Source organism: Halococcus sediminicola (assembly GCF_000755245.1).
Taxonomy (GTDB): domain Archaea; phylum Halobacteriota; class Halobacteria; order Halobacteriales; family Halococcaceae; genus Halococcus; species Halococcus sediminicola.
The window spans coordinates 54,258-95,848 of the sequence record NZ_BBMP01000027.1 but is presented as its reverse complement, the minus strand read 5'-3'; the positions used below and the strand labels follow the sequence as shown (position 1 = coordinate 95,848).

The 41,591-nt window shown below is 59.8% G+C and carries 37 protein-coding genes and 4 pseudogenes (1 of these 41 only partly in view); 12 read left to right on the top strand and 29 right to left on the bottom strand.

Going from position 1 to position 41,591, the window contains the following annotated elements; genetic code table 11:
- Nucleotides 1–316: 316 nt before the first annotated feature.
- The 11 genes and pseudogenes from ACP97_RS18680 to cobN form a co-directional block, all read right to left on the bottom strand.
- Nucleotides 317–1,015, bottom strand: a complete 699-nt coding sequence (locus ACP97_RS18680) for an adenosylcobinamide amidohydrolase (protein WP_049999350.1) — start codon at nt 1,013–1,015, stop codon at nt 317–319.
- Complete coding sequence (locus ACP97_RS18675) at nt 1,008–2,015, bottom strand: threonine-phosphate decarboxylase (protein WP_049999349.1); 1,008 nt, start codon at nt 2,013–2,015, stop codon at nt 1,008–1,010. Before ACP97_RS18675 ends, ACP97_RS18680 begins: the two co-directional genes overlap by 8 nt.
- Nucleotides 2,016–2,141: 126 nt before the next feature.
- The gene (locus tag ACP97_RS18670; protein ID WP_079977727.1) at nt 2,142–2,675 is read right to left on the bottom strand and encodes an NTP transferase domain-containing protein; all 534 of its coding nucleotides are present in this window, start codon (nt 2,673–2,675) and stop codon (nt 2,142–2,144) included.
- A pseudogene (cobS, locus tag ACP97_RS21340) lies at nt 2,675–3,419 on the bottom strand (adenosylcobinamide-GDP ribazoletransferase). Before cobS ends, ACP97_RS18670 begins: the two are co-directional and overlap by 1 nt.
- A complete protein-coding gene (gene cbiB, locus ACP97_RS18660) occupies nt 3,410–4,303 on the bottom strand; it encodes an adenosylcobinamide-phosphate synthase CbiB (RefSeq protein ID WP_336884761.1) in 894 nt (297 codons plus the stop codon). The pseudogene cobS and the gene cbiB overlap by 10 nt, the downstream one beginning before the upstream one ends.
- 76 nt (nt 4,304–4,379) lie before the next feature.
- Nucleotides 4,380–5,678 carry a cobyrinic acid a,c-diamide synthase gene (locus ACP97_RS18655; RefSeq protein WP_049999346.1) on the bottom strand — a complete coding sequence of 433 codons (1,299 nt, stop codon included), beginning with the start codon at nt 5,676–5,678 and terminating at the stop codon, nt 4,380–4,382.
- Nucleotides 5,675–6,682 (bottom strand): nicotinate mononucleotide-dependent phosphoribosyltransferase CobT, encoded by a 1,008-nt coding sequence (cobT, locus tag ACP97_RS18650; protein WP_049999345.1) that lies wholly within the window; start codon nt 6,680–6,682, stop codon nt 5,675–5,677. The genes ACP97_RS18655 and cobT overlap by 4 nt, the downstream gene beginning before the upstream one ends.
- 16 nt (nt 6,683–6,698) lie before the next feature.
- Nucleotides 6,699–7,487 (bottom strand): CbiX/SirB N-terminal domain-containing protein, encoded by a 789-nt coding sequence (locus ACP97_RS18645; protein WP_049999344.1) that lies wholly within the window; start codon nt 7,485–7,487, stop codon nt 6,699–6,701.
- Between the two features lie 232 nt (nt 7,488–7,719).
- Nucleotides 7,720–8,472, bottom strand: coding sequence for a cobalt-precorrin-7 (C(5))-methyltransferase (locus ACP97_RS18640; RefSeq protein WP_049999343.1), 753 nt, complete (start codon nt 8,470–8,472; stop codon nt 7,720–7,722).
- The gene (locus tag ACP97_RS18635) at nt 8,469–9,182 is read right to left on the bottom strand and encodes a precorrin-8X methylmutase (RefSeq protein WP_049999342.1); all 714 of its coding nucleotides are present in this window, start codon (nt 9,180–9,182) and stop codon (nt 8,469–8,471) included. Before ACP97_RS18635 ends, ACP97_RS18640 begins: the two co-directional genes overlap by 4 nt.
- Nucleotides 9,172–13,059: a cobaltochelatase subunit CobN gene (gene cobN, locus ACP97_RS18630; RefSeq protein WP_049999341.1), complete on the bottom strand. Its 3,888-nt coding sequence runs from the start codon at nt 13,057–13,059 to the stop codon at nt 9,172–9,174. Before cobN ends, ACP97_RS18635 begins: the two co-directional genes overlap by 11 nt.
- 34 nt (nt 13,060–13,093) lie before the next feature.
- Here cobN and ACP97_RS18625 point away from each other — a divergent pair, with 34 nt between their 5' ends.
- The 4 genes from ACP97_RS18625 to ACP97_RS18605 all read left to right on the top strand — a co-directional run bounded on the left by ACP97_RS18625 (nt 13,094) and on the right by ACP97_RS18605 (nt 19,370).
- A complete protein-coding gene (locus ACP97_RS18625; protein ID WP_049999340.1) occupies nt 13,094–15,196 on the top strand; it encodes a VWA domain-containing protein in 2,103 nt (700 codons plus the stop codon).
- Nucleotides 15,197–15,634: 438 nt separating this feature from the next.
- Nucleotides 15,635–16,783, top strand: coding sequence for an ABC transporter substrate-binding protein (locus ACP97_RS18615; protein WP_237561246.1), 1,149 nt, complete (start codon nt 15,635–15,637; stop codon nt 16,781–16,783).
- Between the two features lie 515 nt (nt 16,784–17,298).
- Complete coding sequence (locus tag ACP97_RS18610; protein WP_049999338.1) at nt 17,299–18,429, top strand: FecCD family ABC transporter permease; 1,131 nt, start codon at nt 17,299–17,301, stop codon at nt 18,427–18,429.
- The gene (locus tag ACP97_RS18605; RefSeq protein WP_154020076.1) at nt 18,429–19,370 is read left to right on the top strand and encodes an ABC transporter ATP-binding protein; all 942 of its coding nucleotides are present in this window, start codon (nt 18,429–18,431) and stop codon (nt 19,368–19,370) included. Before ACP97_RS18610 ends, ACP97_RS18605 begins: the two co-directional genes overlap by 1 nt.
- Before the next feature lie 288 nt (nt 19,371–19,658).
- On the opposite strand, the gene ACP97_RS18600 is transcribed toward ACP97_RS18605, so the two are convergent.
- From ACP97_RS18600 to cbiT, 11 genes are read right to left on the bottom strand one after another with little or no spacing between them, the layout of a single operon-like run.
- Nucleotides 19,659–20,891, bottom strand: a complete 1,233-nt coding sequence (locus ACP97_RS18600; RefSeq protein WP_049999356.1) for an outer membrane protein assembly factor BamB family protein — start codon at nt 20,889–20,891, stop codon at nt 19,659–19,661.
- A 13-nt stretch (nt 20,892–20,904) separates the two neighbouring features.
- Nucleotides 20,905–21,276, bottom strand: coding sequence for a DUF3209 family protein (locus ACP97_RS18595; RefSeq protein ID WP_049999337.1), 372 nt, complete (start codon nt 21,274–21,276; stop codon nt 20,905–20,907).
- Nucleotides 21,273–22,499: a CbiX/SirB N-terminal domain-containing protein gene (locus ACP97_RS18590; protein ID WP_049999336.1), complete on the bottom strand. Its 1,227-nt coding sequence runs from the start codon at nt 22,497–22,499 to the stop codon at nt 21,273–21,275. Before ACP97_RS18590 ends, ACP97_RS18595 begins: the two co-directional genes overlap by 4 nt.
- Complete coding sequence (locus ACP97_RS18585; protein WP_049999335.1) at nt 22,496–23,197, bottom strand: hypothetical protein; 702 nt, start codon at nt 23,195–23,197, stop codon at nt 22,496–22,498. Before ACP97_RS18585 ends, ACP97_RS18590 begins: the two co-directional genes overlap by 4 nt.
- Complete coding sequence (locus ACP97_RS18580; protein WP_049999334.1) at nt 23,190–23,435, bottom strand: ferredoxin; 246 nt, start codon at nt 23,433–23,435, stop codon at nt 23,190–23,192. Before ACP97_RS18580 ends, ACP97_RS18585 begins: the two co-directional genes overlap by 8 nt.
- Entirely contained in the window at nt 23,425–24,459 is a 1,035-nt protein-coding gene (cobJ, locus tag ACP97_RS18575) for a precorrin-3B C(17)-methyltransferase (protein ID WP_049999333.1), read from the bottom strand. The genes ACP97_RS18580 and cobJ overlap by 11 nt, the downstream gene beginning before the upstream one ends.
- Nucleotide 24,460: 1 nt before the next feature.
- Complete coding sequence (locus ACP97_RS18570; protein WP_049999332.1) at nt 24,461–25,315, bottom strand: precorrin-3B C(17)-methyltransferase; 855 nt, start codon at nt 25,313–25,315, stop codon at nt 24,461–24,463.
- The gene (gene cbiG, locus ACP97_RS18565) at nt 25,312–26,304 is read right to left on the bottom strand and encodes a cobalt-precorrin 5A hydrolase (protein ID WP_049999331.1); all 993 of its coding nucleotides are present in this window, start codon (nt 26,302–26,304) and stop codon (nt 25,312–25,314) included. The genes ACP97_RS18570 and cbiG overlap by 4 nt, the downstream gene beginning before the upstream one ends.
- A gap of 3 nt (nt 26,305–26,307) precedes the next feature.
- On the bottom strand, nt 26,308–27,165 hold the full coding sequence (locus ACP97_RS18560; RefSeq protein ID WP_049999330.1) for a cobalt-precorrin-4/precorrin-4 C(11)-methyltransferase: 858 nt from the start codon (nt 27,163–27,165) through the stop codon (nt 26,308–26,310).
- The gene (locus tag ACP97_RS18555; protein WP_049999329.1) at nt 27,162–28,010 is read right to left on the bottom strand and encodes a cobalt-factor II C(20)-methyltransferase; all 849 of its coding nucleotides are present in this window, start codon (nt 28,008–28,010) and stop codon (nt 27,162–27,164) included. Before ACP97_RS18555 ends, ACP97_RS18560 begins: the two co-directional genes overlap by 4 nt.
- Nucleotides 28,007–28,573: a precorrin-6Y C5,15-methyltransferase (decarboxylating) subunit CbiT gene (cbiT, locus tag ACP97_RS18550; RefSeq protein ID WP_049999328.1), complete on the bottom strand. Its 567-nt coding sequence runs from the start codon at nt 28,571–28,573 to the stop codon at nt 28,007–28,009. Before cbiT ends, ACP97_RS18555 begins: the two co-directional genes overlap by 4 nt.
- 147 nt (nt 28,574–28,720) lie before the next feature.
- Between cbiT and ACP97_RS18545 the strand changes: the two genes are divergently transcribed.
- Nucleotides 28,721–29,536, top strand: a complete 816-nt coding sequence (locus ACP97_RS18545) for a DUF7839 domain-containing protein (protein WP_049999327.1) — start codon at nt 28,721–28,723, stop codon at nt 29,534–29,536.
- Nucleotides 29,537–29,578: 42 nt separating this feature from the next.
- Entirely contained in the window at nt 29,579–30,538 is a 960-nt protein-coding gene (locus ACP97_RS19470) for a GHMP family kinase ATP-binding protein (protein WP_079977724.1), read from the top strand.
- 147 nt (nt 30,539–30,685) lie between these two features.
- On the opposite strand, the gene ACP97_RS18540 is transcribed toward ACP97_RS19470, so the two are convergent.
- Both ACP97_RS18540 and ACP97_RS18535 read right to left on the bottom strand, forming a co-directional pair.
- The gene (locus ACP97_RS18540; RefSeq protein WP_237561245.1) at nt 30,686–31,513 is read right to left on the bottom strand and encodes a hypothetical protein; all 828 of its coding nucleotides are present in this window, start codon (nt 31,511–31,513) and stop codon (nt 30,686–30,688) included.
- Between the two features lie 105 nt (nt 31,514–31,618).
- Nucleotides 31,619–32,788 carry an IS701 family transposase gene (locus tag ACP97_RS18535; RefSeq protein ID WP_049999326.1) on the bottom strand — a complete coding sequence of 390 codons (1,170 nt, stop codon included), beginning with the start codon at nt 32,786–32,788 and terminating at the stop codon, nt 31,619–31,621.
- An 89-nt stretch (nt 32,789–32,877) separates the two neighbouring features.
- Between ACP97_RS18535 and ACP97_RS20970 the strand changes: the two are divergent.
- Nucleotides 32,878–33,060: pseudogene (locus ACP97_RS20970) on the top strand (IS6 family transposase); the annotation flags it as partial.
- Here ACP97_RS20970 and ACP97_RS19465 read toward each other — a convergent pair.
- Nucleotides 33,042–33,222 (bottom strand): annotated as a pseudogene (locus ACP97_RS19465) (IS6 family transposase); the annotation flags it as partial. The pseudogenes ACP97_RS20970 and ACP97_RS19465 sit on opposite strands and share 19 nt — an antisense overlap.
- 184 nt (nt 33,223–33,406) lie before the next feature.
- Here ACP97_RS19465 and ACP97_RS18525 point away from each other — a divergent pair.
- Together ACP97_RS18525 and ACP97_RS21105 are read left to right on the top strand one after the other, a co-directional pair.
- A pseudogene (locus tag ACP97_RS18525) lies at nt 33,407–33,882 on the top strand (FAD-binding oxidoreductase); the annotation flags it as partial.
- Nucleotides 33,862–34,932: an FAD-binding oxidoreductase gene (locus ACP97_RS21105; RefSeq protein ID WP_049999323.1), complete on the top strand. Its 1,071-nt coding sequence runs from the start codon at nt 33,862–33,864 to the stop codon at nt 34,930–34,932. The pseudogene ACP97_RS18525 and the gene ACP97_RS21105, both read left to right, overlap by 21 nt.
- Here ACP97_RS21105 and ACP97_RS18515 read toward each other — a convergent pair.
- From ACP97_RS18515 to ACP97_RS18500, 4 genes are all read right to left on the bottom strand, one after another.
- Nucleotides 34,894–36,003 carry an enolase-like domain-containing protein gene (locus ACP97_RS18515; RefSeq protein ID WP_049999322.1) on the bottom strand — a complete coding sequence of 370 codons (1,110 nt, stop codon included), beginning with the start codon at nt 36,001–36,003 and terminating at the stop codon, nt 34,894–34,896. The two genes, ACP97_RS21105 and ACP97_RS18515, sit on opposite strands and share 39 nt — an antisense overlap.
- A gap of 32 nt (nt 36,004–36,035) precedes the next feature.
- On the bottom strand, nt 36,036–36,875 hold the full coding sequence (locus ACP97_RS18510) for an ABC transporter permease (RefSeq protein WP_049999321.1): 840 nt from the start codon (nt 36,873–36,875) through the stop codon (nt 36,036–36,038).
- Nucleotides 36,872–37,756: an ATP-binding cassette domain-containing protein gene (locus tag ACP97_RS18505; protein WP_237561248.1), complete on the bottom strand. Its 885-nt coding sequence runs from the start codon at nt 37,754–37,756 to the stop codon at nt 36,872–36,874. The genes ACP97_RS18510 and ACP97_RS18505 overlap by 4 nt, the downstream gene beginning before the upstream one ends.
- Nucleotides 37,757–38,370: 614 nt before the next feature.
- On the bottom strand, nt 38,371–39,009 hold the full coding sequence (locus tag ACP97_RS18500; RefSeq protein ID WP_049999320.1) for a TetR/AcrR family transcriptional regulator: 639 nt from the start codon (nt 39,007–39,009) through the stop codon (nt 38,371–38,373).
- Between the two features lie 96 nt (nt 39,010–39,105).
- Here ACP97_RS18500 and ACP97_RS18495 point away from each other — a divergent pair, with 96 nt between their 5' ends.
- The 3 genes in view from ACP97_RS18495 to ACP97_RS18485 are tightly spaced (each overlapping or abutting the next) and all read left to right on the top strand, a layout consistent with a single transcriptional unit that may run on beyond the window.
- Entirely contained in the window at nt 39,106–40,122 is a 1,017-nt protein-coding gene (locus ACP97_RS18495; protein WP_049999319.1) for an ABC transporter ATP-binding protein, read from the top strand.
- Nucleotides 40,115–40,900, top strand: coding sequence for an ABC transporter permease subunit (locus ACP97_RS18490; protein ID WP_049999318.1), 786 nt, complete (start codon nt 40,115–40,117; stop codon nt 40,898–40,900). The genes ACP97_RS18495 and ACP97_RS18490 overlap by 8 nt, the downstream gene beginning before the upstream one ends.
- A protein-coding gene (locus ACP97_RS18485) for an ABC transporter permease subunit (RefSeq protein ID WP_049999317.1) crosses the window boundary here: on the top strand, nt 40,897–41,591 show its 5' portion. It continues 109 nt past the right edge of the window; the window shows 695 of its 804 coding nt (coding positions 1–695); it begins with the start codon at nt 40,897–40,899; its stop codon lies beyond the right edge, outside the window. The genes ACP97_RS18490 and ACP97_RS18485 overlap by 4 nt, the downstream gene beginning before the upstream one ends.

Here is a 41,591-nt window from a genome sequence, read left to right as displayed (position 1 = left end):
TTTTGCCCTTGATGCGTATGTGAATATTTATTGTGATCGCATGTTTGTGGGTATAGTCTGCAACGGCGTCAGTTGGTTTTCTTGTTTTGTTTTTTTGATGGTACGGCGACCACCGAGATCTACACACTGCATATCGTCGGCAGCGTCAGATGTGTATAAGAGACAGGCATCCGGCGATGTTCCCCGTCCAGGTGTCCCTTGGGACTGTGCTCTGCTATCGGGTTCGTCGGTGGCGTCGTTCGTCATTGGTAGTCTATGAAATATTTTGTTTTCGCGTCGGCGGTCGGTACGTTCTCGCAGGAGGGATTCCGTTCGTTCACGGCGTGAACACCTCCGCACGTCGGTCGGTGACGACCCCGTGTTCTGCGTCCGCGACTGAACTGGCGACTTCTCGCTCGGCGTATCGAGAGCGGAAACTCGCTCGTACCGCCTCGCGGACGCACGCACGAGCGGCAGCACCGACCGGCGTCGCGCTCCCGGCGAACGTCGCCGGCTCCACCATCTCGTCACTGCCAACGACGACCGCGTCCGTCGTCGTGCCCGGAAACCCCGATTCAGCCAGTAGCGTCGCCGTCTTCGCCTCGACGACGATCCCGAGGAACGTCGCAAGCGCCGCCTTGCTCAGACACCGCGTCGTCCCGATGAGGAGATTGACCGTTCCGACGTCGGACGGGCGGTCGTGCCGTTCTTCACCTGCTCCCGTCGGCTCCATCGGGAGCGCGGCGGGATTCGACAGGCCGACGGTTGCGTACGCGACCACGGGGTCGAGCCGCGCGCCCCGGGCGTGGCGCATCTCGACGCCGGTGAGCAGCGTCGGGCCGCTGGCGGTGAATCCGGCGCGCTCCCGTCGTTCGCTGATGTACGTTCCGAGGTCGGTTCGTTCCCACCCCTCGGGAACCGTGATGTTGTAGGCGGCCGCAGCCCGCTCGAACCCGCCGTCCCATCCCGTCGAGAGCCAATGGATTCCCGGCCGATGAAGCTCAAGCGCTCCATCAGCGATAGTGGCTTCAAACATCGAACGCCTCCAGCAGTCGGTCGTTCTCCGCCGGTAATCGTACGGCGACCCGAACGTGTGAGTCGAGACCCCGGAAGGTGGTGGCGTCCCTGAGTGCGAGTCCGTGATCGCGTGCTCGATGCAAGAGTTTCTCGACCTCCCTATCGCCGACGTCGAACAGGAGGAACGGAGAGTCTGACGGATACACGTCGAACGTCCCGGAAAGCGCCTCGTGCATCCGGTTCCGTTCCGTATGAACGCGTTCGCGAGTCGTCATAATGAACTCCTTGCGAGCCATACAGAACGAACCGGTCGCCAGCGCCGGATTGCCCACGTTCCACGGACGACGAGCGATGTCGAGTGCCTCGTTGAACTCGTCCGTCGCAACCGCGAACCCCGCCCGGAGTCCCGGCAACCCAAAGAGTTTGGTCAGCGAGCGGGCGACGACGACGCCATTGGTTCCCGCGAGCGAGGATCGGTCGGTGAACCCGAGAAACGCCTCGTCGGCGAGCAGCGGCGTTCCGGAGTCTCGGCACCGTGCCGCGAACGCCGACAGCGCATCGGTGTCATAGGCGTTACCAGTTGGGTTGTTCGGGTTGCAGACGATGGCCAGCGCGTGACTGGCCGGATCCGCTTCGAGAATTTGATTCTGCGGAATGAACGACGGCTTGCCGCCCTGAAGACGGACCTCGCGTGCGTACTCGGCGAAACTCGGACACGGGATCAGCACGGAATCGCTCTCTCCGACCGCAAGTCCGACGGCTCGGCGGATGGCGGCAAGCCCGCCCGGCGTCGGAACGACCTGTTCCGGGTCACAGCTGACGTATTCCGCCGCCGCTTCACAATACCCCGTCGGCGGTTCGGATGGATAGCTGCGCGACGAGTCGAACGCCCCACGGTAGACGTCTTCGACGCCGTCGGGAACGCGCGGGTTCGTGTTCGCGCTGAAGTCGAGAACGTCAGAATCGTCGTTGCTCCCGTGTGGTTCTCGGCCGACCTGCTGCACCGTCTTACGTCGCATGTGTATCAGTCTCCACGTATCGTTTGGCGAGTGGGATTCGACCATTCCTTGACTCGCGGCCGTCCGTGGCGATGGCGATTCCCTCTCTCGTTTCCGTGTCGGTCGTTCCAGTTAGTTCCTCGAACATTATGCGAATTCCTCCGCAACCGCTGCGTCCGCGAGACGGTTTACGTTGACCGCGAACCGGGCGTCGTGGGTCGTGAACATGTCTTCAGCGTTACCGTCCGATACGATGTTGACGCCGGTAGGTGCGACCTCCTCATCGGAGTCCATCGTCGTCTTGATGCTCACTCCTAATATTCGCTTGAGCGCGGCGGGGACGCAGACGGTGAGTGACCCACTTGTGTGCCTATCGAGCACGGTGTCAATGGCATCGCCGGCGAGCAACGGCAGGTCGGTGGCCACGGTGAGAACGGGTAGATCGATGCGCTCTATCGCGTACTGGAGGTCGGCGACGTAGCCCTCGCCCGGTGCCTCGATGATTCGACCATCGAGATGGTCACGTGTCTGCGGCGTGTGTGGCGAGACGACAGGATACACCCGTTCGATTCGGCTGGCAACGAGTGCGTCGCGCACTCGGTCCACCATCGGGCGACCGTCGATGTCGTACAGGGGCTTCTCGGTGTCGACATCGAGACGGGTTCCACGACCGCCGCACATCACCAGTGCGTCCACGTTATCACCCCCGCATGGAGCGCTGCAACGCGAGCGATCTCGTTCGTCGCGCCGAGAACGTCGCCGCTGACGCCGTTGAGGTTCACCCGTGCCCAATGAAAGACGAAGAGCGCAGCGAGAACGGCGGCGAGGAGCGTCGCCATCGAGGCCGTGGCTCGCGGCCACGTCAGCACCGCCACGGGAGCCGCGACCAGCACAGGGGCGATGAGTGAGCGGGGAGCGTTCCCCCGTGAACGCCGAGCCGAGACCGTCGTGGGAAGCCGAGCCGAGACAGACGAGGACTGCCATTCCCAGTTTGGCTCCGACCTCAGCCGTGACGACGAGGAGGGCGGCCCTCGGTGGCAGCTCGGCGAGTGCGACCCCGGCGGTGGCGAGTCCGAAGACGACCAGCGCGACCGCAAGCGCGCCGCCAACGCCGACGGTCGTGTCTTTCAGTACCGCCCGCCGCTCGGCCGGTCCCCCGTGAACGACCAGCGCGTCCCCGAGGTCGGTCACACCGTCGATGTGGTTGATTCCCGTCACGAGATAGATGCCGACGACGAACAGAAACCCGACCGTCGACGACGGTCTGGAGAGCAACAGCGGAGGCGCGACCAGCGCGCCGAGAACGTAGCCCGCGAGCGGGAAGGATACTGGGGTCGTCCTGAGCGCCTCCCACGCGGCGTCGTCGTGACCGACGGGAAGCCGCGAGAGGAATCCCAGGGCGCCTTGAACGGCTGTCAAAGCCACGCGACCACCCCCGCGAGGAGAAACGAGACCAGTCCCGCGATAGCGACGACGCGAACCCCCCGCCGAGCCCCCGAAACAGTCGGCAGCTCGGCGTTCGGGTTCAACACGTAGTCGCCCGGCTTTCGGAGTTCGACGCTGAGAACGGCCGCAAGGGTCGCCATCGGCCAGCCGGAGTTGGGCGAAGAGGGGATGTCGCGCCACGACCGAGCGCGAGAGAGCGCCGCCGGTGAGCGGCCCGCGAGCGCGATGAGCATTGCACCGAGTCGGGACGGAAGCCACATGACGACATCGTCGAGACGGGCGCTCGCCCACCCGACGGGTTTCGACCGATAGCCGAGCATCGAGTCGAGCGTGTTCACCGCCTTCACCCAGACGGCGGCGGCGACCGCCAGCGAGAGCGAAAACCGTACGCCGAGCGCGAAGGCGAGGAGGGGAGCGACGAGACCATCGGCGAGATTCTCGGCGACGCTTTCGATGGCGGCGCTTCGCAGTTCGCCCGATGAGAGGTTTTTCGCATCGCGGCCGACGAGTGCCCGTACTGATTCGCGGGCACGCTCGGGGTTGATTTCGGTTTGCATGACCACATCCGTAGCAATCGAGAGCAACATTCTGAGGCTCGTCGTTGTGAACAGCGCGACCGCTGCGACGACCATTCCGAGGAGTGGATGATACCGTACCGAGAGAGCAGTGACACTGCCTGCGAGAGCGGCGGTCCCGACTGGAAGGACGAGCGCGACGAGCATGCCGACCAGCCGCGGAGCGGACCACGGACAGTCGAGCCAGCCGACGAGGCGGCCGAACATCGCAACCGGATGAACGCGGGCTGGAAACTCCTTGAAGAGGAGGTCGAACGTTAAGGAGAGGCCTATCGACGCCACCGCCATCAACCCCATCGCCCCTCTAGTAGCCCTGAACTGGCGACGAGCGAACCAGGAAGGCTCGGTGTATCAATGGGGCATCTCATAGCAAATCGATGAACGTATCGAACGCTCCGCTCTCCGGGTGGATGTGACAGTACGTCCCGAGCGTCCGGTATTCCATCAGTCCGTCCTGTCCCTCTTCGATGCCAGCACCCCGCTCGATGTCGAACGCGAATCGGGCATCCGAGTCGATGTCAGCGCTGGAATAGTGAAACTCGTGACCTCGAAGCGTTCCTCCCGCGCTGGCTGTGAGCGTGTCGGTACGCGAACGGAGTTCCACGTGGTCGAGTGCCTGGTACCGGTCGTGCATTCGTACGTCCGCCGGGAGGACACCGGCCATTCCGTACGTCTCGCCGTCGGCAGTGGTCAGCGTCTCGGCGAGGGCCATCAACCCGCCACACTCGCCGAGCACGGGTAGCCCGTCGTCTGCCCGAGCGGCGAGCTGTCCCATTGCGGGGCTCTGTTCTAGAGAATCGGCGTGAAGCTCCGGGTAGCCACCGGGGAGATAGACACCATCGCAGTCGGGAAGCTCCTCCCCGGTCGTCGGTGCGAACGTGACCACCTCGGTGCGCTCTCGAAATCGTTCGATGGTCGCCGGATAGTAAAAACAGAACGCCTCATCACGAGCAACGGCGATTCGTTTCTCGGTCGGTGAGCGCTTTACTGTCGGTTCTGGGCGTGCGGGCGTACGCGCGATATCGAGGAGTCGCTCAGTGCGGATGTGCTCGGCAGCAGTATCGAGTGTATCGGTATCAAGAGGGGACTCATCGCCCATGTGCAGTCCGAGATGCCGGTCGGGGATTTCGAGGTCGTCGCTGGGTGGAATCCGACCGAAATAGGCGAGATTGTCGGGAAGGGCGTCACGAATTCCCTGCTCGTGGCGCCCCCCGTGCGCGCGCTGGGCAATGACGCCGGCGACGTCGACGTCACGACCGGCACGGGCTGCATACTGTCGAAATCCGAACGCCGTGGCGGCGACGCTCTCCATGCCGGCCTTCGCATCCACGACGAGAACCACAGGAACATCAAGCGCCTCGGCGATCATCGCAGTGCTTGAGGCATCGCCGTCGTACAGTCCCATTACGCCCTCGACGACGCAGACATCGCCCTCCCCACGGTGGTAGTTCCGTCGGAGTCCTGCTTCGCCTTGGAGCCAGCAGTCAAGGGTGCGCGACGGGCGGCTGGCCACGCTCTCGTGGTGGCTCGGGTCGATGAAATCCGGCCCGGCCTTCGCCGGCTGAACCGAACAACCCGCCGTGTTAAGCGCGCGGATGACGGCGAGGGTGGCAACGGTCTTCCCGACTCCCGATCGCGTGCCAGCGATGACGATGCCGTTCATGCTTCTACTGGCGGCTCGTCGGCCACAAGTCGGTCATACACGGCAACGACCTGCTCGCGTACGTCCGCCATCGATACGCCAGCGCGATCGGCCAGCGCCAGTGCGCCGCCCATCCCGACGCCCTCCTTGGCCTCACCGGCGACGTACGGGTTCATTGCCGAATGGTTTCGACGGTGGAAGTCCGGGTTGGTGACGGTCACGTCCAACGAGAGGTCGTTCGCCAGTTCGTTCAGCCGTACCGTCTTGTCGTCAGCGATAAATGAGGTCGTCGTGACCGAAAGCGTCGCATCCATGCCTGCGTGACGAGCGAGGGCGGCAGCGGCGACGAGCTGTGTCCCCCCGGCGAGTGTCACTGACGTATCGGTGGCCGTCGCTCCGATGGTCATTCCGGCCACAGCAGCGAGCACTGGGTCGCCGACGTGGCGTACCGTTTTCACCGGCTCGTCCGCGGTCTCGCCCGCCGAGAGATTACTCGCTGCCAACGCCTCGTCCACCACCTCTTGCTTGAGCGCGAGCGGGTTCTCGGGGAGCGAGGACGACACCGCGGCGCGTTCGCCGAGCGCAGTGAGGACTCCGAGCGCAGTGGTCGTGCCGCCGGGAATTGTCTCGCCGATCACGAGTTCGTCGTCCGGCAGGCTCCGTCCGAGCTGACGGGCAGTCTCGAACGTGTCCGTTGCGGAATCGACGGGCTGAGGATGGCGGATATCTCTTCCGGGCATCGCTTCGAGGGCGACAGTCGGTGCACTGGTTGGACGAACGAGACCCGCATCGAGGGCCAGGGTATCGAACTCGATCAATTCACGGACGGCGCGTGTAATGACCGCAGGGGTCGGGCAGCCAGTCGGACTCACCGGTATAACTGGTGCCTGGACTGGCTGCCCATATTCCACGATCTCGAGGTCCGCGCTCGGAGTGTGAGCCATCAGATCGGGGTCCGCTCCGGCGGCACTGATCCCTTCGATGTGTGCGGTTTCAGTGGTACCGGCGATCAAGACGAACCTCATTGGACGAACAGCTCCATTACTCTAGGAACCCCTCTCCGTCGGTTGCGACTGGGCGACGTGTTCGCGTTAACTGTGTTTCAAACGAAACCGACGCGGACGGTTCTTCAACCGCAAGCGTGCGCTGCTTTTCGACTTCCGCACGAATGGCGTCCGTTATTTGAGGGTGCTTGCCGAACGGATCGGCGTATTCGATTCCACCGCGCCCGAGTTCGAGTGCATCTGGGACTCGTTTGTCGGTCGCTTCGGATCGTGTCACGAACAGCGGAACCGCGACCGCACGGCGTTCCGAGACGTTATAGCGGACGCATTCGACAGCGGGATTCTGAAGGAGATAGCAGGTCAGCACCTCCCCGTAGTCCGAGCCATCGCGGAGTCGGGCTGCGTGGTACTCAGCGATCTGTCGATGGTAGGGCTTCGAACTGCTCCCGAACCCGACGATGACGAGAGAGGCGTCCTCGCCCGCCGGTACCAGATTCATCGCCCGCTTTCGGAGTACTTCAGTGACAGCAGGGCTTCGTCCAAGTGGTTCACAGTAGCGGACGTTCCCAGAAATATAGGAGAGTGCAGCGGGCACATCCTCGATTGTATCGTGGGCGTGGGCGGCACGCATCGGGATCACGTATGTTCGGTCTGTGGATATTGCTTCAAACTGTGCCCGGAGCTCGCGGACTGGTTCGCTCTCGTAGGTCGCTATTGACACATCGTCGACGTTAGTGCGGCGAGTGAGCCGTTCGGCGTGCGTCTCGAACACTTCGCGGGCGTTGCCTGTCTCGTGGCCGAGGAGTAGGAGTGATTCGCTTGTCATGTGTAATGTCCCGCTTGGAAGCAATCTAAGTTTACTTACTCCAAGTTGGATTGTCATAGACGACACGACGGACTATCAAGTAAGTTTTGGTGGGTTGATTTACACACTCAGTGCGAACAGTTTGCCACGGTTGGGATACGTGTCGAAGCGATGCGCTCCCACTCGCCGGCAAACATCGCTTGGCGGTGATCTCGAAAGTGAGTGAAGATTTCTGCCGTGTGTAGCTGTCCGGTTACTCTGTCCGAACGGCTAGCACCGAGAGATCCGAAAACGGTGTGTCATCAGTCTCCGATCCACCCCCGTACGTTCCGAGTTCGCCGAGCGTCGTTCGCGTTGTTGCCTCATCATCGTGTGTCAACCGTTCGAGGACGAGTGCGGGGAGTGACGGTGGTGCCCCCGCATCGAGGAGGTCGGCGGCGATGTCCCCGGGCATCATATCGTAGGGGCGTGGAAGGACGAGCAGGTGACGTTCGCCGACGTTCGCACGGAGTCGCCGGCAGTCGGGTTCTATATCCCCAGATTTGTGGAGAGTGACGAATTCAGTCTCCTCCATCGGCGTACGTGCTCGACTCGCAGCCACCTGCAACGACGAGATCCCAGGAATCACGCGGACGGGCGATTCGATCGCAGCCTGAACCTTTCCGACGAACTGATATCCTGAGTGGTTCGGGTCGCCCATCAGCACAGCTGTTCCCGTGTCGCCATCAGCGACGCGCTCGGCGAATGTGGTGAGCGTCGCGCCTTCGTCGCGGTAGCCACAAGTCAGTAGATCGGCGTCGGTCCGATCGGCAACGAAGTTGACGACGGTCTCAAAGCCGATGACGACGTCTGCTTCCCGGATTGCCCGTTCACCACGCGGTGTCAGGTATTCGAGATTTCCTGGACCGATACCGACGGCGTGGACCGAATCGGTGGCGTTCGGTAGTTCGGGATCGGCCGCCGCGATGGTTGCTGGGTCCGGCCCCGCATCGAGACCGTCGCTCATGTGGTGCTGTCCGCGACTGAAATCGGTACGCTGCCGTCGCGAGCATCGCTAGCGACGTGAATGAGTTCATTCGTCAGTCCGGCAGCGAGGCCGCTGCCACCCCGACGGCCGACGTTCGTAATCGCGGGAACGTCGTGTTCCATTGCGACCGATCGAATCCGATTTCGACTCTCTGCGGCCTTGACGAAGCCGACTGGCGTGGCGATCACGACGGCGGGGTGAGTCCCATCCTCAATGCAGTCTGCGAGTGCCAGCGCCGCGGTCGGAGCGTTGCCGATGACGGCGATTGCGTCGTCGTACACTCCTTGCTTGTCGAGTTCGAGCACGGACGCCGCCGTTCGGGTTATCCCAGTTTGCTCGGCGAGTTCGGTACCGTTGCCGATGGCCTTGCGCACAGAACAGTCGTGACCGCGGCCAGTGATGCCGGCTTTGACCATCGTGATATCGGTAACGATGGACCGTTCATTGAGGACTGCTCGCGCGCCAGCGCGAACCGGTTCCGCTTCGGCTCCGCCGGTGAATCGAACGAGATGCTGGAACTCGGGGTCGCCTGTCGCATGGACGGCTTTCCCCCGGATGCGGTCGGCCAGCGTTTCGCTTGGGACGAGTTCGCGCACACGTTCCATGCTAGTCTCGGCAATTTCCATCGCGTCTTCCGTGGTTGCTCCGAGGTCGGCGTATTCCTTGATATCCGGTGAATCAGTCGTCATCGCCCGTCACCCCCGGAGTGGTTGCATCGCCAGCGCGTGCTTCGAGGTCACCGTCCACTTGAAGATTCAGATTCTGCAGGCGTTCACGGGTTTCGTCGTCGGCATCCCATAGCCCACGATCGACGGCTTCAAGCAGCGTATCGGTGATACTGTCGAGTGCCCACGGGTTCACATCGCGCATCCATTCTTGTCTGTTCTCGTCGAAGGCGTATTTCTTGGCGATGTCCGACCAGAGCGTGTCGCTGACGACGCCTGCCGTAGCGTCCCAGCCGAGCACGACATCCACAGTTGTAGAGAGATCACCCGCACCCTTGTAGTCGTGATCTTCCATGCTATCGAGCCATTCGGGATTCAGGACGCGGGCGCGCATCGCCTTCCGGACTTTCTCCTCGTTGGTGTAGACATCGACGTTGTCGGGGTCTGAGGAATCACCGACGTACGATGCCGGCTCCTCGCCAGCGATTTCGGCAACTGCGCTGATGAAACCGCCGTGGAAGGCATACCAATCCGAGGAGTCGAATTCGTCCTGTTCGGCGGTGTCTTCGATTTTTACCGTGGCCTCGACACCGCTGAGCCGGCGTTCGAAGGCATCGTGAGCTTCGTTGACCTTCCCACGTTTGCCGAGCGCGTAGCCACCCCACTGGACGTACACGTCCGCGAGGTCCGAGCGGTCGTCCCAGTTGCCTTCGTCGACGACCTTGTTCGTGCCCGCGCCGTAGCCGCCCGGTCGGGTGGTGAACACGCGGCGTTTCGCGGTAGTTTCGGCGTCGGATTCGTCCATGCCGTCGGCTTCAAGATCTTCGACATCTTCCTCGACATGTTTTTTGACGTAGTTCATTGCGTGGGGTTCATCGAGGGCCACCACGGTATCGACGGCGTCATGGATGACGCTCGCGGCCTGCGGGAAGGCGTCGCGGAAGAGTCCCGAAACCCGTGTCGTCACGTCGATGCGCGGACGGTCGAGTGCTTCGAGTGGAATTGGGTGTACATCATCAACTCGACCGGCATCGGTCCACTCGGGTTCGACACCCATCAACGCGAGTACCTGTGCAATCGTCTCGCCACGGGTGCGAACGGTCGGGGTGCCCCACGCGACGACACCGATTTCCTCGGGATACTCGCCCTCTTCGGAGCGATGGCGCTCGGCAACGCCGTCGGCGATCTCGCTGCCGACCTCCCATGCGCTCTTTGCTGGGACTTTCCGTGGGTCGAGCGTGTAGAAGTTCCGCGCCGTCGGGAGCAGGTCCACCCCACCACGAGTCGGTGCACCGCTGCCGCCCGGCGGGACGTACTCGCCGGCGAGCGCGTTAGCGGTCTGAGGGATTTCGTCGGCGGCACCCTGCACGCGCGGCGCGGCTTCCTCGCAGATGAACTCTAAGACTTCGCGGAGGTCGTCGTGCGCGCCGGCATTCGCTCGCGCATCGCCCAGCGGGTCGATATCCACGACGAGCAGGTTCATATTTGTCTCGTCGTCAGGGCCAGCCTCCGTCTCGGAGGTGGGAAGGTCGAAATTGTGGTCCGCCAGTATCTCCACGAGTTCGAGACTTTTCTCGTGAACTTCGTCGGCCGCCGCAGAGAATGTCATCCCCAACTTGTCGTCGTACTCGCCGGGTGCGTTGAGCATCCGATCGTAGTCGACACCGAGTACGCCCGCGACACTCTCGCGGAGGCTCGGTGCGCCCGGATTTTCGAGTCGAGTGAGCGCGACGAGGTACTCCACGAGACGGTCCTCGATAGGTGGCTCACCCATCGTGTGAAGCCCGAGCCGAATCTGGGTGGTCTTCACGTCTGTGAGGTATTCGTGAATTCGCTCGGTGAGTTCCTCGATATCCACTTTGTCGCCCTCGACTTCTCCCTCTGCGAGCGTGGTGCCGGCTTCGTCAGGACCACGAACGTCGGCTTTCTCGTCAATTTCCCCGCCGATACCGAGTTCCACTGCCAAATCGAGTTCTGCAACTTTCTTGCGGAGGAGGTCTTCGAGGTGCTCGCCGTCGTCTGCATGGGCGTCCTTCATGCCGGCCTCGCGATAGCGGTCGGCGAGTTCTTCGAGGTCGGCCAGCTCGTCGTAGGTCCCGGCGTTTGCCATCACTGGGGTCAGATAATCCACGATGGCGGCGTACGAGCGCCGCTTTGCTTGGGTCCCTTCGCCGGGGTTGTTGATGATGTAGGGATAGACGTTTGGAAGGTCATCGATCAGTTGGTCGGGCGCGCTTTCGCCGTTCAACCCGACGGTCTTGCCGGGGAGCCACTCCAGACTCCCGTGAGTTCCAAGGTGGACGACGCCATCAGCGTCAAAGGTGTTTCTGAGCCAGCCATAGAACGCCACGTAGTCGTGTGGTGGCTGGAGGTCCGAATCGTGATATACCTTCGATGGGTCCATACCGAATCCACGTGGTGGCTGCACAGTGACGAGCACATTCCCAAATTCGACGCCTGGGATCGCAAACGGACGGTCGGGACCCTCGCCCCACTCTTCGACGACGTTCTCCCGAAACCGTTCGTCCATCCCGTCGAACCACTCACGGTACTGCTTGGTTGGGACGACATCGACGCTCCGGTCGCGGACGTCCTCGGGTGCAACCCAGCGGTCGTCGAGGGTGAGTTGTGCCGTCAACTTGTCAATGAGTTCCTGTCCGCTTTCCGGGAATTTTCTATCGAGATCGTAGCCCCGACTGTCGAGTTCTTCGAGGAAATTGACCGTACTCTCTGGGCTGTCGAGACCGAACGCCGTTCCGATGCCATCGTCGCTCGGCGGGTAGTTGTGGAGGATGACGGCGACCTTTTTCTCCTGATTTGGCGTGTGTCGGAGGGTTGCCCAGTTAACCGCGAGTCGCGCGGCGTGCTCGATTCGATCGTCGATCGGAAAGTGCTGTTTCGGCGCGCTCCCGATGTCGGCCGCGTCGTCGGTGCGTTCCTTCCCGCTGATCGGGTGCGTGATGACGTTGCCATCGAACTCCGGGAGAGCGACCGAGAGCGCAAGTTCGAACCCCATCACCCCAGTGTCGCTCGCCTCGTACCGCGAGCGCGAGCGCATCGTCGTGATGGTTTGGATGACCGGTACGCCGAGGCGGTCAAGGAAGACACCCTCTGCACCATCACCCTCATCGCTCGCACTCCGCCCGCGCTCGTCCATCGACAGCGAGAACATGAACGACGACAGCACAGCATCAACGAGTGGGTCACCGTCTTCGAGCAACCACTCATCAGTGATGCGCTCCGCGTCCCACTGCTCGTCGGTGTCGGTCGCGGGATTGCAGAATATCGGGAGCGCATTCGCGCCCTGTGCCTCGACGGCGCGCACCTGTCCGTCGACGTATCCGGTGTTCTCGTGGGTCCAGTGAGATTCGTAGAACCAGACGGCGACCGTGGGTTTCGCCGGATCGAACGTCGCCACGAGTTCATCGTAGCCGACGCCGGGGTGGTCGGGGTGATAGACACCTTCGGTCGGGAGCGCCACGGGGTCGTCGTATGCGCGGTCCTCGTCCGCGTACTCGTCGACGAGGAATCGGATGCAGTTCCCGACGTTGGTGGTGCCGCCCTTTGCCAAGTAATCGTACACCTGGTCACGGTCGGTCGCCAGAATGCTCGTATCCTCGACCGCGTAGGCGTCACCCGTCGATTTCACGACGAGTGGCACCCCGGCGTCGTTGAGCCGAGAAACCGCGTGGTCGTATCCCGGCATGCTCTCTTCAGCACCGTGGAGCCAGAAGATTACGGCTGTGGCATCGGTCAGTTCGTCGAGAAACGCCTCCACGTCGCTTTGGTCGTCGAGGTCGCTCTCCGAACGAACAACCAGATCGTTTTTGAGGTGAGTGGCAGCGCGCTGAACAGCTCCCAGTTCGTTTTCTGTTGCGGTGTATAGGCCGATCGTTGGCATAACGTTGTTAAACCTCCATTGCTCTAAGACAAGTATGATTGAATACTGCGAAGACAAAAAGGCTTCGCACATTCGGCGGACAGAACTCATGTTCGGTGATATCGTCGGACAAGACGAGCTCAAGCAGGCTTTACTGGCCGTTGGAGCGAACGATGACCTCGACGGGCTGCTGATACAGGGCGAAAAGGGGACAGCGAAGTCCACGGCGGTACGGGCACTGACGAACTTCCTCCCAACACAGGCCGCTATCGAAGATTGTCCGTACGGCTGTCCGCCGAATGCTCCGACGTTGCAGTGTGATGACTGTCGCACGCGGACCGACAACCCACCCACGACCGAACGGCCGGTTCCGCTCGTGACGCTCCCGCTGGGTGCGACCCGCGAGCGCGTCGTCGGAACGCTCTCAGTAGCTGATGCGCTCGATGGCGACTACGAGTTCGATCCCGGACTCCTCGCCCGCGCGAACCGCGGGATTCTGTACGTTGACGAGGTGAATCTGCTCGATGACCACTTGGTAGACGTGCTCCTCGATGCGGCCGCAAGCGGGGTAAATCGGGTCGAACGCGACAGCATGAGTGTCTCCCACCCGGCCGAGTTCACCCTCATCGGCACGATGAATCCTGAAGAAGGCGACCTCCGGCCGCAGCTCCGTGACCGCTTTGCGCTCTGTGCGACGGTCACGGCCTGCAATGACATCGACCAACGTGTGAAGATCATTGACCGAGCCCTCGGACGGAACGAAACACAGGATGGCGTTCGAGCGCAAGCTGAAGACCATCGGGATCAGCTACGACAGGCACGCGACCGGCTCGATAGGGTGGAACTCTCCCGAGAATTCACCGAAGAAATTGCAGAATGCTGTCGTAATGCGGGCGTCGACGGCCACCGCGGTGATATCGCCACGGCGCGCACCGCACGGACGTTTGCGGCCCTCGATGGACGATCAAACGTCATCCAGCCTGACGTTCGACGGGCGGCGGAGCTCGCGCTCCCCCACCGATTGCAGTCGCACCCGTTCGAGGACACCCCTGATTCCAGCGAACTCATCGATGAGCATTTCGATAGCGAAGACGATGGAGAGAGTGAGTCTTCGGACGAGGAAACCGAAGGCGAGCCGGAACACGGTGATGGTGACGAATCCAATAGATCTGACGAACGCGACAGGTCAGGAGGAACGGACGACACTGAGGGTTCCGAATCGATGGGAACGCCTGAGCCGTCAAGCGGGACCGAGGAAGACTCGCCAGAGACAGGAACGGACGGCGAGACCGAACCACAAGTCGACGCTGGAGCCTCCACAGACGACGAGAACGACCATTCGACCAAACGAACACCGCTCGTGCCGGGTCAGTCACGCGCCAGCATCGGCGAGGCGCGCGCCCCCAACGTATCGACTCCCGAAGCGGTCGACGCACAAATCGCCGAAACCGGCTCCCGGTCATGCGCACGACCGAGTGTCGACAACGATGGCCCTCGGGTGCGAATCCGGTCAGCGGAATCATCCCACAATATCGACGCCGCGGCCTCCATCCGGGCGGCGACCAGCCGTGGGGCTACAAGCGTCGGCTCGCGTGATCTGCGTCAATCCGTTCGTCGGAGCGGTGCGGCCGCGCTGGTGCTGTTCGTCGTGGATGCGAGCGCGTCGATGCGACCCGCGATGCGTGCGGCCAAGGGCACGGTGCTGGAACTCCTGAAGGATGCATACCAACAGCGCGACGAGGTCGGGTTCGTCACCTTTTCCGGTGAGGGCGCAGACGTGCTCCTCCCGCCAACCGACAGCGTGTCGCTTGCGGCTCGCCACCTGAAGGACCTCCCGACTGGTGACCGGACGCCGCTTCCCGCGGGGCTTCGGACTGCTCGCGAGGTTCTCGACCGGGCCAACCCCGCCACGAGCGTCGTTGTGCTGATCACCGATGGACGAGCGAACGTTGCCGAGGGCAGTCCAGTGGGCGAGACGCGCAAAGCAGCCGAAACATTGGCTGATTCCGGCACGCAGGTACTCGTCGTCGATGCCAGCAACGACGAACAGGGGGGCGTCACAGGGGTAGTCACCGATGAAACCGGTGGCGAACGCATTCCCCTCTCCGCGCTGTCCGCTGAGCGAATCGATACGATCATCAACCATCAACGAAACTGAGATTGGCCATTCGAAACTTTTACAACTTTAGTTGTTTTTGTGCAAATTGGATTTGGTATGGCAGCTGCAAACGTCACTATCCGCGTACATCGACCACGTTCGCATCGTATTCACGCCGCTGCAGGTGGCCATCGGACTGGTACTCGTCGTACCCGGATTCACTCTTCTCCTCATGCTGGAATCGGTGATACACGGTTTACTCCACAATTTCCGACACACGGCCGGCGTCACCCGTCACTAACGACGTTCACGAACTGCGTCATGCGCGATCGAATGCCAAGGAACGTCGGCGGAATCATGTTCGGTCTGTTCATGACGCTGGCCGGAATTCCAGTAATTGCGGACGCTGAAACTTTCGGAGGGGGCACTCACCACGGCTCACAGATCGGTTGTACCGACCAAATATCCACAATATCCGTCCAAGAGGTGAGTTGATACATGGAAAAAGATACAACTCGGCGGCGATTGCTACAGGGACTCGCTGTCAGTGCATTCGGCGGTACCGCTGGCTGTGCAGCGGGGTCGCTGGGTGGCCAGAGTAGTACTCAGACCGAAAACAGTAGTAATAAGAGTGATACAACCGATACAGCGAGTGGTTCTTACAGCGTCTCGATGGTTCCGATGGGGAAAGTCACGTTCAAGGAAGTCCCGACGAAGTGGCTCGCCGGCAGCTATGACTGGGCCGACATGGGCATCGCTCTTGGACGCGATCAACCGGCGGGTACGTGGAATGATAGCAAAATCCTGCAGTCCTACTACGAGGAGATCCCCGGCGTCTCGATCGACAGCAGTGAGATAATCGTACTCACCAATGCTTCGCCGGAGGTGTTCTACGAGATTGCAGCCGACGTCCATGTGATAGATCCGAACTTAATCCTTGATTACTCCAAGAGTTATGACCAGGAGAAATTGAAAAGAATTAAGAAAAACGTTGCACCGTTTTTCGGTAATACCATCTATACGAGTAGGCATTCGTGGCACGATTATCGCCACTACATGCTGTACGAAGCGTTCAGGAAACTCGCACAAGTGTTTCAACGACAGGAGCGATACAAAATGTTTGCAAAACTTCATAGAGAGGTTCAGCAAACCATTGAGACGAATCTTCCGACCGGAAAACATCCGGCGGTGGCGCTTCTCTGGCCTGAGCCTCTTGACAAACCAGAGGAATATATTCATTATGTCATCGGCAAGGGGACGAGCACCAAGCATTTGCGCGACCTCAAAGCACGCGACGCGCTCGCCGAAGCAGGACTAGAGGGTACTTACGCAGGTGGTGCAACCATAGATATCGAAACATTACTCGAAATCGATCCGGATATTTTGTTGCTTCGCGGCTACGAACTGAAGACCGAAAAACAGTTCCAGAATACGATTGTTGAATACTTGAAGAATCATCCAGTAGCACGCGAACTCAGTGCCGTCAAAAAGGGAAATGTATTCCGCGCCGGTTCGCTCGGTCAGGGACCGATCACGAATCTCATACTAACTGAACGGGTAGCAAATCAGATTTATCCTAACGCGTTCGATGGGGTAAACCTGTACGACCCACAGCGCGTTTCTGATATCGTCCATGGAAGGTTCTAGACATGATCGCCGAGGAGACACACAAGCACTTCGACCGGTCGGATGCCAACATGGACGGGCAAACATCAGTCAGAGATCTCTACATTGCCTCCCCATCTGAGGAAGCGGACCACCAAGCGATTACCGCCGCCGGGTGGGGTGTTCGCGTCGGGCTATCACTCATTGGAGATACTCGGCAAGATCGAGGCTATCCGGCAACAGTCGCAGACCACACGTTTGGTTGCGCCGAAAGACCGTACTCAACGACGTGTCGAGCAACCGCGAGCGCTGGCACGAGTGGTTTGCCGCCCGCGTTCCCGATCATCTTACCTTCAATGAGGAACGGTGAGTTGATTTGCGTGAGACGTAGATTGACCGCCGCTTCGCGGAGTATTTCTTCACCAAAGCAATCGACCAACGGGGCGAACGTGGGCGCAACCGTTTGCTCGAACACATCGATCTGTCGATGACCGAATTCACGCCCGCGCTCGTGAGACCGAGAGCCGAGCGCCAGCCACCACGTGAGGTGATGACTGATGGCGAGTGAAACCACGCCACCTGAGGAATACGCCTCCCGTCTGAAGCAGTGGTTCGGCTGGTTTGATGGGTCGCTCATCGCCCTTATCCTCGGGAGCGTTGCCATCGTCGTTGCCGGTGGACTGATACAGGTGAGTGTCGGCACGTACTCGATGTCGATTGTAGAGGCGTGGAACACCGTGTTCAACTCCGACATGCTTTTCAATCTGCAGACGTGGGAGGCATTCTTGTTTGGCGGCGAGATTCCTGAAATGGGAGAAAAGAGTCTTATCGTTTGGAATATTCGCCTGCCGCGGGTGCTCGTTGCTATTCTGGTTGGGATGAACCTCGCGGTCTCGGGGGCGATTTTCCAAGCGGTGACCCGCAACGAACTCGCCAGTCCGTATATTCTCGGCGTTTCATCGGGTGCGGGATTGGTGATTCTTCTCTCGTTGACCGTCGTCGGTGGACTCGCGGGCATCCTCCCGCTGCTCGCCGCCGTTGGCGGGGCAGCGGCGTTCTTGCTCGTCTATCTCATCGCGTGGCAGGGCGGGACCAATCCCGTTCGGTTGGTGCTCGCCGGCGTAATCGTTGGCACGGTCCTCTCCTCGGTTCAGACCGGCCTGTTCTTCTTCGCCGATAGCCTTGGCGTCGTCCAGAGCGCTATTGCGTGGATGACAGGATCGCTCACGGGTACGGGCTGGGAGCAAGTTCGCATGGCGTTGCCGTGGACCGTGCTGTCGATGGTACTCGCGCTCGCTGGCTCGCGCCAGTTGAACGTTCTTCTCTTGGGCGAACGGACGGCGAAGTCACTCGGGATGAGTGTCGAGAAAGTGCGGTTCGCGCTCTCCGGTGTGGCGGTGCTGGCGGCCGCGGCGAGCATCGCGGTCGCGGGAATCGTCGGCTTCGTTGGCCTGATTGTCCCGCATATGGTCAGAAATATCGTCGGCAGTGACTACAAGCGCCTCGTCGTTGGCTGTGTCTTTGCAGGCCCAGCGTTGGTGGTGGCCGCCGACGTGGGCGCGCGGCTCTCGATGCAGCTGCTGTTCGGGTCGCCCACCCAGATCCCGGTCGGAGTTCTCACCGGTCTCATCGGTGGGCCGTACTTCCTCTATTTGATGCGCAAACAGCAACAATTGGGTGATATCTGATGAGCAACAATCCGAAACCAATCGACACCACGACCGAATCGGAACTCGAATACACACCGTTGTTGCGAAACGGCGACGAACCAGCAGAGGAGGGGTCGCAGAGCGAAACCGGCACCCCATTCGCCGGCAAGGAGCTTGTCCTCGGCTACTCGGGGACGGACGAACCGATCATTGATGGGGAATCGCTCGTGATCCCACCGGGAGAAGTAACGGCTCTTGTGGGCCCGAACGGCAGTGGAAAGAGTACATTGTTGAAGGGACTCGCCGACCAACTGACGCCCGACGACGGACAAGTGCTGCTCGATGGGCACGACATCCACACACTCGATACGAAGACAATCGCACAACAACTCGGCCTGCTTTCACAGGAGAACGTCTCTCCCGACAGCCTCACCGTCGAGGACCTCGCCACGCACGGGCGCTATCCCCATCGTGGATTTTTCGACTCGCTCACCAACGAAGATCAAGAAGCCATCGAGCGCGGCATTTCGCTCGCGGGTATCGGACACCTCCGCGACCGCGAGATCGGCAGCCTGAGTGGTGGACAGAAACAACTTGCGTGGATTGCGATGATCCTCGCTCAAGACACTGATGTCCTGTTGCTCGACGAGCCAACCACGTTTCTCGACCTCCACCACCAGCTCGAAGTGATGGATATCGTGGAGACGCTGAAGACCACCAGCGAGGTCACAGTCGTACTCGTCCTTCACGATATCAATCAGGCGGCGCGCTACGCCGAACACATGCTCGCGCTAAAAGACGGCGCAATCTACGCTCGGGGCGATCCCAGCGAAATCGTGACCGAGGCTCTGCTTGCCGATGTCTTCGAAATCGATGCGACGGTCGAACGAACCGAAATCGGACCGCAGGTCACACCTCACTGTGCAGTGCACGAGGACGATACGATCACTACCGACTTGGAAGCTGATTCTGGGAACTGAGAGCAGGAACGAGAGGTTCGTCAAGCGGACGATCCGCCGGTGTGCTCGCTTTCCCGTTTGGCGTGCCACCTTGAACGATGTGAACGCAAATCTATGATGAGAGATTAAACTAATTGAGCCATCAATCCATGATTTCCGGCTAACACGGGAGACAGTAGCGCCTGCTAGTCCGGACGAATCCGTAAGCGATAACCAGTGATTCCGCGACAAATTCGATCCCGAGGCAATTCTATTGGGTGTCGAAGCAGGAACGGATGGTTCGAAAAATGACAGCAACAGACTATTACGCTATTTTTGGCCAATCGAACCGACCAATAGCTGGTACGCGCCGTGATTCGTTCCCTCGTCGTGGTAGACGACCGGCTCTTCGATGGCGGCGAACGTCTCGCCGTCGAGTGTAGCTGCGGTGACAATACCATCCGTTTCGAGAGTGGTTCGGGAACCAGTATCCACCTCAAACATACGAAGTCCGTGAACGGTGCTATCACGCGCCCGGAAATGCTGTGCGCCGGGCACGGCCACGCTGTCGCCATCAGTGGCGATTTCGCCCGCAAATCCACCGACCGAATCCGTCCATATGCGCTCGCCATCGCAGTATCCGAAGATCGTGTGCTCGTCGGGATGGAGCGAGTCCGTCTCGCGCCCCTCGGTCGAGTAGGTGTTTCCGGTGACGAAAATGATGGCATCATCCGTCGCGTAAACGTGGTTCGGGTAGGCATACAGTATCTCGTCATCGATTTCGACCGGCATAGCGAGATCCGTCTGCCACCGTTCGGTGCCATCCGCTCCGAGGAGATAGCCATGGTAGTCGCCGTGGCTTGTGACTGAGGCCCCGTTTTCCATGAGCGAGACATCACCGACGCGCCGCTCGCCATCCGTACCGGGATCCCAATCATACAGTTCCGCGCCGGTTTCGGTGTCGAGAACGACCAGCCCGCACTGGTGGGTCCCGGGACAGCGGTTGTACGCGACCGCAAGGCGAGAGTCGCACACGTCGAGACTGATCGGCGAGGCATCGGTCTCGTAAGTCCACGAAACATCGCCATCCGCGTCGAAAGCATAGATGACGCTCGTGAACGACCGGTTTTCTCCATCGCGCTCGTAGCGACGTGCGGCGGCGTAGAGTCGTTTTTCGTCGGATGTGATGTCGGCGACGAATGGCAGGAAAAATCGAGACTGCTTCTGTGGATCGCCGATATCCTCGGCCGTAGTGTATCGCCAGCACGTTTCGCCGGTGTGGCTGTCGTGAAGCCGAACCTCACCATAGGAACCACGCTCGCCGACCGCGACGCCACCGCTGAACGGTACTACAAAAACGACAGCGGCCCGTTCGTTCGATGACTCTGCTCGCCAGCGCTCGTCGAGTGTCTCCCGGTCGTAGGCGAGCACGTCGCCAGCGGCTGTCCCGACGACAACCGCATCCTCGGTCAGCGCGACGGCCGATCGCCGGCCGGCGTGTCTGGACCGTGCCGGCTCAATGTCGCCGAGACTGACCACCCGGTATTCGACTGTGCGACTCATCTGTTCCGGTGTGTCACTCATCGACTGGGAACGTCTCGTGGAGCAGGTCATGGGTCTCGCCCACTCCCTCAAGGATGCTTTCGCCTTGCTTGGTCAATCGGCGGACCGACTGCTCGGCATCGCGGACCGCCACCAGCCGACCGCGGAGGTAGTCGTATTCCGGATCGTCTGCGTCAGTGGCGGCGATTTCTTCCTCCAAGTCCACGAGCGCCGCGTCGAGGTGGCGTTCAATTTCTGAGAGTGTTTTGGCCTTCGTGAGGGCCTCGATAGGTCCCTCCGGATGGCCATCGAGTTCTTTCTCGGCATGTTCACGCGCGCTTCGGTCCGCGGTGCCGAGGACGTTCATCAGTCCGAGTCGGAACGCTTCGAGTTCGTAACAGCTCATAGTGTTTGATCGACGAGGTCCGAAACGATGCGATCGCGGTCGAGGTGCGATGAGACGATGCGTTCTACGTCGTCAGTGCCGACACCGCCGTACCAAATGCCGTCGGGCGATACCGTGACCATCGGCCCGTCGCCACACCGCCCGAGACACGACGACCGAGTGATGCGAACGTCACATGCGTCCGAATCGCGCGCTTCCTGACGGAGGCGTTCGAGCACGGCTGGCGAGCCGTCTGTGGCGCAGGTCTGGTTCGTACAGACAGTAACGTGTTTTTCGGGCGCGTCGTGTCCGTGCGGATCGTCGGCGACGTTCTCACGGTCGGCGTGGGTCTCATTGTGGGTCAGCGCCCGGAGCATCGCCCGCGCACCGCCGGTGTCCTCCTCATAGCCGTCGAGTTCGACCTTGTACTTGCAAGTGTCGCACGACATCTCGACGCTCTCGGTTCTGGCTTCCTGCCAGCGGTCGGCGAGCACATCCAGTAGTCGTGAGTCGATGCCGAGCGGGTCGCCGGCCCCGGTATCGACGTAGGGATAATCGTCGTCGAATTCGGTCGTCCGATCGCGGACTCGCTCGGTGAGCACGCCATCGCCGAGCATGTACGGGAGCACGACCACGGCATCGGGCCGGTGTTTGGCGACCGAGTGCAACGTCTCGTTGAGGCGCGGTTCGGTAACTCCGATGAACGACGTCTCAACACGACTGAACGGCCGACCTTCATACAGCAGTCGGGCGAGTTTGTGCGCGTCGCTGTTGGCGTCCGGATCGCTCGATCCTCGCGCACAGAGCACCACCGCCACATCATCGGTCGCGCGGTCGATTCCCAACGCCGACTCGACTGCCGCTGCCCGGTCATCAAGTAAGTCGATAATGGCGGGGTGGACACCGAGGTGGGATCCGTTGTGGATTGTGAGTTCGGGGTGAGCCGTGCGGGCCTGCCGAACTGCCACCGGCACGTCGTTTTTGACGTGGCTCGCCGCGAACAGAGAGAGTTGGACCACACTCACCGTCGAGACGGTCGGTGCGAGTCCAACGATGGCGTCGGCAATCGACGGGGCAGCGAGCTCGAGGAATCCCGCATCGACGGGGACGCCCAATCGCTCTTCCATTCGGGCGGCCAGCGTGCGAACTTGCTCGTTCGACTTCTCGCGCCGAGAGCCGTGACCGACCAGCAGGACCGCCTCATCGTCAAGTTCGGCCGGTACGTCTTGAGCACTAGCCGTCATCCGAGATCACCGACATCGCTGCCGGTCGCGCGCTCGACGCTCCGGCGGAGTTTCTGTCGTCGTCCATCAGAGTAGCACCCCGATTCGTCGCTTCCGGTATAGACCCACTCAGCGAATTCCCCAGTATCCGCATCGTCTGCGAGTCCGAACCAGTAGCCGCCCGATGAAGTCTCGGCGAGGTCATCGGTAGGAACATGCAGGTTGGCGTCGGCGAGCAACGAGCGAATCGTCTGCAGCAGGCTCTCGTCGCCATGGACGAACGAAATCCCGACCGATCCCGATGATTCGCGGAAACAAACCGTTCCGCAGGCTTCGAGGAGGCCACGAACTAGCGGCGCGCGATGGTCGGCGAACGAATCGAATCGATAGCCGCCCGGCTGGCCATCGATTGGCAATCCGAGCGCCGCACCCGCGCGGTCAGCCGGAGAACCGAAGACCTGTATCTCGTATTCGTCCTCGTACCGGACGATGGAGGCATCATGGGCTGACTCGCGGGCGGCAACCTGGTGGCCGGTCCGGTCGGCACCTGCGATCGTCGCCAGCGCATCCGCCGCGCGTTCGTCCTCTGTGTGGACGGTCACGCAGTTCCCTGTGAGCTCGCCATCGCCCGCGACGCGACCCCAGAAATACGCCGTTTCCGGCGTGGCCGCGAGCAAGTCCTCGGCAGGTCCCGGGGCTGCGTCGGCAGTTTCACTCATCGTCCACCGCCGTCACGTTGATTGCACCGACTGGACACGCACGGGCGGCCTGCCGGGCGTCTTCAATTCGCTCGTCGGCGAATCGTGCGGTCAGTTCGTCGTCACCGTTGGCGCTGCCGTCGGTGTCGATAGTCGCCAGCCCGTCCGACGCCTCGGTGAAGCGGTTGTCGCGGACCAGACACGCGAAGATTCCGTCACAGGCGTCGCGGTCAAGTCGGACTTGGTATTCAATAGTCATATTTCGACTCGTAGCCCCGTGGCGTCACCATCCGATCGTCCCAGACGTAGGTTTCCTCGTTGCCGACGAGGATAGTAGTCGTCATGTCGATGAGGTCGGTCTCGCCGAGTTCCTCCAACTCGCCGAGTTCCACGATTTCGACTTCCTCGTCCTCGCGGCCCGCGCCGTGGACGATGCCCACGGGCGTGTCGGGTGCGCGGTGTTCCAGCAGGATTTCACAGCATGCCTCGAAGTTCTCGCGACGCTTGCGGCTCCACGGGTTGTAGATTGCAACGGTAAATCCCTCGCCTGCGACGGCGTGAAGCCGTGATTCGATGTCTTCCATCGGCGTGAGGTGATCCGACAGCGAGATGCTCACAGTGTCGTTGACGAGGGGAGCACCGAGCCGTGCGCCGCAGGATTGAGCGGCGGGAACGCCCGGAACGACCTCGAAATCCACCATGCTCGCCGTCGCGCCTTTAGATTCGAGGATTTCGAGCGCGAGTCCAGAGAGCGCATACACATTTGGGTCGCCGCTGCCGATGATGGCGACGTCGTTGCCCGCGAGCGCGCGATCGATTGCCTCCTCAGTGCGGGAGACCTCGCCGCACATCGGCGTGTCGTAGAGGTCGTCGGCTGATTCAATGACTTCTGCAGGCAGGAGGTCGATGTACGTCGTGTAGCCGACGATGTGTTCTGCCGCCATGAGTGCCGCACGGGCGCGCTGGGTCATTCCCTCGGCCTGTCCAGGTCCAAGACCGACCGCAACGAACCGGCCGGGGTCCGCATCGAAGTCATCGACCGTCGAGGCGACCTTCTCGTCGGTTTTCTCCTTTTTCGATGCGCCACAATTCGATTCCGACGATTCAGAGGAGCCACCGCATTTCGAGACACTGTCGTCGGTGCTCGCGGCGCTCGTGACGCCACCGTCAGTCTCTGTCGAGGCTCCGCAGTTCGATCTCGATTCCGTTTCGGCACTGTTCGAACCGCAGTTGGTTTCGGGTTCGGTACTCGCGTCGTTGTCGATGGTGTCGTCAGTGTTCATTTTAGAAGTCCTCCACGTCACGTCCGCCACGCGGGGTGACGAGGTACTGCCGGTGGTCGTTTTCCCAGACATTTGTCTCGTGAGTGCCGACGAGGATGGAAGTCCCCATCCCGCCGACCTCGTCGTCGTGATCGTTGGCGTCGCCGAGGGTGGTGATGGTGTGGGTCTCGTCGTCCAGATTCCGGCCCGCATCACCGCGTCCGGCATCATTGAAAATCCCGATGGGAACGTCGTCGTCGCGCTCCTCGCGGAGTACATCGATGGCACGCTCGTAATCCCGCCAGCAATTATAGAGGACGATAACGAACTCAGAGATGGCCGCTGCACGCAATTTCTCCTCAATTTCGTCCCAGCCGCGCCACTTGTCCGAGAGCGAAATCGTGCAGAAGTCGTTGCTGAGCGGCGCACCGAGGTTCGCTGCACCACCCAAAGCCGCCGTCACGCCTGGCACGATTTCGATGGGAACGTCGTTGGCGTCCTCGGCCTCGGCCATCGTGAACAGCAAGTCGGATTTTCCATAGACGTTCGGATCGCCGCCCGAGACATGGGCGACGTCCTCGCCGTTCCGAACCCGCTCGAACGCCTCACGAGCGAGTTCGACCTGTTGGCCCATTGAGGACCGGACGATTTCCTGTTCGGTTCCATCGGGATGAACCGCCATCCCGCCGTCGGTAACGGCATCTTCGGATGGAATGGTACCGTCTTGGCGCAGGAATTCCTGATAGAGGTTCGATGCGATCACACAGTCGGCCGTCGAGACGATGTCCTTCGCGCGCTGGGTCATCACATGGGGCAGTCCCGGCCCTATGCCGACGACATAGAGTGTACCCATCCCCTGGGTTGATTCGCTCGTCATCGTCCCACCGCCACCGTCACCGCATCGTCGAATCGTTCTTTCTCGCGCGTGAGTTCGTGGTCGCGCCCGCCAGCGATGGCCGATGCTTCGGCTATTCCTGGCCAGCCGATGAGTTCCTTCGAGCGCGACGAAGAGGGACCCTCGAACTCCTCCAAGGTTTCCTTTTCGAAGAGCACGACACCGGCACCGATTTCTTGAGCGGCATCGTACATCCCTTCTTCACCCTCTTTGCGGGTGCCGGTGGCAACGAAATCGACAGCCGCGAAGTCGAGTCCGAGGGCGGAAAGGGAATCTTGCCACGCATCAAGGACTTGCTCTTTCTTCACCCCCGAGACGGTACCCGTCCCGAGAACCACGCCCTCATCGCCGTTGCGTTTCAACACCGTCACATCGTCATCCACGAGGACCGCACGCGGGCCGTCAAGGCGGGCGACAGGTCCGAGTTCGTCGTTCAGCACTGCGAGATTCGTCGCCACGGTCGAATCGCCGTTGACGACGTGGGTGTCGAGGGCTTTCGCCTTGCTCTCGACGCCCTGCTTGCCCGCGGCCTCGCTCGCAGTGGTCATTGCGGGAACAGCACCCAATGTGGAGAGGTCGTGGGCGACCTGATTCGCACCATGATGGCCACCCGTGATGGGAATGGCCCACGTGAGTTCCTCGTCGACGACCACGATGGCGGGGTCGTCCCACTTGCTGTCGAGCAGCGGCGCGGTTTTACGCATCGCAATCCCCGAGGCCATCAGTCCGATGAAACAGTCGTACTCGCCCCAGTGTTCCTCGAAAACGTCGCCGTGGTACTCGATGATGTCCACGCGGTCGTAACCGTCGCCAATTCCATCCTCGATTTCGTGGGCCGTATCGAGTTTGCGCTCGAAGCTGATGATAGCGATTTCTTCAGCCACTTCTCCGTCCGAGTCCGCGGTCGAACAGTGGCCACCCGATTCCTCGTCCGTGTCGTCGGTGTTTGTGTCGGTTGTGTCAGTGCTCATGATTCAATCGTCCGCCTCGCTTTGTCCGCGATTCGCCCAGTCGCCGTAGAGATACGACCGCTCGTAGCCCGCTTTCCGCGCGGCATCGCCAATAACGACCATCGCGGAGGCACGGTAGCCTGCGTCTTCGAGTTTCTCGCCGATGGTGGCGATCGTTCCCTCCACGATGTCTTCGTCGGGCCACGAGGCGTGATAGACGGCGGCTACGGGCGTCTCTGGGTCGTGGCCCTCGTCGAGAAGTCGGTCCATTGTCTCGCCCACAGCGTGGGTTCCGAGATAGATGCAGGTTGTCACGTCGCCCATCCCGACGAACTCGCCGATGTGGTCCTCTTCGGGGTCCAAGGTTTTCCCCTGCGGCCGGGTGAACGCGACGTGGTTCGCCACGCCGTTCAGGGTGAGTTGGGTCCTGAGTGTCGCACTCGCTGCGAACGCTGAGGTCACGCCCGGCACGAGATACGTCCGAACTCCCTCGTGTTCGAGTGCGTCCATCTGTTCGAGCGCCGCGCCGTAGATCGCAGGGTCCCCGCTGTGGAGCCGGACGACGGTTCGTCCGTCCTCGTGGGCGTCTCTCATTAGCGGTACCAGTTCCTCCAAATTCTTGCCGATGCTCGATACCTGTTCGGCATCGGCACAGAACTTGGAGAGAAGCTCGCTATTGACCAGCGATCCAGCGTGGACAACCAAATCAGCTGATTCGACCAACTTCTTTCCTGTCACAGTGAGCAATCCCGGATCGCCGGGACCGGCACCGATGAACGGAATCCCCTCTTGCATTTCGCCGGCGGTTCGCTCGCCGATGCGCGGATCACGCTCGATCGTGCTGGCTGTCTCCGAATCGATGGCGTCCTGCGGGTCAGTCATCGCGAGACTCCCGAAACCTCGTCGCCACAGAGCTCACCCTCGGCGCGTTCGATTCGTGCGACCTCGCTCGGCGTCTCGTCGGTTAGCTCTCGATTTCCTTTGGATGTGGACCCGCCATCCGTCTTCGTCGCTTTGCCATCTGAGGTGGGTTCAGTCGTTGCGGTCTCGAACGTCGCGGTGGCGGGTTCTACATCGAGGTCGCGTTTTTCGGCATACGCCAGCGTATAGTAATCCCGGTCAGCCAGCGCCGCGGGGTCGTCGGTCACGATGGTCTCACCCTGCTCCATGTAGAGCCGGCGGCCGTACACGATGTCGTAACCCGCCGCCACGAGAGACTCGTGCGTCGCAGGTACGTCGGTGACTTTGAACAGCACCATCCGGTCCGGACCCGTGGGGGCCGCGCCGCGGGCGGCTTCGTGGAGCGCGATATCGGCTCCCGACGCGATTTCGATGCCGAGTGCGGTGGTGAAGGCCGTGACAGCACTCACGCCGGGTACGATTTCGATGTCGACGGCTGGATGAAATGCCGACAGCGTTCGCCGGAGGTGGCCGAACGTCGAATAGACGTTTGGGTCGCCCAATGTGACGAAGGCGACGGTCTCCTCGTGCGCACGCGGTGCGATCTCTTCGGCAGCCTTCTTCCACGCTCGTCGGAGTTCGTCCTCATCGCGAGTCATGGGAAAGTCAAGATTGCCGATGCGCGCTTTGGGAACGTGTTCGGTTGCAACCGACCGGGAGAGGCGTCCGGGCGAGTACACGACCGCGGCCGATTCGAGAATCCGCTTTCCCCGAACGGTCACGAGATCGGCTTCACCGGGACCGAGTCCGACACCGTGGAGAGTCATTGGGTTCCTCCGTCTGCCGCGACCTCGCCGGTCCCGCCAACGAGCATGTATACCGGGTTGTCCGAATCGAAACTCGTTGCGCCGGCGAGGTCGTAGCCGTGACTCACCTGAAATTGGACGATTTCATCAAGGAGGTCTCGTTCGCGGAACGCCTCAGCCGCCGCGCCGGCGATTTCGAGCCGCGAGACGTTCATGACTACCCTGTCGATGCCGGTTTCGACCGCGTGGTCGAGAACCGTCTCGTAGTTTCGACTGCCGCCGAGAAACAACACATCCGCGTCGTCTGGCAGCCCATCGGGTGCTTCTGCTTCGCGGAATTTCACGCCATTGACGTCGTTTGCGGAGAGGTTCTTCCGAGTGGTCTCCAATCGTTCCGGCTTTCGTTCGAGCGCAGTGACCCGACCGGCGCGCCGGGCCGCCTCGACCGTGACGGCTCCGGTACACGAGCCGACCTCCGTGAAATGGTCGGTCGGTCCGAGATCGAGTTTACTTAGAAGGACGGCTCTGACCTCCGGTTTCGTTGGACCGGCCTTCGCCTCGTGTGGAAGCGATACGCGGGACATCACTATAGACAACTCGCGTGGAGTGTAAAACAATTTTGGTTGTTGTAAGACGCCCTTGGTTGTGTAGATCGGGGGTGGCGGGGTCAAAAGACAACTTCACTCGGGGTAAAGCAAAAATATTTGAGTTATCACTGCTGAGCACGTATAATGTCGAAGAATACTGACGACGCCGACGGCTCCAGTGTTCTCCAAAGCAAACGCAACGCCACCAGATATCAAATCTTGGTACAGATTGCAGAGCGACAGCCGGCGGTAAGCCAACGGGAAATCGCTGACGCTATCGGTGTCACTGCCCAAGCAGTGAGCGATTACCTTCTCGACCTCGTCGAGCAGGAATATGCTATCAAACACGGCCGCGGCCGATACGAAGTTACCAAGGAGGGGGTTGACTGGCTCATGTCCCAAACCGATGAGTTGCACGAATTCGTCCAACACGTTTCTGAGGACGTCATTGGACAAGTGGAAACCGAAACTGCCATCGCAAAGACGGCAATCAGTGAGGGCGAAACCGTCTCACTCACGATGCAAGAGGGCGTATTACGAGCACTGTCTGGCGACGTCGGCAACGCAACTGCAGTTGCAGTAACGGATGCGAATGCTGACCGGGACGTTGGCATCACGAATTTCGACGGGGTCGTCGATTATGATGTAGGGACGGTGACGATTGTTTCGGTTCCTCACGTCGAAAACGGAGGAAGTGCAACAGTAGATCCCGATCTGGTATCCGACTATGTCGACACGCACGAACTGATTGCGACCGCCGGCACCGAAGCGCTAGCCGCAGTCCGCACAGCGAGCTTCGAACCGCATATCCGATTCGGTACTGTCGCTGCTGTACGGGAGGCGGCTATGAAAGGGCTAGATGTCCTACTGCTAGCCACAACGAACGTCCTTTCAGCGCATACGGACGAGCTTCGGGAAGGAAACATCAGCTATGAGGTAGTCGATGCCGCTGAAGAGTGATCGATCCGCGGTGAGTATTAGAAGAAAATCACAGTTCCGCTCATGAAAGCGACCGCACAAGCCCATCCGATTCAAGGCTTGATCAAGTATCATGGACTTAGAGATACCGAATACAATATCCCATATCATGACTCTATCTCTATTTGCACAACTCCATCGAAAACGCGCACCACTGTGGAATTCGGGTATAGAAGAGATTCCTGTCTCGTGAATGGCGCTGAAATCGACAGTGAGGGTTATGAACGAGCAACGACGGTCCTCAACCGGATTCGGAGTCTTGCAGGTATAGATACGTCTGCCCGGGTAGTATCCGAGAATACCTTTGAGTCAAATGTGGGTCTCGGTGCTTCAGCGTCCGCGTTTGCAGCACTTACGCTTGCAGCGGCGACAGCTGCGAAGCTAGAACTGTCCCGTAAAGAACTCTCTGCGGTAGCGCGGCGCGGTGCAACATCAGCAGCACGAAGCATAACGGGTGGATTCTCACACCTCCGATCGGATCGATGTGATGAAAACTGTGTCGCAGAGCCGATAGCGAACTCGTTTGACGAAGATATTCGGATTGTAGTGGGACTGGTATCACAGTATAAGCAGACCTCGCATGCACACAGGGAAACACCACAATCTCACCTTTTCGATGGGCGACTCGCGTATATACATGGCGCCTTAGCAGAGATGCGCGAAGCAATCCAAAATGGGAATTTTAAATCGACGTTCGCGCTCGCTGAACAAGACTCACTGAGCCTTCTCGCGGTAACAATGACCGGTCCTGAAGGCTGGATTTATTGGCGACCAGAAACCCTCCGTCTACTCTCATTAACACGTCGCCTGCGCGAAAACGGCATTCCAGTCTTTTTCTCATCAGACACGGGAGCAACCGCGTATCTCAACACAACCGCCGAGCACGCTGGGAAAGTTGCCAACGAAGTTGAAGCGCTAGGTATCGAATCTCGTATCTGGCAAGTTGGAGGAGGCGCTAAGATTGCTGATTACCATTTATTTTGAGTGATACGGACCCGATGGTATGAAATCCTGCTAACTCCCGAAGTATGGAAAAAGAACAGGTAGAGAAGGCCAATGATTCTATGGTGTCACAGAACGTGTGGCTCTGATCGACTCTCATGTTCAGGCCAAGAGAACTATTGAATGATCTTAGACGGCAGTATTCGAATCGATGTCCGTTCCCTGTCCAGGCTGGTCATCGCGACGGAGTTGACGGTACGCGTCAGTGAGTACAGCCATCAGATAGACCACCAGAACGGTTGAGAGGATACCCGTAGCGAGTTGTGAGACGATCGACGCGGGTGGCATGATGAGTCCAAGAACTATTGAGAGAATCATGTACACGACGAAGACGGCGACATACAGCCCGAGCAATCGCCATCGATTACCCGACGCGAGGCTCCAACTGTTTTTCATCGCGCTGAAGAAGCTCTCGTCTTCATCAGCGATGTAGATCACGGTGAACAACAAGCTCACCGTCAGGAACAGTCCCGGGATTATCAGCAGGATGAGCCCCATTGTTGACAGGATTCCGAGGACGATTCCGCCAACGACCGAATTGAGTACCACCCAGCCCATCCGTCGCGTGTACGTCTCACTGGTGATGGCAGGACGATCCGCGGTCATCACGCGAATCAGAACGACCGTGATCACTTGCAATGCGAGGAGCACAACGATCGAGAGCACTCCTGCCATGGTCGCCGATATTGGCAGCGATAGTGGGACTGAGGCCGTGGTTTCGGTAATCCCTGCCGGGAGGTCGAGACCTGCCAAAAACGCCTCAGCAAGGGTGTTCGACAATGCCAAGAAAGCGATCTGAGCGATACCGATCAGAACGACGAATATGAGCCCGGCCGTTGTGAGTGTCTTCGAGACGCCGTTGCCGAGTGCGCGTCTGATGTGCAACACCATGTACTTATTTCCATTCGCTATAGTATAAAATACCCAAGCATACGAAGACGCGCCGAAGTTAATCAAACTGCCCTTCTGATTTAGGCCAGCCAAAAGGTTGATTGGCGAGGGGGGTAGCATACTCTCTCGGAGAGGGCATCCGTACTATCCCTAGTTACTTGACTTCGCACGTTAGACGAACATCCCCTCAATTTGGTGCATTAGCTCGTCGGTGCTGCGGTCGGGACTGTTGAGCGCCCAGGAGAGAAGATTTTGAACGCTCTCGCGGAAGGATCGTTTGATGTCGTTGCGAAGTGAACTCGCGTGTGCGAGAATCGTTCCAAGGGCGCTGTCTGCAGCACCGAGCTTTAGGAGGCTGTAGGCCAACATCAGCAGGTGCCAGTGCCGACTGGCACCTGCGGCGTGCCGGAGCTCGCAGTCTCCCAAACCAAGATCTTGCTTGGTGTCCCTGAAGACCGTCTCCACTCGCCATCTCATCGCGTACAACTCGATGAGATGGCTCGCTGGCGCGTCGATCTTATTCGAAACGATGTACTTCACACTTGCTTCGCCTTCTTCGTTCGGTTCCTTCTCGGTGATCAGCAACTTCACCTCGCCGAGACGGCTGACGTCACGCTTCTGCGTCCAGATGTGGTAGGTTTCGCTGCTGATCGTGCGTGGGACTATGTCGATGCGCTTGCCGAGCGCATCGACACGGATTCGTTCACCACCGTAGCTCACGCGTGCGTTACTTTTGACAGCTGAAACCCACTCTTTGCCATAGGTTTCGAGGCACATGACGAACTCCTCGGAACAGTAGCTCGTGTCGAAGAGATAGGTGTCCGCGGGGACACCTATCTCGGAGAGTTCGTCGACGAGTTCGATAGCAAGCTCAACGCGTCGCTGTGCGTCTTTTTCGTAGAGACGGAAACCGAGCGGGTAGGTAGTTTTCTCGTCAGCATAGAGTGCGTAGATGAGATTCTGGCCCCAGATGTATCCCGGGACGGTGTAATCGTAGAATTTCCCGGCGTTGGGGATGTGTTCACCGACTTTGTGCGTGAAGGTGTCGTCGATGATGACGACACCTTCACTGGTCCATCGGGTCTCGTTGGCCTGCTGAAGGAGTTCGAGTCGTTCTCTGTTGAGTTGGTTTTCGTCCCAGTCGTACTCGGTGAGGAATTTGTTGAGTGCGCGTTCGCTTTTGGCTGGAAGAACGTGGTTCGAGATGCCCTGAACGGTCTTGTTGCTGGCGGCAACAAGACCTGTCACGTAGGTCTTGGCGTGGTGTTTCTGCCTCGTTGAGAAACACTCCAACTGGTCGATTGGCTCGGTACACGACAGGAACGACGTGATCGGTAGCATCAGCGTTTCACACGCTCTCTACGCGCTCAGTCAGCATAACGTGCGAAGTCAAGTAGTTAAGAGTGAGCAGGTCGAAGAGCTGGTTGTTCATGCCACTCAGCGACCTGCTCGATGATGCGTTAGGGACGACAGATAGTGACTGTTGGGACCGAGAGTGGACGGCGACGCCCGTCAGGGCGTTCACCGTCCAACTCCATTCTGCGGGACTGTCGCTCCGAGAGACCGTGGCGATCCTCGATCTCCTCGACGTTGACCGCTTCATGGGAACGGTCGACGCCGAGCCACTCGAAGACGGCGACAATCTCTCGGAGCGACAGCCCCATCGAATGGAGACGTACCCCGAACACCCTGATGGGTGTCAGGGTGCGCTCGTTGTCCCAAACCTCATCACAATCCACGCTCAACGTCTCTTCGAGCAGGTCACCGAGTTCCATGATCAGTTCTCGCTACGACCTGCTCATTCCTCAAGCCACCTCAACTAGAGAGTGCGGGGTGATACGAATTTATTAAGACAGATAACACTTATCAATGATAGTTGAGTATGTCGGCTATGCTTGGACTATTCCTCGATCAGACCACTAGCACAGCCTACCTTACCGTCTTACAGAGGCTAATGCGATGACAGCATCCAACGATGTGGATAGGCAAGAAGCATTCGCTCAACTCCTCACCGGAAAGCTCCTGAAGCCGGGTGAAGACGGATACGACGACGCGCGAACGGTGTTCAACGGCATGATCGACCGACATCCGAGGCTGATTGTACAATGTCTCGACACTGACGACGTGGTGGCCGCGGTCACCTACGCTCGTGAGATCGACACACCACTCAGTGTGAAGGCGGGCGGTCACAACACCACCGGAATGGCCATCGTTGACGATGGCCTCGTAATCGACCTCTCACGGATAAACGACGTCACGGTCGATCCCGTCGCGAAGAAGGCCCGCGTCGGGGGTGGTGCGCTGGTGAACGACCTCGACGCGGCCACAGAGGCCCACGGACTCGCCGTGACCACGGGGGCTCCCCCGAGGTCGGCATTGGTGGCCTGACTCTTGGTGGCGGCATCGGCTGGCTCATGCGTAACTATGGCCTCACGTGCGACAATCTCACCGGCGCTACGGTCGTCACAACCGACGGCGAGATCGTCCGGGCGAGCGAGTCGGAACACCCCGACCTCTTCGGGGGGTTGCGCGGCGGTGGGGGCAACTTTGGCGTGGTGACCGAGTTCGAATTCCAACTCCATGAGATCGGCCACGAGGTGCTCACCGTCCAGATCTTCCACCCGTTCGACGTCGCCGGTGAGGCACTTCGGATGTTCCGGGAGTTCATGATCGACGCACCCGACGAGCTCACCTGTTTCCCGATGATCATGACCATCCCGCCGATGGAGCCCTTCCCCGAGGAGCAGCAGGGCGAGACGGGCATCGCGTTCATCGGCTGTTGGTCGGGTGAGGTCGACGCCGGTCGAGTCGCGTTGGAGCCGCTCATTTCGTGGGGCGAGCCGATCCTCCCGATCGTTGAGTCGATGTCGTACACCGCGTTCAAGGCAACCTCCGACGAGGGCCAGCCAGGCCAGCGCTACTACGGCAAATCGGTGTACATCGAGGAGCTTTCCGACGACCTCATCGATACGCTCGTTGATGCGATCGATGCCCTCCCCAACCTGTTCTCGAGCGTCTGGTTCGAGTCGATGGGCGGTGCCGTCACCCGAGTCAGATCCACCGAGACGGCCTTCTCACACCGGGATGCGGCGTACAACGTCGGAATTGGGATCGGGTGGTCGGACCCAGCCGACGACGAGGCGATGATGGGCTGGGCCCAAGACATCTACGAGATGGTGCGACCGCACTCGACGGAGGGGATCTACGCGAACTACTTGATGCAGGACGACGACGTGAAGCACGCCTTCGGCGAGAACTACGATCGCCTCGTCAAACTGAAAACCGAGTGGGATCCTGAGAACGTGTTCCACATGACCCAGAACATCCAGCCGTCGGCTGACCTCCAAGCCACTTCCGACCAATCTCAAAATCGATTCCCGAACCGCTCTTTTTTCCTTCGGCCTTTGGCGAACTCTATAATCGGCCGTTGTCATTCTCCTCGGTTGTCAGTGCCATTCGAATCCGCGAGGATCTGCTGGAGGTGAGAGTGGACTAGTTGGGAGGCCAGAAGTGGGTTCCGGGTGATTGTACGGCCGGGGAGCGATATCATTCGGCGACGAAGGATAGAACAGCGACGCGAGAGCGTGGATGTGCTGACGGCCGACACCCAACTCGGTTTGACCGCCGCCGTACATCTGGATATCGTGATTGAGACAGTACTCGATCGAATTGAAGAGGCTCTCAAGCGTCCCGAATCTCGAAGGCTTGATGTTTAGCCAGTCGGGTTCGAACGGTAGTTGCTCGATACTCCTCACGCCCGTGATCGGCGCATCCCATGTGATTCGATGTTCAATGCCTTCGAAGAGTGCTTGTGTTTCGTCGGTGAGAACGGGATCTTCGATGAGCACATCAGGAAAATTCTCGATGAGACGCCGATAGAGGTCCGCATTCGAGGGCTGATCGACCATCGTTCCTTTGTATCGGCCTTTGAAGTCGAGAACCTGCACGGCATCGATCTCCGCGAGTTGTCCAATCAGTGTGCCTGTCCATCCAGAGTCGATGTCTAGCTTGAACTCCAAATTGGGGTTCAATTCAAGCCAAGTAGCTACTCGGTCAAACGTCGGGGGATTGCCAAGGCGGTTGCTCACAACGAACCGAACAGGGTCGTACTCCCGGTCGAGGACGGTGGCCAAATCCATTCGAGCCTGTTTGAGTGCGAGATCAAGGGCCGCGCTTTCGAGTGCCCACCGGCGGTAGTACCGAGACGCCTCACGTTCTGGTTCACGGTTGGGGAAGAGATCGATTCTGTCGAGCGCTGCCGAAAACGACGCTATCGTGTACTTCCCGGCAAGCGGGAGTTCAGACGAAGATTCGAGGAGCGCCTGATGGTCTACTTTGTCATAGGTAACGTCTTCGCCGTAGCCGATACTCTCCTGTCCGCGCAGTGCGATCTGAGTGCATGGTCTCCTGAATTCAGGAGTGTCTGGAGCGTGGTCTTGTATTGATAAGACGACGCTTGCACGGGCAAAATCCCCCGTGCAGTTCTGCTCGTGGTGGGTGAGTTCATAGCTGTCTATATCGAGCGGCAAGTCCTTCACCCGGTCATATAGTTGCATAGGATAGTTCTCTCTTGATTCCAGAAATGCGCTTATCGCTCCTTGTGGTACATATGAAGCGATAGCGGTGCGAACACGATAATGATTATGGCAGAGGCGATGAGCACCCATGTCACATCCATCAAAGCGACGTTTCCATGCATGAGGCCCCGGGAGGCGTCGACGAGATGCGTAACGGGATTCACGCTGACCACGGTCTGGAGCCACGCTGGCATGGTCGCCGGGTCGACGAAGATGTTGCTAACAAACGTCAGCGGGAAGAGCAGAAGAAAGCTCGCCGTCATAACGGACTCAGGGGTGTCGACGAGCAACCCCGCGAGAACCCAGATCCATGAGACGCTGAACGCGAAGACGAGCACCAGCGCGAGCGCGAGGAGCACTCCCACAATCCCAGCTCCGGGACGGAAACCCAGAACGACACCGAGCCCGACAACCATGAGCGCCGCCATCGAGTAGCGCAACACGTCGCCGAGGAGTGCCCCGACCAGCGGCGCAGGCTGCCAGATCGGGAGTGACTGGAAACGGTCGAACAAGCCCTTCTCGATGTCCGTGTTGAGGCCGACGCCCGTATAGACAGTGATGAAGACGATAGACTGGACGAGGATACCCGGCAGCAGGAACTGGATATACTGCTGTGGTGATCCGGCGAGAGCGCCCCCGAACAGGAAGGTGAACAGCAGCGTGAACATGAGCGGGAATGCCGTGACGTCGAGGAGCTGAAACGGCACGTGCTTGATCTTCAGGAGCGCCCGCCACCCGAGAGTGAGCGAGGCGGAGATTGGGCCTGGGCGAGACGGCCGTTCGACCCGCGAGAGGACATCGTCGAGATCCTCCTCGACGACTGTGTTCGATGGAGTGGTCTCGTTGCTCATGCGGCCACCTCCTCCGTCGTGTCCTCAGCGGGTTGACCGGTGAGTGCGAGGAAGACCTCGTCGAGGCTCGCCTGCCCGAGCGAGAACTCGGCGACATTTACGCCGGCATCCGAGAGTGCCGTCAGCACCGCCGCTGGCTCTTCATCGTGTGGAACGCTCGCGGAGAGGGTATCCCGGTCGGTTCCATTATGGACGTCCATGCTGAAGTGGTCTCGCAAGATAGCTTCGGCTTCTTCTCGGCGTCTCGGATCTTGGACTTGAAGATGGAGAGTGCTCGCACCCACGGCGGCCTTCAGTTCGCGGCTCGTCCCCTCAGCGATGACGCGGCCATTGTCGATGACGGCGAGGCGATCGGCGAGACGGTCGGCCTCGTCGAGATACTGCGTGGTGAGAAGAACAGTAGTTCCTTCGGCAGCGATGGCGCGGATGATGGCCCAGACCTGATTTCGGCTGCGTGGGTCGAGACCTGTCGTCGGCTCGTCTAAGAACAGCACCTCGGGTGTGACGACGAGGCTCGCGGCGACGTCGAGTCGACGCCGCATACCACCGGAGTACGTCCGTACCTGGCGCGTGGCAGCGTCTTCGAGGCCGAAGGCCGTGAGTAGTTCATCGGCGCGCTTCTTCGCGTCTCGCCACGAGAAGCCGAGCAGGCGTCCCACGAGGACGAGGTTCTCGTGTCCAGTGAGGTCCTCGTCGACCGAGGCGTACTGGCCCGTGAGACTCACCTTTGCACGGACGTCGGCTGCGTCCTGAACGACGTCGTGCCCGAGAACGGTCGCAGTGCCGGCGTCAGGGCGGAGCAACGTCGTGAGTATTCGTATCGCCGTGGTCTTACCGGCTCCGTTAGGACCTAAAAGCCCGTATACGGAGCCCCGGGGTATTCGGAGATCGATGCCGTCGATGGCGCGCGTGTCTCCGAATGATTTCTTGAGACCATCAGTTTCGATTGCGAGATCTAGTTTGTCGTCATACTTCTCGAGAGTGCGGTCACGATCGGCAGGAAGTGACGATGACGAGAGAGACTGACATTGGCTCGTCTCAGTAGAGTCTGTTCCCGCAATGTCTGACAGTTCTGTAACTTCAGCAGGACGTCGCGGCGGCTGGCGTTCGTTCATGCGCTCGTTCCTTCGTTCACGAGTCGTGGTCGGTTGTTCGCGAAGCGACGTGTTGCTTCGATCCCATCTGAATTGGTGGTGCTGACGCCTCGAGTGCTGGTTGCGGTCAGCAGACTCTTGGTGTACTTGTCGATAGTCATTGCTCTATATCTCCTCGCTTTCCATACGTTTTTTTTAGATGATAAACCTGAGCCATGTGTGGGGTGAAAGTGGTCGAATGAAGGTCTGAAATGGTTGTTCTTGCGTTCTTCAGTTGTATCTGATGACGGCTAGGTCGATTCATCATGCATAGATATATGTGTGAAATTTAGACTATCGGTATAGATTTCGAGTCCAGTCGTGCATGAGCAATCTACTTGCCTGATCTCAGATACCAGAATTCATCCTTCGACTGTCAATCCTCGTGCGAGGGTTGTGATCAACGTGTCCTGCATGTGGTAGTAGTAGCCTTCCTCGATACCCTCGAACTGACCCTCGTATTGCTCGTATTCGTCCTTGTGGAGCACCAACAGACCGATCGATGACCCCATGATGCCCAGAACAGTGAGTGGGTCCATCTCAGAGACTGGACCATCACTTCGACCCTGGATGTCTTCGATGAGAGGAATGAACTCCGCCATCTCGGTTCGAACTAGATTGTCGAGCTGCTCCGATTTTCCGCTTCCAATTATATCCTGGTAGTTGCCCTGAATGACTGTTTGCTGGATGAACCGGTTCCCTTCGCCGAACTCAGCATAACACCAGAACAATCGCTCCAGTGCCTCTTGGGGGTCGTTGACGCCCTCAAGCTCTGACCGGGCGGTTTCCATGTACTCCTGTAGTTCGCGTTCCAGAATCACGATGTAGAGGTCGGTTTTCGCGTCGAAGAACTGGTAGAACGTCGGTTTCGCGATCCCGACGGGATCTGTGATGTCCTCGACCGTCGTTTTCTTCGGTCCGTACGTGAGTAGTAATTCACGTCCTGTCTCGATCAACTGTTCTCGAATGCGATCTCGTTCCTCGTCGCTGAAACCACGCATACCACTCCTCCGGCCTGTGAATACATAACTAATACGGTCATCGTATGTGAATACATGACCGAAACAGATATCTGGTTATGGAGCCGAGTATCAGACATGGCAGCGATCGAAGTAAACGGTCTCACGAAAGACTACGGAGACGTTCGTGCAATCGAGTCACTATCGTTTGCCGTCGAAGATGGTGAAATCTTCGGCTTTCTCGGACCGAACGGGGCAGGCAAGTCTACCACAATTCGGACGCTGATGGGGTTCCAATCGCCGACCGAGGGGGGCGCGAGCGTGCTCGGCCACGACATCACCGACCGAAGCGCGATGATCGAGGCCAAGCGACACGTGGGGTACATCCCCGCGGAGATGGGTTTCGACGAGAGCGTTACCGGCCGGCGGTTTCTGCGGTACCAGGCGTCGCTCAAGGGCGATACGCGCAGCGATGAGTTGCTGGAACTGTTCGACCCGCCGATGGATCGCGAGATCGGCGAGTATTCGACGGGCAACAAGCGCAAGCTCGCGGTCGTGCTCGCGTTCATGCACGATCCCGACCTCGTCATCATGGACGAACCCACCTCGGGGCTGGATCCACTGATGCAGGAGCGGTTCTACGAGTTCATTCGCGGCGAACGGGCCAGGGGCAAAACGTTCTTCTTTTCCTCGCACATCCTGAGCGAGGTCCAGAAGATCTGCGACCGAGTGGGCGTCATCCGGAACGGCCACCTCGTCGAGCTCGAAGATGTCGAGACGCTGCTCGAACGCGGCGGCAAGCGCGTCTCGATCCGCGTCGCCGAACCTGTCGAGGCTGGCGCGTTCGCCATCGAGGGCGCACACGACGTGAGCGTCACCGGCGACGAGCAGCCAGTCCAGCCCACCGCCGCCGACGGCAGCGGAGACGGCCCATCGACGGAGAGCGATGACACCTCGTCGGACGGCCGTGATGGGACGAGCGTGAACTTCACGTACACGGGCGATTACAACGCCCTGCTCGAACACCTCATCGGGTACGACGTCCTCGATCTCGACATTGAGGACGCACCACTCGAAGACGTGTTCATGCGATTCTATGGTGAGGTCGACCCCGACCGCAAGTCGGGCACCGTCGGGAGACAGGCGAATGTTTGAGGTCGCACGCTACGAGGGCGAACGCAAACTGGTGCTCGGGGCCACTATTGCAATCGCGGCGAGTTTCTACGGCGCGATGTTCGTCGCGCTCTCGCCCGCCTATTCCGATTTCGACCTCGAAGCGATCTTCAGTAACTTCCCCCAGCAGTTCACCGAGGGGTTCGGTCTTGCGGCGTTCAACACCCTTCCGGGACTGCTCGCGGTCGAACTCTATCAGTTCGGCTGGATACTCGTGCTTGGCCTCTATCTCGCCTACACCGCTGCTGGACTGGTCGCGGGTGACATCGAGACAGGCCGGATGGATACCCTCCTTTCCGCGCCAATCTCCCGAACGAGACTCGTCGGTGAGGAATTTCTCTCCATGCTAGTGCCGATTCTCGCAGTCAACGCCATCACGCCGATCGTGCTCTACGTCGGTTCGGTACTCATCGACAAACCGCTCGACGTTACGAACCTCGTCGCGCTCCACGCGCTGGCGGTGCCGTATCTGCTGTGTTGTGCGGCGGTCGGGTTCGCACTCTCAGTGTTTCTCGGCAGCGAGAGCCTCGCCCAAAACGCCTCGGTCGGCGTGCTTGTGGTGGCCTTCCTCGTCGAGACGGCGTTCATCGGCACGGATCTGGAGTTCCTCGGCGTTCTCACCCCGATGAACTACTTCGATCCGACCGAGATTCTCGTCAACGCCAACTACGATCTCGCAGGCGCAGGAATCCTGCTTGTGGCCGCCGTGATATTGGTTCTCGCCGGTCAGTGGCGGTTCGGGTGGATGGATATCCAATGACTCTTAACGTCCTGCGTTACGAAGGAGAGCACCGACTCAAGAGCGCGTTCGGGATCAGCGTTGCGTTCGCGCTGCTGGCGATGTTGTTCGTCGCGTCCGCTCCGCTGATCACGACCAACATTGCCGCCAGCGCCCAGTTCAAGCAGGTCATGGCGGAGTTACCCCAGCCGTTCATCGAAGCGTTCGGTCTCCAGAGCATGACGAGTCTCGGAGGGCTACTCGCCGGCGAATTCTACACTCTGATGTGGGCGGTGTTTTTCGGTCTCTACCTCACGTACAGCGCGGCAGGGTCGGTTCGGGGCGATATCGACGAAGACCGGATGGACGTGCTGCTTGCGAACCCGGTCTCGCGGACGACCGTGCTCGTTGAGACGTTCCTCTCGCTGCTGGTACCGATCCTCATCGCCAGCGTCATCACGCCGGCGGCGATTTACGTCGGTACGCTATTCATCGACCCGTCGATAGCGGTGGAGGAACTCATCATGGTCCACGTACTCTCAATCCCGTACCTACTGTGTTGTGGGGCCATCGGGCTGGTGTTATCGGTGTTGCTTGACGACAAGGACACCGCCCAGAACGCGGCGATCGGCGTGCTCTTCGCGCTGTACCTGTTCCAGTCGTTCATCCCTGTGACGGACTACGGCTGGCTGGCAAACATCGCTCCGATGAGGTACTTCGACGCGAACGAAAT

What these genes read in the sequence shown, in the direction of transcription:
- ACP97_RS18645 (WP_049999344.1), bottom strand. Translation starts at nt 7,487, where the DNA reads ATGACAAGCGAATCACTCCTACTCCTCGGCCACGAGACAGGCAACGCC.
- ACP97_RS18495 (WP_049999319.1), top strand. Translation starts at nt 39,106, where the DNA reads ATGGCAGCGATCGAAGTAAACGGTCTCACGAAAGACTACGGAGACGTT.
- cobJ (WP_049999333.1), bottom strand. Translation starts at nt 24,459, where the DNA reads ATGAACACTGACGACACCATCGACAACGACGCGAGTACCGAACCCGAA.
- ACP97_RS18600 (WP_049999356.1), bottom strand. Translation starts at nt 20,891, where the DNA reads ATGAGTCGCACAGTCGAATACCGGGTGGTCAGTCTCGGCGACATTGAG.
- ACP97_RS18675 (WP_049999349.1), bottom strand. Translation starts at nt 2,015, where the DNA reads ATGCGACGTAAGACGGTGCAGCAGGTCGGCCGAGAACCACACGGGAGC.
- ACP97_RS18570 (WP_049999332.1), bottom strand. Translation starts at nt 25,315, where the DNA reads ATGACGAGCGAATCAACCCAGGGGATGGGTACACTCTATGTCGTCGGC.
- ACP97_RS18545 (WP_049999327.1), top strand. Translation starts at nt 28,721, where the DNA reads ATGTCGAAGAATACTGACGACGCCGACGGCTCCAGTGTTCTCCAAAGC.
- ACP97_RS18615 (WP_237561246.1), top strand. Translation starts at nt 15,635, where the DNA reads ATGGAAAAAGATACAACTCGGCGGCGATTGCTACAGGGACTCGCTGTC.
- ACP97_RS18560 (WP_049999330.1), bottom strand. Translation starts at nt 27,165, where the DNA reads ATGACTGACCCGCAGGACGCCATCGATTCGGAGACAGCCAGCACGATC.
- cobT (WP_049999345.1), bottom strand. Translation starts at nt 6,682, where the DNA reads ATGAGGTTCGTCTTGATCGCCGGTACCACTGAAACCGCACACATCGAA.
- ACP97_RS18655 (WP_049999346.1), bottom strand. Translation starts at nt 5,678, where the DNA reads ATGAACGGCATCGTCATCGCTGGCACGCGATCGGGAGTCGGGAAGACC.
- ACP97_RS18595 (WP_049999337.1), bottom strand. Translation starts at nt 21,276, where the DNA reads ATGAGCTGTTACGAACTCGAAGCGTTCCGACTCGGACTGATGAACGTC.
- ACP97_RS18555 (WP_049999329.1), bottom strand. Translation starts at nt 28,010, where the DNA reads ATGACTCTCCACGGTGTCGGACTCGGTCCCGGTGAAGCCGATCTCGTG.
- ACP97_RS18510 (WP_049999321.1), bottom strand. Translation starts at nt 36,875, where the DNA reads ATGAGCAACGAGACCACTCCATCGAACACAGTCGTCGAGGAGGATCTC.
- cbiG (WP_049999331.1), bottom strand. Translation starts at nt 26,304, where the DNA reads ATGAGCACTGACACAACCGACACAAACACCGACGACACGGACGAGGAA.
- ACP97_RS18535 (WP_049999326.1), bottom strand. Translation starts at nt 32,788, where the DNA reads ATGCTACCGATCACGTCGTTCCTGTCGTGTACCGAGCCAATCGACCAG.
- ACP97_RS18640 (WP_049999343.1), bottom strand. Translation starts at nt 8,472, where the DNA reads ATGAGCGACGGTCTCGATGCGGGGCCGGACCCAGCAACCATCGCGGCG.
- ACP97_RS18580 (WP_049999334.1), bottom strand. Translation starts at nt 23,435, where the DNA reads ATGACTATTGAATACCAAGTCCGACTTGACCGCGACGCCTGTGACGGA.
- ACP97_RS19470 (WP_079977724.1), top strand. Translation starts at nt 29,579, where the DNA reads ATGAAAGCGACCGCACAAGCCCATCCGATTCAAGGCTTGATCAAGTAT.
- ACP97_RS18605 (WP_154020076.1), top strand. Translation starts at nt 18,429, where the DNA reads ATGAGCAACAATCCGAAACCAATCGACACCACGACCGAATCGGAACTC.
- ACP97_RS21105 (WP_049999323.1), top strand. Translation starts at nt 33,862, where the DNA reads ATGCGTAACTATGGCCTCACGTGCGACAATCTCACCGGCGCTACGGTC.
- ACP97_RS18610 (WP_049999338.1), top strand. Translation starts at nt 17,299, where the DNA reads ATGGCGAGTGAAACCACGCCACCTGAGGAATACGCCTCCCGTCTGAAG.
- ACP97_RS18585 (WP_049999335.1), bottom strand. Translation starts at nt 23,197, where the DNA reads ATGAGTGAAACTGCCGACGCAGCCCCGGGACCTGCCGAGGACTTGCTC.
- ACP97_RS18625 (WP_049999340.1), top strand. Translation starts at nt 13,094, where the DNA reads ATGATTGAATACTGCGAAGACAAAAAGGCTTCGCACATTCGGCGGACA.
- ACP97_RS18680 (WP_049999350.1), bottom strand. Translation starts at nt 1,015, where the DNA reads ATGTTTGAAGCCACTATCGCTGATGGAGCGCTTGAGCTTCATCGGCCG.
- cbiT (WP_049999328.1), bottom strand. Translation starts at nt 28,573, where the DNA reads ATGTCCCGCGTATCGCTTCCACACGAGGCGAAGGCCGGTCCAACGAAA.
- ACP97_RS18635 (WP_049999342.1), bottom strand. Translation starts at nt 9,182, where the DNA reads ATGACGACTGATTCACCGGATATCAAGGAATACGCCGACCTCGGAGCA.
- ACP97_RS18670 (WP_079977727.1), bottom strand. Translation starts at nt 2,675, where the DNA reads ATGTGCGGCGGTCGTGGAACCCGTCTCGATGTCGACACCGAGAAGCCC.
- ACP97_RS18515 (WP_049999322.1), bottom strand. Translation starts at nt 36,003, where the DNA reads ATGCAACTATATGACCGGGTGAAGGACTTGCCGCTCGATATAGACAGC.
- cbiB (WP_336884761.1), bottom strand. Translation starts at nt 4,303, where the DNA reads ATGGCGGTGGCGTCGATAGGCCTCTCCTTAACGTTCGACCTCCTCTTC.
- ACP97_RS18500 (WP_049999320.1), bottom strand. Translation starts at nt 39,009, where the DNA reads ATGCGTGGTTTCAGCGACGAGGAACGAGATCGCATTCGAGAACAGTTG.
- cobN (WP_049999341.1), bottom strand. Translation starts at nt 13,059, where the DNA reads ATGCCAACGATCGGCCTATACACCGCAACAGAAAACGAACTGGGAGCT.
- ACP97_RS18490 (WP_049999318.1), top strand. Translation starts at nt 40,115, where the DNA reads ATGTTTGAGGTCGCACGCTACGAGGGCGAACGCAAACTGGTGCTCGGG.
- ACP97_RS18590 (WP_049999336.1), bottom strand. Translation starts at nt 22,499, where the DNA reads ATGACGGCTAGTGCTCAAGACGTACCGGCCGAACTTGACGATGAGGCG.